Annotated in this window: 45 protein-coding genes and 1 riboswitch (1 of these 46 running past the window's edge); of the genes, 20 read left to right on the top strand and 25 right to left on the bottom strand. The window is 67.1% G+C overall.

All coding sequences use genetic code 11. The annotated features are described in order from the left end of the window. The 3 genes from AC1RVW_RS00225 to AC1RVW_RS00215 all read left to right on the top strand — a co-directional run. Positions 1–1,136, top strand: the 3' portion of a protein-coding gene (locus AC1RVW_RS00225; protein ID WP_493197269.1) for an MFS transporter. Its footprint begins 55 nt before the window's first position; 1,136 of the gene's 1,191 nt are visible here — the last part of the coding sequence; its start codon lies beyond the left edge, outside the window; it ends in the stop codon at positions 1,134–1,136. Positions 1,137–1,215: 79 nt separating this feature from the next. Then, complete coding sequence (locus AC1RVW_RS00220; protein WP_493197267.1) at positions 1,216–1,734, top strand: GNAT family N-acetyltransferase; 519 nt, start codon at positions 1,216–1,218, stop codon at positions 1,732–1,734. Positions 1,735–1,767: 33 nt separating this feature from the next. After that, the gene (locus AC1RVW_RS00215; protein ID WP_493197265.1) at positions 1,768–3,492 is read left to right on the top strand and encodes a sensor domain-containing diguanylate cyclase; all 1,725 of its coding nucleotides are present in this window, start codon (positions 1,768–1,770) and stop codon (positions 3,490–3,492) included. A gap of 33 nt (positions 3,493–3,525) precedes the next feature. Here the strand turns inward: AC1RVW_RS00215 and AC1RVW_RS00210 are convergent, their stop codons facing one another. Then, on the bottom strand, positions 3,526–6,261 hold the full coding sequence (locus AC1RVW_RS00210) for a sensor domain-containing diguanylate cyclase (RefSeq protein ID WP_493197264.1): 2,736 nt from the start codon (positions 6,259–6,261) through the stop codon (positions 3,526–3,528). A gap of 288 nt (positions 6,262–6,549) precedes the next feature. Here AC1RVW_RS00210 and AC1RVW_RS00205 point away from each other — a divergent pair, with 288 nt between their 5' ends. Then, a complete protein-coding gene (locus AC1RVW_RS00205; protein WP_493197262.1) occupies positions 6,550–8,142 on the top strand; it encodes a serine hydrolase domain-containing protein in 1,593 nt (530 codons plus the stop codon). Between the two features lie 16 nt (positions 8,143–8,158). Here AC1RVW_RS00205 and AC1RVW_RS00200 read toward each other — a convergent pair whose 3' ends face one another. From AC1RVW_RS00200 to AC1RVW_RS00190, 3 genes are all read right to left on the bottom strand, one after another. Further along, positions 8,159–8,362, bottom strand: coding sequence for a hypothetical protein (locus AC1RVW_RS00200; protein WP_081269463.1), 204 nt, complete (start codon positions 8,360–8,362; stop codon positions 8,159–8,161). Positions 8,363–8,536: 174 nt separating this feature from the next. Further along, positions 8,537–9,106, bottom strand: coding sequence for a manganese efflux pump MntP (gene mntP / locus AC1RVW_RS00195; protein ID WP_409195521.1), 570 nt, complete (start codon positions 9,104–9,106; stop codon positions 8,537–8,539). A gap of 14 nt (positions 9,107–9,120) precedes the next feature. Beyond that, a riboswitch (yybP-ykoY riboswitch) is annotated at positions 9,121–9,291 on the bottom strand. 284 nt (positions 9,292–9,575) lie between these two features. Then, positions 9,576–10,481 carry a LysR substrate-binding domain-containing protein gene (locus AC1RVW_RS00190; RefSeq protein ID WP_493197259.1) on the bottom strand — a complete coding sequence of 302 codons (906 nt, stop codon included), beginning with the start codon at positions 10,479–10,481 and terminating at the stop codon, positions 9,576–9,578. 133 nt (positions 10,482–10,614) lie between these two features. Between AC1RVW_RS00190 and AC1RVW_RS00185 the strand changes: the two genes are divergently transcribed. After that, positions 10,615–11,286, top strand: a complete 672-nt coding sequence (locus AC1RVW_RS00185; RefSeq protein WP_493197257.1) for an FMN-dependent NADH-azoreductase — start codon at positions 10,615–10,617, stop codon at positions 11,284–11,286. Positions 11,287–11,320: 34 nt separating this feature from the next. Here the strand turns inward: AC1RVW_RS00185 and AC1RVW_RS00180 are convergent, their stop codons facing one another. The 20 genes from AC1RVW_RS00180 to AC1RVW_RS00085 form a co-directional block, all read right to left on the bottom strand. Continuing rightward, a complete protein-coding gene (locus AC1RVW_RS00180; RefSeq protein ID WP_493197255.1) occupies positions 11,321–12,226 on the bottom strand; it encodes an SDR family oxidoreductase in 906 nt (301 codons plus the stop codon). 101 nt (positions 12,227–12,327) lie between these two features. Further along, entirely contained in the window at positions 12,328–13,266 is a 939-nt protein-coding gene (locus AC1RVW_RS00175; RefSeq protein ID WP_106934428.1) for a glutathione S-transferase family protein, read from the bottom strand. A gap of 50 nt (positions 13,267–13,316) precedes the next feature. Further along, positions 13,317–14,957 carry an isovaleryl-CoA dehydrogenase gene (locus AC1RVW_RS00170; protein WP_493197253.1) on the bottom strand — a complete coding sequence of 547 codons (1,641 nt, stop codon included), beginning with the start codon at positions 14,955–14,957 and terminating at the stop codon, positions 13,317–13,319. A 31-nt stretch (positions 14,958–14,988) separates the two neighbouring features. Then, positions 14,989–16,005 carry an NADP-dependent oxidoreductase gene (locus tag AC1RVW_RS00165; protein WP_081269456.1) on the bottom strand — a complete coding sequence of 339 codons (1,017 nt, stop codon included), beginning with the start codon at positions 16,003–16,005 and terminating at the stop codon, positions 14,989–14,991. 29 nt (positions 16,006–16,034) lie between these two features. Next, positions 16,035–16,499, bottom strand: coding sequence for a PaaI family thioesterase (locus AC1RVW_RS00160; protein ID WP_106934426.1), 465 nt, complete (start codon positions 16,497–16,499; stop codon positions 16,035–16,037). A 9-nt stretch (positions 16,500–16,508) separates the two neighbouring features. Continuing rightward, positions 16,509–17,306, bottom strand: coding sequence for an SDR family oxidoreductase (locus tag AC1RVW_RS00155; RefSeq protein WP_081269454.1), 798 nt, complete (start codon positions 17,304–17,306; stop codon positions 16,509–16,511). Positions 17,307–17,335: 29 nt separating this feature from the next. After that, on the bottom strand, positions 17,336–17,638 hold the full coding sequence (locus AC1RVW_RS00150; protein ID WP_081269453.1) for a Dabb family protein: 303 nt from the start codon (positions 17,636–17,638) through the stop codon (positions 17,336–17,338). Positions 17,639–17,653: 15 nt separating this feature from the next. Then, a complete protein-coding gene (locus AC1RVW_RS00145) occupies positions 17,654–17,905 on the bottom strand; it encodes a hypothetical protein (RefSeq protein ID WP_081269452.1) in 252 nt (83 codons plus the stop codon). Beyond that, complete coding sequence (locus AC1RVW_RS00140) at positions 17,905–19,758, bottom strand: acyl-CoA dehydrogenase (RefSeq protein ID WP_493197250.1); 1,854 nt, start codon at positions 19,756–19,758, stop codon at positions 17,905–17,907. The genes AC1RVW_RS00145 and AC1RVW_RS00140 overlap by 1 nt, the downstream gene beginning before the upstream one ends. A 170-nt stretch (positions 19,759–19,928) precedes the next feature. After that, positions 19,929–21,104, bottom strand: coding sequence for an acetyl-CoA C-acyltransferase (locus AC1RVW_RS00135; protein ID WP_081269450.1), 1,176 nt, complete (start codon positions 21,102–21,104; stop codon positions 19,929–19,931). 43 nt (positions 21,105–21,147) lie between these two features. Continuing rightward, positions 21,148–22,623 (bottom strand): M20 family peptidase, encoded by a 1,476-nt coding sequence (locus AC1RVW_RS00130; RefSeq protein WP_493197248.1) that lies wholly within the window; start codon positions 22,621–22,623, stop codon positions 21,148–21,150. A 28-nt stretch (positions 22,624–22,651) separates the two neighbouring features. Continuing rightward, the gene (locus tag AC1RVW_RS00125) at positions 22,652–24,757 is read right to left on the bottom strand and encodes a 3-hydroxyacyl-CoA dehydrogenase NAD-binding domain-containing protein (RefSeq protein ID WP_081269448.1); all 2,106 of its coding nucleotides are present in this window, start codon (positions 24,755–24,757) and stop codon (positions 22,652–22,654) included. Positions 24,758–24,904: 147 nt separating this feature from the next. Next, positions 24,905–25,600 carry an ABC transporter ATP-binding protein gene (locus AC1RVW_RS00120; RefSeq protein WP_093056893.1) on the bottom strand — a complete coding sequence of 232 codons (696 nt, stop codon included), beginning with the start codon at positions 25,598–25,600 and terminating at the stop codon, positions 24,905–24,907. Between the two features lies 1 nt (position 25,601). After that, entirely contained in the window at positions 25,602–26,372 is a 771-nt protein-coding gene (locus AC1RVW_RS00115; protein WP_081269446.1) for an ABC transporter ATP-binding protein, read from the bottom strand. Then, entirely contained in the window at positions 26,369–27,697 is a 1,329-nt protein-coding gene (locus tag AC1RVW_RS00110; RefSeq protein ID WP_493197246.1) for a branched-chain amino acid ABC transporter permease, read from the bottom strand. The genes AC1RVW_RS00115 and AC1RVW_RS00110 overlap by 4 nt, the downstream gene beginning before the upstream one ends. Before the next feature lie 4 nt (positions 27,698–27,701). Continuing rightward, positions 27,702–28,655, bottom strand: a complete 954-nt coding sequence (locus AC1RVW_RS00105; protein WP_081269444.1) for a branched-chain amino acid ABC transporter permease — start codon at positions 28,653–28,655, stop codon at positions 27,702–27,704. Between the two features lie 79 nt (positions 28,656–28,734). Further along, positions 28,735–29,967: a branched-chain amino acid ABC transporter substrate-binding protein gene (locus AC1RVW_RS00100; RefSeq protein WP_081269443.1), complete on the bottom strand. Its 1,233-nt coding sequence runs from the start codon at positions 29,965–29,967 to the stop codon at positions 28,735–28,737. Positions 29,968–30,186: 219 nt separating this feature from the next. Continuing rightward, positions 30,187–31,416, bottom strand: coding sequence for a branched-chain amino acid ABC transporter substrate-binding protein (locus tag AC1RVW_RS00095; RefSeq protein ID WP_081269442.1), 1,230 nt, complete (start codon positions 31,414–31,416; stop codon positions 30,187–30,189). Positions 31,417–31,558: 142 nt separating this feature from the next. Then, positions 31,559–33,208 (bottom strand): 3-(methylthio)propionyl-CoA ligase, encoded by a 1,650-nt coding sequence (locus AC1RVW_RS00090; RefSeq protein ID WP_493197243.1) that lies wholly within the window; start codon positions 33,206–33,208, stop codon positions 31,559–31,561. Positions 33,209–33,322: 114 nt separating this feature from the next. Then, positions 33,323–35,161, bottom strand: coding sequence for a carboxylesterase/lipase family protein (locus AC1RVW_RS00085; RefSeq protein WP_493197241.1), 1,839 nt, complete (start codon positions 35,159–35,161; stop codon positions 33,323–33,325). 193 nt (positions 35,162–35,354) lie between these two features. Between AC1RVW_RS00085 and AC1RVW_RS00080 the strand changes: the two genes are divergently transcribed. From AC1RVW_RS00080 to AC1RVW_RS00055, 6 genes are all read left to right on the top strand, one after another. After that, positions 35,355–36,392, top strand: a complete 1,038-nt coding sequence (locus tag AC1RVW_RS00080) for an AraC family transcriptional regulator (RefSeq protein WP_493197507.1) — start codon at positions 35,355–35,357, stop codon at positions 36,390–36,392. Positions 36,393–36,451: 59 nt separating this feature from the next. Continuing rightward, positions 36,452–37,933, top strand: a complete 1,482-nt coding sequence (locus tag AC1RVW_RS00075) for a protein adenylyltransferase SelO (RefSeq protein WP_493197239.1) — start codon at positions 36,452–36,454, stop codon at positions 37,931–37,933. Next, a complete protein-coding gene (gene msrB / locus AC1RVW_RS00070; RefSeq protein ID WP_081269438.1) occupies positions 37,930–38,346 on the top strand; it encodes a peptide-methionine (R)-S-oxide reductase MsrB in 417 nt (138 codons plus the stop codon). The genes AC1RVW_RS00075 and msrB overlap by 4 nt, the downstream gene beginning before the upstream one ends. Before the next feature lie 10 nt (positions 38,347–38,356). Next, the gene (locus AC1RVW_RS00065; RefSeq protein ID WP_493197237.1) at positions 38,357–38,899 is read left to right on the top strand and encodes a septation protein A; all 543 of its coding nucleotides are present in this window, start codon (positions 38,357–38,359) and stop codon (positions 38,897–38,899) included. After that, a complete protein-coding gene (locus AC1RVW_RS00060; RefSeq protein WP_493197235.1) occupies positions 38,896–39,180 on the top strand; it encodes a BolA family protein in 285 nt (94 codons plus the stop codon). Before AC1RVW_RS00065 ends, AC1RVW_RS00060 begins: the two co-directional genes overlap by 4 nt. A gap of 140 nt (positions 39,181–39,320) precedes the next feature. After that, complete coding sequence (locus AC1RVW_RS00055) at positions 39,321–40,106, top strand: peptidylprolyl isomerase (protein ID WP_081269435.1); 786 nt, start codon at positions 39,321–39,323, stop codon at positions 40,104–40,106. A 267-nt stretch (positions 40,107–40,373) separates the two neighbouring features. Here the strand turns inward: AC1RVW_RS00055 and purL are convergent, their stop codons facing one another. Continuing rightward, positions 40,374–44,351: a phosphoribosylformylglycinamidine synthase gene (gene purL / locus AC1RVW_RS00050; RefSeq protein WP_493197233.1), complete on the bottom strand. Its 3,978-nt coding sequence runs from the start codon at positions 44,349–44,351 to the stop codon at positions 40,374–40,376. A gap of 155 nt (positions 44,352–44,506) precedes the next feature. On the opposite strand from purL, the gene map reads away from it, so the two are divergent. The 9 genes from map (at position 44,507) to bcsB (ending at position 57,630) form a co-directional block, all read left to right on the top strand. Beyond that, entirely contained in the window at positions 44,507–45,331 is an 825-nt protein-coding gene (gene map / locus AC1RVW_RS00045) for a type I methionyl aminopeptidase (RefSeq protein ID WP_081269432.1), read from the top strand. A gap of 22 nt (positions 45,332–45,353) precedes the next feature. Beyond that, positions 45,354–47,960 (top strand): [protein-PII] uridylyltransferase, encoded by a 2,607-nt coding sequence (locus tag AC1RVW_RS00040; protein ID WP_285410615.1) that lies wholly within the window; start codon positions 45,354–45,356, stop codon positions 47,958–47,960. 93 nt (positions 47,961–48,053) lie between these two features. Next, positions 48,054–49,091: a GGDEF domain-containing protein gene (locus AC1RVW_RS00035; RefSeq protein WP_106934416.1), complete on the top strand. Its 1,038-nt coding sequence runs from the start codon at positions 48,054–48,056 to the stop codon at positions 49,089–49,091. Then, positions 49,092–51,164, top strand: a complete 2,073-nt coding sequence (locus AC1RVW_RS00030) for a sensor domain-containing diguanylate cyclase (protein ID WP_493197229.1) — start codon at positions 49,092–49,094, stop codon at positions 51,162–51,164. It begins immediately after the preceding gene. Positions 51,165–51,367: 203 nt separating this feature from the next. Then, positions 51,368–51,844, top strand: a complete 477-nt coding sequence (bcsD, locus tag AC1RVW_RS00025; RefSeq protein ID WP_081269428.1) for a cellulose biosynthesis protein BcsD — start codon at positions 51,368–51,370, stop codon at positions 51,842–51,844. After that, on the top strand, positions 51,841–52,344 hold the full coding sequence (gene bcsR / locus AC1RVW_RS00020; RefSeq protein ID WP_493197227.1) for a BcsR/BcsP family cellulose biosynthesis protein: 504 nt from the start codon (positions 51,841–51,843) through the stop codon (positions 52,342–52,344). Before bcsD ends, bcsR begins: the two co-directional genes overlap by 4 nt. 2 nt (positions 52,345–52,346) lie before the next feature. Continuing rightward, positions 52,347–53,144, top strand: a complete 798-nt coding sequence (bcsQ, locus tag AC1RVW_RS00015) for a cellulose biosynthesis protein BcsQ (RefSeq protein WP_106934413.1) — start codon at positions 52,347–52,349, stop codon at positions 53,142–53,144. After that, positions 53,141–55,300, top strand: coding sequence for a UDP-forming cellulose synthase catalytic subunit (gene bcsA, locus AC1RVW_RS00010; protein WP_106934412.1), 2,160 nt, complete (start codon positions 53,141–53,143; stop codon positions 55,298–55,300). Before bcsQ ends, bcsA begins: the two co-directional genes overlap by 4 nt. Continuing rightward, the gene (bcsB, locus tag AC1RVW_RS00005; protein WP_493197224.1) at positions 55,297–57,630 is read left to right on the top strand and encodes a cellulose biosynthesis cyclic di-GMP-binding regulatory protein BcsB; all 2,334 of its coding nucleotides are present in this window, start codon (positions 55,297–55,299) and stop codon (positions 57,628–57,630) included. Before bcsA ends, bcsB begins: the two co-directional genes overlap by 4 nt. Positions 57,631–57,671 lie beyond the last annotated feature (41 nt).

The following is a 57,671-nucleotide window of genomic DNA, read 5'->3' as shown; positions in this document are numbered from 1 at the left end:
AGTTCGTCATCATGGGCCTGCTGCTGCAGGTGTCGACGGACCTGCATGTTTCCATCACGGCCGCCGGCCTGCTGATCTCGGGCTACGCGCTCGGGGTCGCGGTCGGCGCTCCCGTGCTCACCATCGCCACGCGCAAGCTGCCCCGCAAGACGGTGCTGCTCGCGCTGATGGCCATCTTCACGCTCGGCAACCTGGCCTGCGCGCTCGCGCCCAACTACGAAATGCTGATGGCCGCACGTGTGGTCACTTCGCTGGCGCACGGCACCTTCTTCGGCGTCGGCTCGGTGGTGGCCACCGGACTGGTGGCGCCCGAGCGCCGGGCGTCGGCCATCGCGATCATGTTCACCGGCCTGACCGCCGCCACGCTGCTGGGCGTGCCGGCCGGTGCATGGCTGGGCCTGCACCTGGGCTGGCGCGCCGCGTTCTGGGCGGTCGCCGCGCTGGGCGTGCTGGCCTTCGCGGTACTCGCCGTGTTCGTGCCGCGCAGCCGAACCGACGCGCCGATCGCCCCGCTGCGCGAGGAACTGGCGGTGCTGGTGCGCCCGCAAGTGCTGCTGGGCCTTGCGATGACGGTGCTGGGCTTCGCCGGCGTGCTGGCCGTCTTCACCTATATCCAGCCGCTGCTGACGCAGGTCACGGGGCTGTCGGAATCGGCGGTGTCGCCGGTGCTGCTGGTGTTCGGCGGCGGGCTGGCCGTGGGCAACATCCTGGGCGGCAAGCTGGCCGACCGCGCCACGATGCCGGCCGTGCTGGGCACGCTGGCGGTGCTGGCGGTGGTGCTAGGCGTCATGCAGTGGGTCATCGGCACGCCATGGATGGCGGTGGCCTTCGTCGGCCTGCTGGGCGTGGCCTCGTTCGCCACGGTGGCGCCCATGCAGTTGCGGGTGCTCGAAAAGGCCTCGGGAGCCGGACAGAACCTGGCGTCGAGCCTGAACATCGCGGCCTTCAACCTGGGCAATGCGCTCGGCGCGTGGGTCGGCGGCGTGGTGATCGCACACGGCCCCGGGCTGCGCGCACTGGGCTGGGTGGCGGCGCTGCTCACGCTCGCGGGCCTGGCCATCGCGCTGTGGAGCCGCGCGCTGGACCGGCGCGAACCGCGCCACACACTGCACGATTGCGCTTCGCAAACCGCCTGATCCTTCTCCTGGCGGGAATCCACAGGAATCGCGGCAAAGGCAGAATCCAGGGACACCGAAGCCCCGTATCTACTGCGCAATGCTCTTTTCCCTCCAAGTCCGCCCCGCCGTTGCGACCGACGCGCACGCGCTGGCGGCCTTGGCCATCCAGGTCTGGCTCGACACCTACGCCACCGATGGCGTGAACGACCTGCTGGGGCGCCACGTGCTCGACGCGTTCACGCCGTCGGGCTTTGCCGCTTTGGCGCAGGACGCGGCAGCAGCTCTGCTGGTCGCGCAGAACGATGCGCACCTCGTCGGCTACGCGCTGTTGCGCTTCGATGCAGCGCAGCCGCTCGCCTTGGCCTGCAATACGGAACTCTGCACGCTCTACGTGCAGGAGCGGTTCACCCGGGCCGGCGTCGGCACGGCGTTGCTGGAGCAGGCACGCATCGCGGTAAGGGAGCGCACCGGCGCCGATGCGATGTGGCTGGCGGTCAATACCCGCAACCAGCGCGCCTGCCGCTTCTACGAAAAGCACGGCTTCAGCCTCAAGGGACGAACCTGGTTCGCCCTGGGCGAAGACCGCCACGAGAACCACGTACTCGCCGTGCCCTGAGCACGGGCAGCCACAACCGCGCACCATCCATCGATGTACACAGCCCATTCCGCGAACGACGACAACCACGACACGCCCTCCCCGGCACGCCGCAAAAGCTGGTTTCGCAGCTTTCGCACGCAGGTGGCGCTGGGCTTCGGCGGGCTCGCGGCGGTGCTGGCCGTCACGCTCTCGCTGGTGCTGGGATCGATGTTCGCGCGCAAGAGCGAGGCCGACGAATCGGCCGTGCTGCGCACCATCGCGCGGAACGCATCCAAGGCGCTCGCGGACGGCCTCACCTCGCGCACGCGCGAGATCGAGTTGCTTGCCGACTCGAGCACGCTCTGGAAGGACGGCCTGGGCGCCGAGCGCGTGATCCAGACCATCTCGCGCACCCAGGCGCTCACGCCCTACAGCGCGTGGATCGGCGTGGTGTCGCCCGACGGCGTGGTCCAGGCGTCCACCGGCAAGCTGCTGCTCGGCGCCAACGTGGCCGAGCGGCCGTGGTTCCAGGAAGGCCTGCTCGGCACGCACGTGGGCGACGTGCACGCCGCCAAGCTGCTCGCGGCGCTGCTGCCCAAGGGCAGCGACGGCGGTCCGCAGCGCTTCGTCGACTTCGCGGCGCCCATCCGGCGCGACGGGCAGCTGATCGGCGTGCTGGGCATGCACGGCAGCTGGGAATGGACCCGCAGCGTGGTGGAGTCGCTCTTCCCGGACGACGCCCTGGCGCGCCGCCTCGAGGTGTTCGTGCTGGACGCGAAAGACCATGTGATCTACGCGTCGGACGCTGGCTTCGACCGCTCGGCCGACCTCGGCGTGCAGCCGTCCACCACCGGCGGCTCCGGGGTGAAGTTCGCGCGCGAATCGACGGGCGGCGAGTTCCTGATGGCTACCGCCTCCGTCGGGGCGACCGACGGCAAGATCGACCTGGGCTGGACCGTGGTGGCGCGCGAGCCCGCCGACGTGGCGCGCGCCGCGGCGCGCGACGGCGTCAGGAAGGCGCTGATGCTGGGCCTGCTCTGTGCCGGCCTGGCCTTCGTGCTTGGCTGGTTGCTGGCGCAGCGGCTCACGCGGCCGTTGCGGCAGATCGCGTCGGTGGCACGCGACATCGGTGCCGGCCGGCTCGACACCGGCATCCCCACCAATGCGGGCAGCTCGGAGGTCAAGCAGCTGTCGCTGGCGCTCGCGGGCATGACGGCCAAGCTGGTCAGCGCCAACGCCGAACTGGAGCAGCGCGTGAAGGAGCGCACCGCCGCGCTGGAAACCGCCAACGCCGAGCTCGACCGGCAGGCGCGCTTCGACGCCCTGACCGGCCTGCTCAACCGCCACGGCATGGAAGAACGGCTGCAGCAGGTGCTGGCCGTGTCGAACCCCGACACCGCGCCGCTCGGCATCGTGATGATCGACATCGACCACTTCAAGTCGGTCAACGACCGCTTCGGCCACGCCACCGGCGATCTCGTGTTGAAGGCGGTGGCCGGGCTCATGAAGACCCGGCTGCGCAAGTCAGATATAGCAGCGCGGCTGGGCGGCGAAGAATTCGTGCTGATGCTGCCCGGCGCCAATGCGGCCGAGGCAATGCAGGCGGCCACGGAGCTGGTGCGGCTGGTGGGCGATGCGTTCATCGATCCGGTGGGCCACATCACCATCAGTTGCGGTGTCTCGCAGATGCTGCGCGACGAGGAAAGCGTGGCCAGCGCGCTGCGCCGAGCGGACAAGGCGCTCTACGCCGCGAAGTCGCTGGGCAGGAACCGCGCGGTGGCGCCGCCGCTGCCCTGATACCGGGGCCCGCGGCGCGGCGCTCTTCTCGCCTCAGTGGGCCTCGGCCGTCGTGTCCGGCAAGTTCCTGATGGACATGAAGAACTCGAAGCGGTTGCGCCCCGCCGCCTTCGCGTTGTAGAGCGCCGCATCGGCGCGCGCCAGCAGCTCTTCTGCCGTCACCAAGGAATCGGCGGCCCGGTGGAACGCGATGCCGATGCTGGTCGTGACGTCGATCTGCCGGCCGTCCACCTCGAAGGGCCGCTTGCCGATGCGATCCGTGATCTTGGCCGCGACGATGGCCACCGCCTCCTGGCCGCCGAGGTTTTCGAGCACCAGCACGAACTCGTCGCCCGCGAGCCGGGCCACCATGTCGGTGCCGCGCACGCTGCCCTGCAGGCGCCGCGCATATTCGACCAGCACGGCGTCGCCCACCGCGTGGCCGAGCGTGTCGTTGATGGCCTTGAAGTGGTCGATGTCGAGGAACATCAGCGCGAGCGAATTGCCGGTGAAGCGCCCGCGCAGCACCGCGTCCGGCAGGTATTCGTTGAAGGCCAGCCGGTTCGGCAGGCTGGTGAGCGTGTCGAGCCGCGCCAGCTCGATGAGCTTGTGCTCCACCACCTTCAGCGCGGTGATGTCCAGCGCCAGCGAGAAGATGCCGTGCGTCAGGCCGTCGGACCGCACGTCGGGCACATAGATCACCTGGGTGATGCGCTCGAAGCCCTTGCGCTGGGTGCGCGCCTCGAACTCCACCTTCTCGCCCGCCAGCGCGCGCTCGATCATCGGCTTGCGCGAGAGATACACCTCGCGCCCGGAGATGTCCTGCATGTGGCGCCCCAGCACCTGCGTCGGGTCGAGGCCGAGCCACTCGCGGCTGGTGGCGTTGGCGAAGGTGATTTTTTCCTCGCGGTCGATGTAGGTGATCAGCGCCGGCATGCTGTCGGTGATGGCACGCAGCCGCAGTTCGCTCTCGGCCTGGCGCAGTTCGGCTTCCTTCAGCGCCGTGATGTTGAAGCTCATGAGGTAGAAGCCCACCACCTCGCCGCGCAGGTTCTTGTCGGGAATGAGGTTGACCTGGAAGAAGCCCTCCTTGCCCCGCGTGGGCGCACGCACCGAAAAGCGCACCTTCTTGCCGGAGAACATCACCGGCAGGTAGGGCTTGTGCTGCGCGTACATGGCGTCGCCAAGCGCGGTGCGCAGCGTCGTGCCCACCAGCGAGCCGTCGCCCACGCCCGCCATCTGCCGCGCCCGGATGTTGCCGAACAGGCAGTTCTGGTTGCGGTCGAAGTAGCCGACCAGCGCGGGGATGCTGTCCGTCACGTCGCGCAGCCGCTTTTCCTGCTCGGTCAGCGCCTTGTGGATGGTCACTTCCTCCGTGATGTCGAAGGTCATGGAGAACACGCCGCGCACCACGCCGTCGGCATCGATGTCGGGAATGTAGTGCGCCTTGAAAGTGCGATTGCCGATGCCCAGCGCTGGATCGCCCGGCTTCTCGATGATCACGGCCTCGCCGGCCAGCGCGCGCGCGATGTGCGGCTCCACCAGTGCGAAGTCGCGCTGGCCGCGTACCTCGGGCATCGCGCGGCCGACCAGCGGCGCGTTGTTGTGCAGCGCGCGCACGTGCGCATTGACGAAGGTGTAGCGCAGCGACGCATCGATGTGCGAGACCATCGCGGGAATGTTGTCGGCAATGGTGCGAACCTGCGCCTCGCTGTGCGCCAGGCTCTGCTCGGTGGCGCGGCGCTGCTTCATCAGCTCGTCGAAGGTGCGGGCGAGATCACCGATTTCGTCGTGCGCGTACTGCATCGGCGCCTCGATCTCGTGGGGCGACTGCTGCGCCACCTGCATGTGATGGTGCAGCTCGGCCAAAGGCCGCAGTTGCCGGCGCACCACGCCCAGCGCCAGCGCGCCCGCGGTCAGCGCCAGCAGCACGGCACCGATCCACGCGGCACGCTCGATGGCGTCGACACGGGCGAAGGCCTCGGCGCTGGGGTACATCGAGCCGACGATCCAGTTCGTCTGCTCGGTGCGGTCGAAGGCGTAGAGGCCGGGCACGCCGCGCTCGTCGACGCCTTCGCTCGTGCCCTCGAAGCCCGCGATCGCCCGCAGCACCTGCGGCCCGGCTCCGCCTTCAGCCTGCACATGGTTGAGGATGCGCGACGTGCGCGGATGGTCGATCACGATGCCGTCGGTGGTCGTGATGAACAGGTAGCCCGTCTTGCCGATCTTGACCTCGGCGAGCGCGCCCAAAACGTTGCGGTCCTTGAGGTTGATGGCCCCGGAAATCACGTACCGCACCTGCCCTGCACCGTCGAGCACCGGCGCGGTGATCGCCACCTGCGCCAGGCCGTTCAGCCGGTTGCGGTAGGGCTGCGAAATAATGCCGGCCTTGGACGCCACCGTCTGCTGGAAATAGGCGCGGTCCCTGATGTTCACGCTGCCGATGGGCACCGCGCCGCTCTGGTTGGCGACCAGGTTGCCTTCCATGTCGATGAAGGCGACGTTGTCGAAGGCCTGCTTGAGCGCCGCGTGCTTCTCCAGAAAGGCTTGCAGCGGCTCGGCGTCCTTGAAGTCCTGGGCCACCACGCTGTCGCCGAAAGTCTGCAGCAGGATGCGGCGGCTGCTCAGTTTCTGGTCGATCGCGTCCGCGACGGCGGACACCCTGGCCAGTTGCTCGCCGGCGATGGACGCGCGCAGGCTGGATTTGACGAAATGCAGCGCGCAGGTCGCGATGGTGAACGTGGCGGTGAGAACCACCGCCGCCACCCCGAGGCTGAGGCGTGTGTGCAAACCGAAGCGCAGTTTCGAAGGGCCCGAGGGATTCATTATTGGTCTTGTTCAAGCTGCCGAGGCGTGTGCAGCGGGAGTCTCCGGCGACAGTATCGGGGCCTTCCATATCCCGATTTCTCCCCGACTTCTCGTGCGTCGAAGATTTTAGACTTCGGGCCGTGGTTTCTCCGGACGCGATTCAGGCATCGGGCCAGGCTCCTTGGCAAGCCGAGGTAATGCCGAACATGGATTTGCCATCCGCCCCACTCTAGGGCAGACTTTCCTGTAACAAAAATGTGAGGAGAGCCAATGAAGAGGACCGCCCGCATCTCCGGCGCCATGGCGACTGGCGCTTTTTTCCTGCTTGCGCTGACCTCGTGCGGGGGCGGCGGTGGTGGAGGTGGAGGCGGAGGCGGCGGAATCGGGCTCATCGGATCGGCACCCGCCGCAGGCACGAGCAACCCCACGGGCACGGCGCCCGAATTGCCGGCACCCGCAGCGCTCATCGCCCGGGCCCGGGCCTACGAACTGGACACTCCCTACGTGCCGCCGCCGGGCGATCCGCTGGAGCACAACACCTCCGGGTATGCCAAGGCGATGTGCTCCGCCGTGTTCATCACCGGCCTCGACCCTAACCTGGCGGCGGAGAGCGTGGGCTACTTCACCGGCCCCTATGACCAGCGGCGCAAGGTCGGCAGGCCGGTGGTCGACCGCGACAAGAAAGAGGTGCGCATCGCCATTCCCAACGGCCCGACGCTGGTGGCCCGCTACTACGGCTCGCAAGGTTGCATCACGCTGCCACCCGGCAAGGACGATGTCTACTTCACGCCGGTGACCGTCACCAGCACACTGCCCGATCCGGGCACCCAGCCCTGGCCCATGGGCAACGCCCTGAGTGACGCAGCGCCGGAGGCCGGGCTGGACAGGACGAAGATCAACCAGGCGCTCGACGCGGCCTTCGAGCTGCCGGAGGCCTACACGGCAGGCTTCGTGGTCACGCACAAGGGGCAGATCATCGGCGAACGCTACATGCCGGGCATCACGGCGACGACGCCACTCGAGTCGTGGTCGATGGGAAAGAGCGTCACGGCCACCCTGCTCGGCATGCTGATCAAGCAGGGCGAATACCGGCTCGACCAACCCGCCCCGATCCCGGAATGGCAGTCCGCGGGGGACAAGCGCCAGGAGATCCGGATCGCCGACATCCTTCACATGTCGAGCGGACTGCGCATCAAGGCTCCGGACGACCCGGACTTCGATCCCAACGGGACCTACACCGACCACAAATACTTCTACACGGGGCGCATCAACGCGTTCAACTACGCAGCCACCCGCCCCCAGCAATGGCCGCCAAACACCATCGGCCGCTATCGCAACACCGATCCGGTGCTGGCCAACTACCTGATCCGACTTGCAGTGGAGAAGCGCGGCGAGCAGTACCTCTCTTTTCCGCAAAGAGCCTTGTTCGACAAGATCGGCATTCGCACGATGACACTGGAGACCGACCCCTACGGAAACTTCCTGGCACAGGGCTACGACTACATGTCGGCGCGCGACTGGGCGCGCCTGGGCAATCTGTACCTGCAGGATGGGGTATGGAACGGCGAGCGCCTCCTGCCCGAGGGGTTCGTCAAGTTCGTGAGTACCGTCGCCTCGACGTGGGCGGCCGACAAGCGCCCCATCTATGGCGGCTTCTTCTGGATCAACGGCACGGGCGCCTGGCCGGTTCCGACCTCTGCCTATTACATGCTCGGTGCGGGCGGCCAGTTGGTGTTCATCATTCCTTCGCACGACCTCGTTGTCGTTCGGCTCGGCTTTGACAAGGGAGAGGCGGCATCGACAACCAGCCTGCGGAAAGCCCTGTCGCTGCTGATGCAGGGCGTATCGGCGTCGCAGCGATAGCGAGGCAGGCAGCCCTTCAACGCTCGGGCTTGCTCAGGAGCGTCGGAACCACATACCCGTCGCGGTACACGCCTTCGATGCTCCCCTCCACCCGATCGGTCGAATGCGCTGCCACGAACTTCCCTTCCGCTTGCCGGTAGACGACGATGGTGCAGGACGAGCGCTTGCTGAGAATGCGGGCAACGCCTGTGGCCTGGCGAAGGGTGGGGTACGTCTCCATGGAGATCCTTGTCTAATTCCCCGGATCGTAGTCTTAAGGTACTCAGGATTCGCTCGGGGCTTGTCCTGAGCAGCTCGGACGCGTGATCCGAAATGGCCGGAATTCGTGATTTATTCACATTTTCACGCAATACCTCCGTCGTGTGTTTACATCGGTATCAACCGATGCCCGGCGTCAGGCCAGCCCGTTCAGATGCTCATAGAGGATGAAGAACCCGATGCCGATCAGCAGCACGCCGCCGACGATCTCGGCGCGCTTGCCGACGACGGCGCCCAGCACGCGCCCCACCATTACGCCAAGCGTCACCATGGTCAGCGTGGCGAGGCCGATGGCGAGCGCGGTCCAGGCGATGTTGACGTTGATGAAGGCCAGCCCGACACCCACGGCCATCGCGTCGATGCTGGTCGCGAAACCGGTGATGGCCAGGGTCCAGAAGGAGTTGCGGCTGGGCTTGTCGTCCACCGCGTCGGGCGTGCCGCAGCCCTCCCAGATCATTCGCAGGCCCAGCACGCTGAGCAGCGTGACTGCGATCCAGTGGTCCCACCGTTCGACGTAACTGGCGGCGGCCAGGCCTGCAGCCCAGCCGATGACGGGGGTTATCGCCTCGATGACGCCGAAGATGACACCCGTGCGCAAGGCTTCGCGCCAGGAGGGTTTGCGCAGTGCTGCGCCCTTGCCTACGGCAGCGGCGAAAGCATCCGTCGACATGGCGAATGCAAGAAGGATCGTGGAGGCAATGTTCATTTTGGAAGTAGCAAGCAAGGCCGGTTCAAGACGCCGCGGCGCACGAACCCGCCGGCCAAAGCCGCGTCCATGCACCGCTGGTCTCGCCAACCTTTCGGCTGCTCACGCCACGGTCGCAAAGTGCGAACCGAGTATGTTGACGTGAACGCTTCCGAAGTCCGGAAGCCGGCTACTCCCCAAGGGAGCGGCGATTCTAATCGCCTGCCTCGAAAGGGCTCCGCGACAGCGCCTGCGCCGGGCGTAGGGCTTTGCGGCTTGCAACGCGGTGAGCTCTTGTTCGCTCGGGTATGCCGCTTTAAGCGCCGCATAAGTTTCGGCCGAAACAATCACCGCCGGTAGCCCACTCTTTCCTCCCTCCTCCAGGGCTACCCTTCAACCCGCTCAGGCGGGTTTTTCTTTGGCTGGCCCAGCCATGCTGTGTGCATTCTTCCGAGGTGCGCCCGCCATGTGTCGCGTTTTGTGCTTTTCCTCATGCCCCGCTTCCATCCAGCGGCTGCAGCCCCTTCACCCAGTCGAATACCGCCGCCACGGCGGGCTCCGATCGCCGCGCCTCGGGGCTCACCAGATGGAACGGCAGCCCCGGCAGTTCGGGGCCGAAGGGCTTCACCAGGTTGCCTGCGCGCAGTTCGTCCGCGATCAGCGCCAAGCTCATCAGCGCCACGCCCTGGCCCTGCAGCGCGGCCGACACGGTGTGCGTCTCGTCCGAGAACACCGGGCCCGCAGATACGTCGAGGCCGGCCACCTGCGCCTCCTGCTGCCATTCCGTCCACGTGCCCGGCTGGCTCCTGCTGCCGGGCAGCGCGAAGTGCAGCAGCGTGTGCCGCACCAGGTCGCTCCGCTTCTTCAGCTTGAGCGCAGGGCTGCACGCTGGCGCAAACACGTTGTCGAACAGCTTCTCGGCCACCATGCCTGGCCACTGGCCGCGTCCGTAGCGGATGGCGATGTCGGCGGTAACGCCGTCGAGCGCCACCGCCTCGTGCGATGCGTGGATGCGCAGGTCCAGCTTCGGATGCAGCGCACGCAAGGCGCCGACCCTCGGCAGCAGCCAGCGGGCCGCAACGGCCGGCGTGGCCGACAGCGTGATGGCCTGCCGCTGCGGCGGTGCCCGCAGCCGTGCCACTGCGTTGGCCATTGCAATGAACGATTCGCTCAGCACCGCCTGCAGTTCGCGCCCCTGCGGCGTGAGCACCAGTTGCCTCGGTTGACGGATGAAGAGCGCGACGCCGAGCAAGTCTTCCAGTTGGCGCACCTGATGGCTGATGGCGGTCGGCGTGACCGACAACTCGCTGGCTGCGAGCTTGGCGCTGGAATGCCGCGCTGCCGCCTCGAAGGCACGCAGCGACGCCAGCGGCGGGAGTTGGCGCAGGTTGCTCATGGATGAATTTATTTTTCAGCAGCGCAAAGAAATCATCGTTTGTTGGGCCTCGGATGCTTGGATAGATTGAGAACCCTGTCAAGCCGACAGCTGAACCAACTTCATCCCACCAGGCAACAACGAGGACCCGACCATGACCACCCTGCTCCACATCGACGCCAGCGCCCGCCCCGGCTTTTCTGGCACGCATGCGCACGGCTCGCACTCGCGCCGGCTCAGCCGGCATTTCGTATCGGCCTGGCGCGCGGCACGGCCACACGATGAGGTGATCTACCGCGACATCGGCGCCACGCCGCCGGGCCACGTCACCGGCGAATGGATCGCCGCGGGCTACACCCCGGCCGCCGAGCGCGAGCCGTGGATGCATGCAGTACTCGCGGAAAGCGACACGCTGATCGCCGAAGTGCGCCGCGCCGATCTGCTCGTGATCGGCGTGCCGATGTACAACTTTGGAATGCCGGCGCCGCTGAAGTCGTGGATCGACAACATCGTGCGCATCGGCGCCACCTTCGACTTCGACCGCAGCCGCGACAACCCCTACGTGCCGCTGCTGGCCGAACGCCGTCGCCGCACTGTGCTGCTCACATCATGCGGCAGCAGCGGCTACGGACCAGGCGGGTTCCAGGCGGGAATGGACTTCCTGACGCCCGGCATCACAGCCCCGCTGGCGCTGCTGGGGCTCACCGAAACGCACAGCGTGGGTATGGAGCACGCCGAAGACCACGGCGACCTGCTCGACCGGTCGATCGCCGCCGCGATCGCCCGCATCGAGACGCTGGCGGGCGAGCTGCAGGCGGCGGCCTGAAGAGGCCTGAAGAGGCCAGAAGAGACGTGAAGAATCAGGCCGAGCGCAGTTGCTCGCGCAGCTTCTGCCCGATTTCCGGGCGTTCGAGGAACGGGTCGGCCGGGTTCGTCACCGACACGATGTTCTCCATGCGGCTGCGCACGTTGCCCAGCGCCTTCGGATGGCTGAACACGTAGAACTGGTTGTCGCTGATGGCCTCGAAAACCTTGGCCGCCACTTCGGCCGCCGTGATCTTGCCGCTGCTCACCGCCTTGTTGCTCATGGCCTGGCCGATGAGCTGGCTCTTGGTGAGTTCGCTGTCCTTCGGCGCGTTGGGGCGGTTGCGTTCGCTGCTCGTGATGCCGGTGGGCACGAAGTACGGGCACAGCAGGCTCGCGCCGATCTGGTCGGTGACCAGGTTCAGGTCCTGGTACATCGTCTCCGTGAGGCTCACGACAGCCGCCTTGGCGGCGTTGTAGATGCCCATGTTGGGCGGCGTGAGCAGGCCGGCCATGCTCGCGGTGTTGGTGATGTGGCCGCGGTAGGACGGGTCCTTGGCGGCGGCCTCGAGCATCATCGGCGTGAACAGGCGCACGCCGTGGATCACGCCCCACAGGTCGACGCCCAGCACCCATTCCCAGTCGGCCACGGTGTTCTCCCACACCAGGCCGCCGGCGCCCACGCCCGCGTTGTTGAACACGAAGTGCGGCGCGCCGAAGCGTTCCTTCACGGCGGCGGCCAGCGCTTCCATCTGCGCCGCGTCGGACACGTCGACCTTGCGCGCCATCACCTGCACGCCGGCGGCTTCCATCTCGGCCTTGGCCTTGTCGAGGGCGTCCTGCTGCACGTCGACCAGCACGAGGTTCATGCCGCGCGCCGCGCCGATGCGCGCGCACTCCAGTCCGAAGCCCGAGCCCGCGCCGGTGATAACGGCGGTCTTGCCCTTGAAGTCCTGAATCATTTGCCGGTGTCCTTCTTTTGTTGAATGTCTCTGACGTCGAAGGCGCTATTGAAATACGGAATGCGCGCGGGCGCAGTCACGAAGGTGCCCGCCAGGCAGGCTCAGGCGTCCGCCTTCTTCAGCACGTAGCCGATGCGCGGAAAGTGCACGTGCACCGTTCCCACCCGCTCGCCGGTGCGCTCCAGCGTGTAGTGCGTGCGCGTGGCCGCGACCAGCGTGCCGGGCGTCTCTTCGAGGCCGAAGCTCTCGGCGCGGATGGTCACGGCGCTGCCCAGCGGAATGCCGTGGTCGTCCTGGAAGGTGCTGTCGGTCAGCAGCGTGTGCGGCGTGGCGGCCTTGGCCGTGGCAATGGCCTCGTCGCTCGTGAACTTCTCCGGCGCACCGTGGCCGATGGCGGCCATGCGGTCCATCCAGTCGACCACCGCGGGCGTGAGGTCGAGGATGGTTCGCACCGACTCGACGCGGCGCGTGTACCAGAGCGGGTGGTAGGCCGAGAAGTCGGCAATGCTGGGCACTTCGCCCAGCAGGAACGGCTTGTCGTCGAGCATGTCCGACAGCCGGCGCAGGTACGACTTGTAGGCGCTGGTGGCATCGGCCGGGCGCAGGCGGGTCATGTTGCCGGCGCTCATCTTGCCGCGGTCTTCGCCGAAGGCCTTGGCGGCCTCGGGCGGCGCCTTGGCGAACACTTCTGCCGCGCCCCTGGGCTGCAGGTTCCAGGCCATCGCGGCCCAGAACAGCGTGGTGTCGGCCCACTGCGCGAGGATGCGCGACAGGCCTTTCTCCGGCTCGGGGTAGAGCGTGGGCTCGGGCTGCAGATGTTCGAGCACGTCGGCGATGAGCGCGCTGTCGCAGTACATGTCGGCGCCGATCTGCAGGAACGGCGTCTTGCGGTAGCCGCCGGTGAGCGTTTCCACGTCGGGCTTGGGCATGATCGGCGGGATGAAGACCGACTTCCACGGCAGCTTCTTCGCGCCGAGTATCAGCCGCACCTTTTCCGAGAACGGCGAGGTGGTGTAGTGATGGAGGATCAGGTCGGCCATGGGTTGTTTCCTGTGGGTTGCTTGGTCGTTGCAGTGGGCCCGGCGCGCGCTCAGCGGGGCTGCGCGCGCTGGATGATCGAATCGAAATCGGTGCCGGCGCCGAGCGTGCCGAAGGCGTTGCCCCAGTCGCCGCCGAGGCGCGATGCGCAGAAGGCACCGGCCACCGCCGCCGGTGCGGTCTGCGCGAGCAGCGATGCCTGCACGGCCAACGCCACGTCCTGGGCCAGGCGGCGCGCCTCTGCTTCGGAAGCCATCGCCTCGATGCGTGCGGGCAGCGCATCGGCAAGACGGTCGAGCGCCGCGTGCTGGCCGCGCGCGGGCGCCAGTTCCTTCGTCAGCGCGGCAATCGCGTCGCCCTTGCGCAGGCCGCGCAGCAGGTCGAGCGCCATGATGTTGCCTGCGCCTTCCCAAATGGAGTTGAGCGGCATCTCGCGGTAGATGCGGGCCATGATGCCTTCGCCGCCCTCTTCCACATAGCCGTTGCCGCCGAGGCATTCCATGGCCTCCTGCGCGAAGTAGCTGCCGCGCTTGCAGATCCAGAACTTGGCGACGGGCGTGAGCAGGCGGGCCATCAGGCGCTCGTGCTCGTCGTCCTGGCGATCGAAGGCTCTCGCGAGGCGAATGGCCAGCGCCGTGGCGGCTTCGCTTTCGAGAGCGAGGTCGGCCAGCACGTTCTTCATGAGCGGCTGGTCGATCAGGGGCTTGCCGAAGGCGTTGCGCTGCGTCGCATGGTTGAGCGCGATGCCCAGCGACTGGCGCATCAGGCCGCTGGTGCCCAGCGCGCAGTCGAGCCGGGTCATCGTGCCCATCTCGAGGATCTGCGGAATGCCGCGCCCCTCCTCGCCCACCAGCCAGGCGCTGGCGCCCTGGAACTCGACCTCGGAACTGGCGTTGGCCTTGTTGCCCAGCTTGTCCTTCAGGCGCTGGATCTGGATGGCGTTGCGCGTGCCGTCGGGCAGCACGCGCGGCAGGAAGAAGCAGCTGAGCCCGGCCGGTGCCTGCGCCAGCACCAGGAAGGCATCGCACATCGGCGCCGAGAAGAACCACTTGTGGCCGGTGATGGCGTAGCGCTCGCCCCAGGCATCGCTGCCGTCGCGCACGGCCCGGGTGGTGTTGGCCCGCACGTCGGAGCCGCCCTGCTTCTCGGTCATGCCCATGCCCATGGTCACGCCGGGCTTGTCGCTGAAGCGCTTGAGCGCCGGGTCGTACCGGAGGCTGCCGAGCTTCGGTCCCCAGTCGGCGTACACGCCGGCATTGCCGCGCAGCGCGGGCGTGACGGCGTAGGTCATGGAGATGGGGCAGAGAATCGACGGCTCCAGCTCGGTGAAGAGCATGAAGCCGGCCGCGCGCAGCACATGCGGCGACGCCGAGGTGCCGCTCCACGGCGTGCCGTGCAGCCCCGCGCCCACGGCGGCGCTCATCAGCGCGTGATAGCTCGGATGGAACTCCACCTCGTCGATGCGCCGCCCGAAGCGGTCATGCGTGTGCAGCTCGGGCGTGTGGATGTTGGCCAGCCGCGCATGCGCCTGCATGCCGGCCGAGCCGAGGGTCGCGCCCAGTTCGTGCAGCTGCGTGGTCTGCAGCGCGGGCGCGTTGAGCTTCAGCGCATCGCGTAGCGGCCGGTTGGTGTCGAAGAGGTTGTAGTCCACCAGCGGCGTGGGCTGGTTGAAGACCTCGTGCGTGGTGTCCATGACCGGCCTCCTTGCCGTGCGTTCAGCTCATTCAGATCAGCTTGACGAGTTGCTTGCCGAAGTTCTTGCCCTTGAGCAGGCCCAGGAACGCTTCGGGCGCCGATTCGATGCCTTGCGCAATCGACTCGCGCGGCTTGAGCTTGCCCGTGCCCACCAGCGTGCCCAGTTCCGTGAGCGCCTCGGGCCACACTTCCATGTGTTCGCTGACGATGAAGCCTTCGATCTTCATGCGGTTGATGAGGATCAGCGCCGGGTTCGCGAGCGGCAGCGGCTGGCCGTCGTAGCCAGCGATCATTCCGCACAGCGCCACGCGGGCGAAGGCGTTGGCGCGCAGCAGTACCGCGTCGAAGATGTAGCCGCCGACGTTCTCGAAGTAGCCGTCGATGCCGTTCGGGCAGGCTTCCTTCAGTGCCGCGCTCATCGACTTGACGTCGGGGTGCTGGCGGTAGTCGATGCAAGCGTCGAAGCCCAGCTCGTCGGTCACGTACTTGCACTTGTCGGGGCCGCCGGCAATGCCGACCACGCGGCAGCCGCGCGCCTTGGCCAGCGCGCCGAAGGCACTGCCCACGGCGCCGCTGGCGGCGGTGATGACCACGGTTTCACCGGCCTTGGGCGCGATGATCTTCACCAGCCCGTACCAGGCCGTGACGCCCGGCATGCCGACCGCGCCCAGGTAGTGCGACAGCGGCACATGCGTGGTGTCGACCTTCTTCAGCGCGCCGGGCTGCGAGGCGTCGACCACGCTGTACTCCTGCCAGCCGCCGAAGCCGACCACCTTGTCGCCCACGGCGTACTTGGGGTGCTTGCTCTCGACCACTTCGCCGACGGTGCCGCCCTGCATCGTCTGCCCCAGCGGCTGCGGCTGCGCGTAGCTCTTGGAGTCGTTCATGCGCCCGCGCATGTACGGGTCCAGGCTCATGTAGTGGTGGCGCACCAGCACCTGGTTGTCCTTGAGCGCCGGGGTTTCCGCGGTCACGAGCTTGAAGTTGCTCGCCACGGCCTCGCCGTCGGGCCGGTTGTCGAGGTGGATCTGCTTGTTGGTGGGCATGTGTATCTCCGGTGTGGGGTGTGTGTCTGTCAGTCGGTCGATGGCGGGCGCATCGCGTTGGCGCTCGCGGGGCCGGTCGGCAGGCGGCGCTTCACGTACTTGAAGGTGCCGGTGGCGTGGGCGCACACGCGCTCCTGCTCGTCGTAGATCTTGGCTTCCGTGAAAGCCAGCGTCGCCGTGCGGTGAATGAGCGTGCCGCGCGCACGCAGCGGCCCCACGGAAGGCTGCATGAAGCTGGTCTTCATCTCGATGGTGACCACGCCGGTCTCGGGCGACACGCTGCGCGCGGCCGCGGCCATGGCGATGTCCAGCAGCGTCATGCAGGCGCCGCCGTGGGTCACGTCGAAGGTGTTCAGGTGCTCCGGCTTGGCGGTGTAGGCGATCTCGGACTCGCCGCCCTCGAACTTCGTGAGCTCGAAGCCGAGGTGGCGCGCAAAGGGAATCTGGCTCGTGTACGAGCGGATGTTGATGTCGTCGGATTCTGGAATTGTCATTTCGGTTTTTCAGGCGGCACCGAGCACCACGCTCACGCCGCCGTCCACCGCCAGCCACTGGCCGGTGATGTGCTTGCCGGCATCGCTCGCGTACAGCAGCGTCAGGCCCTTGAGGTCTTCGTCGTCGCCCAGGCGGCCCAGCGGGGCCTGCGCGGCCATCTTTTCCTCGCCCAGCGACTTGATCAGGCCGGCGGCCATCTTCGTCATGAAGAAGCCCGGGCAGATCGCGTTCACGTTGATGTTGTACTTGCCCCATTCGGCGGCCAGCGTGCGCGTGAAGCCGATGACCGCGGTCTTCGAGGTGTTGTAGGCCAGCGTCTGCATCTCGGGCGGGTTGCCGTTCAGGCCGGCGATCGAGGCGATGTTGATGATGCGCCCGGTCTTCTTCGGGATCATGTAGCCGTTGGCGATCTGCTGCGACAGGATGAAGTAGCCGCGCACGTTGAGGTTCATCACCTTGTCCCAGGCCTCGACCGGGTGGTTTTCGGCCGGCGCGCCCCAGCTGGCGCCGGCGTTGTTGATGAGGATGTCGACCGCGCCCATGCGCTGCAGCGTCTCGTCGGCCAGGCGGCGGGTGTCTTCCTCCTTCGAGCAGTCGGCGGCGATCCAGCGTGCGTCGATGCCGGCGGCCTGAAGCTCGGCCGCGGCCTGCTCCAGGTCGTCGGCCTTGCGCGAACTCAGCATGATCTTCGCGCCCGCCTCGCCCAGCGCGTGGGCCATCTGCAGGCCCAGGCCGCGCGAGCCGCCGGTGATGAGTGCGGTCTTGCCGGTGAGGTCGAAGAGTTTCTGGACGGTGCGGGCGGTCATGGGGTTGTCTCCGGGGTTCGGTTTCTGGGTCAGATCTCGTAGTCCATGCACTGGCGGGCTTCGCGCACGGCGCCGATGAATGGCTTCAGGGCCACGTGCTGCGGATGGTCCGCATAGGCCGCGAGCGCGGCGGCGTCGGTGAATTCCGAGTTCAGGATCAGGTCGTAGGTGGCTTCCAGGCCGGGCTGGGCGATGGCCACTTCGAAGCGGTGCGTGCCCGGCGACAGCCTGGCGCAGGCGTCGAGCAGCGCCTTGGCCTTGCGCAGGTTGGTCGCCTTGTCGGCGCCCTCGGCGTGCTCCTTGAACTTCCACATCACGATGTGCTTGAGCATGGCGTCGTCCTCGGGTTACTTGTTGCCCAGCCGCGAGCGCACGTAGATGAGCACGAAGCCCACCAGCGAAACCAGCCCGCCGGGAACGGCGATCGACCAGCCCAGGGCGGCGTCGGTGCGGCCGGTGGAAATGCCCAGGATCACGAGGAACAGGCCGCCGTAGATCAGGATCCAGATCCACTTCTCCAGGCGGGCATGCGGCTTGGGCGGCTTCGGTGCGTTTGCGGGGGTGTTGGGGGTGGAATTCGGCGGATTGTTGATGGCCATCAGAAGGCGTCCTCGGGCAAAGCGGTACAGGTCGGGTCGCGGGTTTCGACCACGTTGAGCCAGGCACCGATTTTCGGCAGCTCGTAGTGGAAGAAATAGTCCGTGGCGCCGATCTTGCCAGCTGTTACCGCCCTGGCCTTTTCACCGTCGTTCTCCAGGGCCCTGCCGGCCACGTCCAGCCAGATCCAGGCCAGCACCGTGTGGCCGAAGGCCTGCATGTAGGGCACCGCGTTGGCCAGCGCGTCCGCCGGGTCGCCGGTGAACCAGGCGGCCTCGGTCGCGCTGCCGATGCGCTGCAGCGCGGCGCCCAGCGCCTTGGCGTGGGCCGCCAGCGCCGGCACCTCGGCGGTGCGGACGATGGTGGCTGTCATGCGGCCGGCCAGCAGCTGCAGGCCGCGGCCCTTTTCCATCAGCACCTTGCGCCCCAGCAGGTCGGCCGCCTGGATGCCATGGGTGCCTTCGTGGATCATGTTCAGGCGGTTGTCGCGCCAGTACTGCTCCACCGGAAAGTCGCGCGTGTAGCCGTAGCCGCCGTGCACCTGGATGGCCAGCGAATTGGCCTCCAGGCACCACTCGCTGGGCCAGCTCTTGGCGATGGGCGTGAGCACTTCCAGCAGCAGGCGCGCGTCGTCCGCGGCCTGGGCGTCGCCGGTCTTCTGCTCGTCGACCAGCCGGGCGCAGTACAGCTCCAGCGCCAGCGCGCCTTCGCAGTACGCCTTCTGCGCCAGCAGCATGCGGCGCACGTCGGCGTGCTCGATGATGCGCACCTGCGGCGCGGCCGAGTCCTTGGCGACCGCGGCGCCTGCGGCCTCTGGCTTCTTGACCAGGCGGCCCTGCGGCCGGGTCTTGGCGTATTCGAGCGAGGCGTGGTAGCCGGCCATGCCGAGCATGGTGGCGGCGGTGCCGACGCCGATGCGCGCCTCGTTCATCATGTGGAACATGCAATGCAGGCCCTTGCCCGGTTCGCCGACCAGGTAGCCCACCGCGCCGGCCTTGCCGTCGACCGGGTACTTGCCCTCGCCGAAGTTCAGCAGCGTGTTGGTGGTGCCGCGCCAGCCCAGCTTGTGGTTCAGGCCCGCCAGCGCCACGTCGTTGCGCTGGCCCGTGAGATTGCCCTGGGTGTCGACCATGCGCTTGGGCACGATGAACAAAGAAATGCCGCGCGTGCCCGGCACCAGCTTGCCGTTCTCGTCGGGAATCTTGGCCAGCACGATGTGCACGATGTTCTCGGTCAGCTCGTGGTCGCCGGCCGAGATCCACATCTTGTTGCCCGTGAGGCGGTAGCGCGGGCCCAGCGGGTCGTCCCGGAAGTCGGCGCCGTCGGGCACGGCGCGCGTGGCCACGTCGCTCAGCGACGAGCCGGCCTGCGGCTCCGACAGGCACATGGTGCCGGCCCAGCGGCCGGAGAACTCGTTCTTGGCGAACACCTCTTTCTGCATCTCGGTGCCGTGCACCATCAGCAGGTTGGCGTTGCCGCTGGTGAGCATGTTCGAGCCGATGCTCACCGAGGCCATCGCGAAGAAGCTGTTGGCGGCGGCCTGCATCGTGTAGGGCAGCTGCATGCCGCCGATGTCGTAGTCCTGCGCGGCGCTCATCATTCCGGAGTCGACGAAGGCCTTGTGCGCGTCGTGCGTGGCCTGCGGCAGGATGACCTTCTCGCCGTCGAAATGCGGCTCCTGCGTATCGACCGTGCGGTTGAACGGCGCGTACTTCTCGCGCGCGATGCGCTCGCAGGTATCCAGCGCCGCGTCGAAGGTCTCGCGCGAGTGGTCGGCAAAGCGTTCGCGCTGGTTGAGCGACTCGGCGTCGAGCCAGTCGTAGAGCAGGAAGTCGAGGGTGGAACGCAGGCTCATGGTCGGATCTTGATGTTGAGACTGCCGACTTCCACCGGCAGCGCTCGTCGGCCGGCGAAGCCCGGCCCATTCGTGGAACACCGCGGAACCGGCTTCGCCGGGCCGCTGGTGTTGCCCCCGCAAGGGGGTTGGCCAAGGCGACACGCAGTGCGCCGCAGCCTGGGGGAGCGTCAGATGATTTCGAACACGCCCGCGGCACCCATGCCGCCGCCGATGCACATCGTGACCACGACCTTCTTGGCGCCGCGGCGCTTGCCTTCGATGAGCGCGTGGCCGGTCAGGCGCTGGCCGCTCACGCCGTAGGGGTGGCCCACGGCGATGGCGCCGCCGTCCACGTTCAGGCGGTCGGCCGGAATGCCGAGCTTGTCGCGGCAGTAGATCACCTGAACCGCGAAGGCTTCGTTCAGCTCCCACAGGTCGATGTCGTTGACCGTCAGGCCCAGGCGCTTGAGCACCTTCGGAATCGCGAAGACGGGGCCGATGCCCATTTCGTCAGGCTCGCAGCCGGCCACGGCGAAGCCGAGGAAACGGCCCATGGGCTTCAGGCCCTTCTGCTCGGCGTATTTCTCGTCGACCACCACGCAGGCGCCGCCGCCGTCGGAGAACTGGCTGGCGTTGCCGGCCGAGATCAGGCCGCCGGGAATGGCCGGGCGGATGCCGCTGATGCCTTCCTTGGTGGTGCCGGGGCGGATGCCTTCGTCGTTCTCGACGGTGACTTCCTTGGTGCGCAGGCCCATCACGGGGTCGGCCACGCCGGCCAGCACGGTGATGGGGGCGATCTCTTCCTTGAAGCGGCCGGCTTCCAGCGCGGCGGTGGCCTTCTGCTGGCTGGCGGCGCCGTATTCGTCCATGGCGTCGCGGCTGATGTTGTAGCGCTTGGCGACCTGCTCGGCCGTCTGCAGCATGTTCCAGTAGATCTCGGGCTTGTGCTTCACGAGCCAGGGGTCGGCCAGCATGTGCTTGTTGGCTTCGTTCTGCACGCACGAGATGCTCTCGACGCCGCCGGCCACATACACCTCGCCTTCGCCCGCGATGATGCGCTGGGCGGCGGTGGCGATGGTCTGCAGGCCCGACGAGCAGAAGCGGTTGATGGTCATGCCCGACGTGGTGATCGGCAGGCCGGCGCGCAGCGCGATCTGGCGCGCGATGTTGGAGCCGGTCGCGCCTTCGGGCGTGGCGCAGCCCATGATGACGTCGTCCACCGAGGCGGGGTCGATGCCGGCGCGCTGCACCGCGTGCTGGACCGCATGGCCGCCCAGGGTGGCGCCGTGCGTCATGTTGAAGGCACCCTTCCAGCTCTTCGCGAGCGGCGTGCGGGCGGTGGAAACAATGACGGCGCTGGTCATGGTGAGGTCCTTTGAAGCAGATGGAAGGGAAAAGAGGTTGTCGTCATTGCGCCGGAGCAGCGTTGGTGTTGCTCAGGAGCTGGTGATAGAAGCCGATCATCTCGCCGTAGTTCGAGATGGCCAGGCGTTCGTTGTTGCCGTGGATGCGTGCCAGGTCCTCGCCCTTCAGCCGGAACGGCGAGAAGCGGAAGACGGCATCGCTCACGAGGCTGAAGTGGCGCGAGTCGGTCGCGGCGGTCATGAGGCCGGGGGCCACCACCGCGTCGGGGAAGCTCTGGCGCACGGCCTGCTGGATCGCGCGGTAGCCCGTGCTGTCGGTCGGCGACACGGGCGAAGGCTCCGCGTTGCCCGGGTACTGCTTGATCTTGATGTCGTCGTTGGCCAGCTGCTTGCGCAGGTGCGCCTCGACGCTGGCGAGCGTGTCGCCCGGCAGGATGCGGAAGTTGACGGCGGCCTCGGCGCGCCCGGGCAGCACGTTGTCCTTGTTGCCGGCGCGAACGATGGTCAGCGCGGTGGTCGTGCGCAGCATCGCGTTGCTGCTGGGGCTCTTCTCGAGAATGCCCCGCACCACGGGTTCGGTGAGCCACAGGTTCGAGAGCATCACGCGGTTCACGCCGCCCATCTCGGGTGCGAGCGTGCCGAACATCTGTCCGGCAATGCCCTTGATGCCGCCGGGCATCGGGTTGGCTTCGAGCCGTGCGAGCGCCGCGCTCATGCTGCCGATGGCGCTGTGCTGCGGCGGCATCGACGAATGGCCGGGCGCCGTGTTGAGCGACAGGAAGAAGGTGCCGTAGCCCTTCTCCGCCAGGCCGATGAGCGCCGCCGGCCTGCTCAGGCCCGGCAGCACGCCGTCGAGCACCAGCAGGCCCTCGTCGAGCACCCAGTCCAGCCGCACGTTGCGCGACTTGAGCAGCTCGGCGATGGGCAGCGCGCCGCGCAGGCCGCTCACCTCTTCGTCGTCGCCCATCACGAGGTAGACGGTCTGCCTCGGCTTGAAGCCGGCGCCGATGAGCAGCTCGATGGCTTCCATCTGCGCGAAGAGATTGCTCTTGTTGTCGAGCGTGCCGCGGCCCCAGACGTAGCCGTCCTTGATCTCGCCGGCGAAGGGGTCGACCGTCCAGGCCTTCTCGGTGCCCGGCGCGATGGGCACCATGTCCTGGTGCGCCATCAGCGCGATGGGCCTGGCCTGCGGATCGGTGCCGGCCCAGGTGTAGAGCAGCGCCTTGTTGCCCACCACCTCTTTCTTGAGCGTGGCGTGCACCTTGGGAAACTGCTGCTCCAGATAGGCATGCAGCTTGTCGAACTCGGCCGCGTTGGCGGCCGGGTCGTCCATGCCCGACACCGTGCGGAACGTGATCGCCGTGGACAGCCGCTTGGCCGCCGCCTGCAGATCGATGTCCAGCTTGGGCGCGGGCGCCACCGCCAGCTGCTGCGACGGCGTGGTCCAGGTCTTGACCGCCACGGCGGCCACCAGCAAGACGATTGCCAGCAGCAGCCCAAGGAAGATGCGTTTCAACATTGGCGGTCGGTCCCTTTGCCTTCGCGGATCAGCTGAACTGCTTGCCTTCGGCCACCAGCTTCTGGATCAGCGGCGCGGGCTGCCAGAACTCGGCGTCGTCGCGCGGGTTCTTGGCAAAGCGCTTCATCGTCTCGGCCACGTTGTACAGGCCGACCTGCGATGCGTAGTGCATCGGGCCGCCGCGCCAGATCGGGAAGCCGTAGCCGGTCAGGTACACCATGTCGATGTCGCCCGACTTCGAAGCAATGCCGTCTTCCAGGATGTGCGCGCCTTCGTTCACCAGCGCGTACACCAGGCGTTGCACGATTTCTTCATCGGAAATCTTGCGCGGCGTGATGCCCAGTTCCTTGCGGTGGTCCTCGATCATCTTGTTGACCAGTTCCGACGGAATGGCGTCGCGCTTGCCGGCCTGGTAGTCGTACCACCCTGCCCCGGTCTTCTGGCCGAAGCGGCCCAGTTCGCAGAGCTTGTCGGCCGTGCGGCTGTACTTCATGTCGGCACGCTCGACGGCGCGGCGCTTGCGAATCGCCCAGCCGATGTCGTTGCCGGCCAGGTCGCCCATGCGGAACGGACCCATGGCAAAGCCGAACTTCTCAATGGCCTTGTCGACCTGCTGCGGCGTGGCGCCTTCGTCCAGCAGGAAGCCGGCCTGGCGCGAGTACTGCTCGATCATGCGGTTGCCGATGAAGCCGTCGCACACGCCCGAGACCACGGCCGTCTTCTTGATCTTCTTTCCGATGGCCATGACCGTGGCCAGCACGTCCTTGGCGGTGGCCTTGCCGCGCACCACTTCGAGCAGCTTCATCACGTTGGCGGGGCTGAAGAAGTGCATGCCGACCACGTCCTGCGGACGTTCGGTGAACGATGCGATCTTGTCGACGTCGAGCGTAGAGGTGTTCGAGGCCAGGATCGCGCCCTTCTTGGCGACGCGGTCGAGTTCCTTGAAGACCTTCTCCTTCACGCCGAGTTCTTCGAACACGGCCTCGATGATCAGGTCGGCGTCCTTCAGGTCGTCGTAGCTCAGCGTGGTGCTCAGCAGCGCCATGCGCTGCTCGTACTTGTCCTGCTTGAGCTTGCCCTTCTTGACCTGGGCTTCGTAGTTCTTCTTGATGGTGGCAACGCCGCGGTCGAGCGCTTCCTGCTTCATCTCGAGGATCTTGACGGGGATGCCCGCATTCAGGAAGTTCATCGAGATGCCGCCGCCCATGGTGCCGGCGCCGATCACGCCGACCGACTTGATCTCGCGCTTGGGCGTGTCTTCGGGCACATCGGGAATCTTGCTCGCGGCGCGCTCGGCCATGAACAGGTGGCGCAGGGCCAGCGATTCGGGCGTGAACATCAGCGCGGTGAAGATGCGGCGCTCTTCGGCCATGCCGGCGTCGAACTTCATCTTGGTGGCGGCCTGCACGGCGTCCACGCACTGCAGCGGCGCGGGATAGTTCTTCGACATGCCGCCGACCATGTTCTTGGCGAACTGGAAGTAGGCGTCGCCTTGCGGGTGCTTGCAAGGCAGGTTGCGCACCAGCGGCAGCGCTTCACCGGTCTTGCCGGCCACGCTCTTGGCGAAGGCCACGGCTTCTTCGAACACCGATTCGGGCGAAGCGGCCAGCCTGTCGAACAGCTTCTGGCCGGGCAGGCTCGCGAGCAGTTCGCTCTTCACGGCCTCGCCGCTGACGATCATGTTCAGCGCGGTCTCGACACCCACCACGCGCGGCAGGCGCTGCGTGCCGCCGGCACCGGGGATCAGGCCCAGCTTGACTTCGGGCAGCGCGACGCTGGTGCCCGGGGCAGCCACGCGGTAGTGGCAGCCCAGCGCCAGCTCGAGGCCGCCGCCCATGCACACCGAATGGATGGCCGCGACGATGGGCTTGGCCGAAGCTTCCAGCGCGAGGATCACGCTGAGAAGGTTGGGCTCCTGCAGCGCCTTGGGCGTGCCGAATTCCTTGATGTCCGCGCCGCCCGAGAACGCCTTGCCGGCACCGGTGATGACGATGGCCTTGACGGCGTCGTCGGCATTGGCCTTGGCCAGGCCATCGGTGATGCCGATGCGGGTCGAGAAACCGAGACCGTTGACCGGAGGGTTGGTCATGGTGATCACGGCGACATCGCCGAGCACTTTGTATTCAGCCGTCATGCTGCGTTCCTTGGTGTGTGAAGAAAAGAAGAAAAAGCACGAGTGTTCTTTTTCAGGGATTCTAGGCGTTTCGCGAGGCCAGACAATGGCACGCAGTCGCTGTAGAGACAAGGGGATCCGGGGCTGGGCCCGGATCCCCTGGGGGGATCAAACCTCTAGCCACTCTTTGCGAGTGGTGGCATCCGCGCGCAGGCTGTCGGGGGTGCCGTCGAACACGATGCTGCCGTGGCCCATGACGAGCGCGCGGTCCGAGATCTGCATGGCGATGGTGAGCTTCTGCTCGATCAGCAGCACCGAGATGCCCTTGTCCTTCAGCGTGCGCAGGTACTGCCCCACCAGCTCGACGATCTTGGGCGCGAGGCCTTCGGTGGGTTCGTCGATGATGATCAAGTCGGGGTCGCCCATCAGCGTGCGGCACAGCGTGAGCATCTGCTGCTCGCCGCCCGAGAGCACGCCGGCCTCGGTGTGCTGGCGTTCCTTCAGGCGCGGGAACATGCCGTACATGTCGTCGAACGACCAGCGGCTGCCCTTGCCCGAGCCCTTCTGCCCCAGCAGCAGGTTCTGGTGCACCGTGAGCTTGGGAAAGATGTCGCGGTTCTCGGGCACGTAGCCGATGCCGAAGTGCGCGATCTCATAGGCCTTGCGGCGCAGGATGTCCTGCCCCTTCCAGTGCAGGCCGCCCTCGGCATGCACCAGGCCCATGATGGCCTTGGCGGTGGTCGAGCGGCCCGAGCCGTTGCGGCCCAGCAGCGCGACGATCTCGCCAGGGTTGACGTCGAACGAAACGCCATGCAGCACATGGCTCTTGCCGTAGTAGGCGTGGATGTCTTTGAGCTTCAGCATGTCAGTGTCCCGCCCCTTGTGCATCCGCAACAGAGGAGCCGAGGTAGGCCTCCTGCACGCGCGCATTCGCGCGCACCGCAGCCGGTGTGTCGAAGGCGATCACTTCGCCGTACACCACCACCGCGATCTTGTCGGCCAGCCCGAAGACAACGCCCATGTCGTGTTCCACCGTCAGCAGCGTCTTGCCCACGGTGACGTGCTTGATGAGCGAGATGAAGTGCGAAGTCTCGGTCTTGCTCATGCCGGCCGTGGGCTCGTCCAGCAGGATCACGCTGGCGCCGCCAGCGATGGTCACGCCGATCTCCAGCGCGCGCTGCTCGGCGTACGTGAGGTTCACCGCATGCACGTCGCGCTTCTTCTCCAGGCCGATCTGCCTGATGAGCTCCTCGGTGCGCTCGTTGGCGTCGTCCAGGTTCGAGAGAAATCGCAGGAAGGTGTACTTGTAGCCCAGGCTCCACAGCACCCCGCAGCGCAGGTTCTCGAACACGCTGAGCTTCGGGAAGATGTTGGTGATCTGGAAGCTGCGCGACAGGCCCATGCGGTTGATCTCGTACGGCTTCATGCCGTCGATGCGCTGGCCGTTGAGCAGCACCTCGCCGCTGGTGGGCGTGAGCCGCCCGCTGATCAGGTTGAACAGCGTGGACTTGCCCGCGCCGTTCGGCCCGATGATGGCGATGCGCTCGCCGGCCGTCACGGCCAGGTCCACGCCACGGATGATGTCGGTCTTGCCGAAGCTCTTGCGCAGGCCCTTGAGTTCGAGTGAATAGGTCATGCCGTCTCCCGCCGCTTGATCTCGGCTTCGATTTCTTCCTGCGCCTGGCCCCAGGCCTTCGCGAAGCGCCTGCGGAACACCTCGAAGATGCCCAGGCCCACCGCCAGCAGCGCCACGGCGACGATCCAGCTCGTGGCCGACGAGGTGTCCAGCTGCAGGCCCGCGAACGGCACCAGGGGGCCGAGCGCCGCGTTCAGCTGCATGTGATAGATCATCTCGACGATGGCCGCCGCACCCGCGAGCATCACGCCCGCACCGACGAACAGGCCCACGTACAGCAGGTAGAAGCGCTTGATCTTGCCGAACAGCGCCACGCGCACGTTCATCATGATCAGGCTGGCCACGCCGCCGGGCGCGAACATCACCATCAGCAGGAACACCAGGCCCACGTACAGCAGCCAGGCCTTGCTGAGTTCGGACAGCAACACCAGCGCGAACACCAGCAGCGCCGCGCCGATGATCGGCCCGAAGAAGAAGGTGGCGCCGCCCAGGAAGGTGAACAGCAGGTAGCTGCCCGAGCGCAGCCCGTTCAGGCTGTCGGCCGCGTTCACGATCTCGAAGTTGATGGCCGCCAGGCCGCCGCCGATGCCCGCGAAGAAGCCCGCGATGATGAAGGCGTAGTAGCGCACGCGCTGCGTGTTGTAGCCAATGAACTCCACGCGCTCCGGGTTGTCGCGCACCGCGTTCAGCATGCGTCCGAGCGGCGTGCCGGTGAAGGCGAACATCAGCCCGGTGCAGATGAAGCAGTACACCGCGATCAGGTAGTACACCTGGTTCTGCGGCCCGAAGTTGATGCCGAAGAACGAGGCGCCATACACGCGGTTGGTGGTGATGCCGCCCTCGCCGCCGAAGAAGCTGGGGAACATCAGCGCCATCGCGGCCACCAGCTCGCCCAGGCCGAGCGTGATCATCGCGAAGGTGGTGCCCGACTTCTTGGTCGACACATAGCCGAACACCACCGCGAAGAACATGCCGCCGAGCCCGCCCACGAGCGGAATCAGCACCAGCGGGATCGGCAGCTTGCCGGCGCCGGCCAGGTTCATGGCGTGGATGGCGATGAACGAGCCCAGGCCCACGTACACCGCGTGCCCGAAGCTGAGCATGCCGCCCTGCCCCAGCAGGATGTTGTAGCTCAGGCAGATGATGATCAGGTAGCCGATCTGCGACAGCATGGTGAGCGCCAGGCTGCTGGTGAAGATCATCGGCGCCACGATCAGCAGCAGCGCGAAGAAAGACCAGATGAAGATGCGGCCGATGTTCAGCGGCTTGAACCGGTAGTAGCGCACCGGCGTGGAGGTCGAAGCGGTTGTGGTTGCAGTATTCATGGCGTCAGTCCTCCCGGGTTCCGAGAAGACCCTTGGGCCTGAAGATGAGGATCAGCACCAGGAACAGGTACGGAAGAATGGGCGCCACCTGCGAGATGGTGAGCTTGAGCAGCTCGTAGCCGAAGGTCTGGTCGGTCACGGCCACGCCGAGCGCCTGCAGGCCGGTCGCGAGCGACTGGTCCATGGCCACCGCGAAGGTCTGCACGATGCCGATGATCAGCGAGGCCAGGAATGCGCCCGCCAGCGAGCCCATGCCGCCGACCACCACCACCACGAAGATGATGGAGCCGACCGAACCCGCCATGGCCGGCTCGGTGACATAGGTGTTGCCGCCGACCACGCCCGCCAGCCCCGCCAGCGCGGCGCCGCCGCCGAACACCAGCATGAACACGCGCGGCACGTTGTGGCCCAGCGCCTCGACCATGTCGGGGTGCTTCAGCGCCGCCTGGATGACCAAGCCGATGCGGGTGCGCGTGAGCAGCAGCCACACGGACACCAGCATCAGCACCGCCACCAGCATGATGAACGAGCGCGACTTGGGGAACTGCGTGCCGTAGAGCGTGAAGAGCGGGCCCTGCAGCGCCGTCGGCAGGCCATAGGGCACCGTGGAACGGCCCCACACCAGCTGCACGATTTCGAGAATGAGGTACGAAAGACCGAACGTCACCAGCAGCTCGGGCACATGGCCGAACTTGTGGACGCGGCGCAGGCAGTAGCGCTCGAAGGCCGCGCCCAGCACGAACACCAGCAGCGGCGCGATGAAGAGTGCCGGCCAGAAGCCGACGATGCCCGACAGCGTGTAGGCGAAGTAGGCGCCCAGCATGTAGAAGCTGGCGTGCGCGAAATTGAGCACGCCCATCATGCTGAAGATCAGCGTGAGGCCAGAGCTCAGCATGAACAACAGCAAGCCGTAGCTCACGCCGTTGAGCAGCGAGATGACGAAGAATTCGACGTTCATCGGTCTTTCGTGTCAGGTAAAAAAGAAAAAGGCCCGAGTGTTGAAGTCGGGCCTCGACCGCGTTGGCGCGCTCCCGAAATCAGGAGGGGCGCTTCATCTGGCAGGACGTGGGCGTGCTGGCAACGTAGGCGTCGTAGTACTTCACGGGTGCCAGCGTGTAGCCGGTGTTCTCCGGGCTGTACGGGTACTTGGCGCTGGCCTTTTCCCAGCGGGCGATGTACAGGCCCTGCTGCAGCTGGTGGTCGGCCTTGCGCAGTTCGACGTCGCCGTTGAAGCTCTTGAACTTCATGCCTTCCATGGCGGCCGCGACCTTGACGGGGTCGGTCGACTTGGTCTTCACGAAGGCTTCGGTCAGGGCCTGGAACACGGTGTAGATGTCGGTGGTGTAGAGGTCGTCGTTGAACTTCTTCTTGAAGTCTTCGGCGTACTTCTGCATGTCGCCGCCCATGTTGTAGTGGGCATAGCCGACCTGGTAGACCTTGCCGTCGGACGCCGCGCCCATGGCGGTCGGCGTGCCGGTGGTCACGGCGTAGTAGGTATAGAACTTGACGTTCAGGCCCGAGTCGTTGGCGGACTTGATGAGCAGCGCGAGGTCGGAGCCCCAGTTGCCGGTGATGACGGTATCGGCGCCGGAAGCCTTGATTTTCGCGATGTACGGCGCGAAGTCGCGCACCTGCGCGAGCGGATGCAGGTCGTCGCCGACGATCTGGATGTCTGGGCGCTTGTGCTTCAGGTCTTCCTTGGCGAACTTGGAAACCTGCTGGCCGTGCGCATAGTTCTGGCCGATGATGTAGACCTTCTTGATGTCCGGCTGGTCCTTCATGTAGGTGGTCAGCGCTTCCATCTTCATCGACGTGTCGGCGTCGAAGCGGTACTGCCAGTAGCTGCACTTGCTGTTGGTCAGGTCGGGGTCGACGGCCGCATAGTTCAGGTACAGCGCTTCCTTGCCGGGGTTGCGCGCATTGTTCTTCTCGAGCGCATCGATGATGGCCAGCGCAGGGCCGGAGCCGTTGCCCTGCACGATGTAGCGGGCGCCCTGGTCGAGGGCCGAGCGCAGCGCGCTGGTGGTCTCCTGCGGGCTGAGCTTGTTGTCGATGCCGATGATCTCGAACTTCACGCCGGCGGCGTTCTTCTTGTTGAACTCTTCGGCGAAGAACTGGAAGGTCTTGAGCTGATTCGTCCCGACCGCGGCCATGAGGCCCGACAGCGGGTCGAGCCATGCGATCTTGACGGTTTCACCCTTCTGGGCGAGGGCACCGGTGGCGGTGGCCGCAATGACGGCTGCGGCAGCGATTTTCAGAGCGAAATTCAATCTATATCTCCTGGTCAAACCGAATCAGAACCGAATCAAAACGCTGTACGAGCGTACAAGCGATTGCAGCCCCTCCCCTCAGGGAATGCCCGTAAGAGCGAGGCCGCAAGGGGCCGTTTCTATCGCGCATGCGACAGCGCGGCGCCCGAATTGCTACCCGCGGGTAGACCGCTGCTACCAGCGGGTAGAAATGCTGGAGCGGACTCGCGCCAAGACCACTCAGGGACGCTTCATCTGGCAGGTGGTGGGCGTGCTTGCCACGTACGACTCGTAGTACTTCACGGGCACGTTGGTGTAGCCGGTGTTCTCCGCGTCGTAGGGGTACTTGGCGCTGGCCTTTTCCCAGCGCGAGATGTACAGGCCCTGCTGCAGCTGGTGGTCGGACTTGCGCATCTCGACCTCGCCGTTGAAGCTCTTGATCTTCATGCCTTCCAGCGCCGCCGCCACCTTGACCGGATCGGTCGACTTCGTCTTGGCGAAGGCCGCGTCGAGCAGCGCGAACACGTGATAGATCGACGACTGCGTCAGGTCGTCATTCATGCGCTTCTTGTAGCCGTTGAGCAGCTGCTGGATCTCGCCGCCCATGTTGTAGTGGGCGTAGGCCACGGTGTAGACCTTGCCGTCCGAAGTGGCCCCCATGGCCGTGGGGGTACCGGCGCCCGGCGCGTAGTAGGTGAGGAACTTGACGTTCAGGCCCGAGTCGTTGGCCGCCTTGATGAGCAGCGACAGGTCGGAGCCCCAGTTGCCGGTGATGACGGTGTCGGCGCCCGAGGCCTTGATCTTGGCGATGTAGGGCGAGAAGTCGCGCACCTGCGCCAGCGGGTGCAGGTCTTCGCCCACGATCTGGATGTCGGGGCGCTTGACCTTCAGGTCTTCCTTGGCGAACTTGGCCACCTGCACGCCGTGGGCGTAGTTCTGGCCGAGCAGGTAGACCTTCTTGATGTCGGGCTGGTCCTTCATCCAGGTGGTCAGCGCCTCCATCTTCATGGAGGTGTCGGCGTCGACCCGGAAGTGCCAGTAGCTGCACTTGCTGTTGGTCAGGTCGGGGTCGACCGCCGCGTAGTTCATGTACAGCAACTCCTTGCCGGGGTTGCGCGAGTTGTTCTTCTCGATGGCGTCGATGATGGCCAGCGCCGGGCCGGAGCCGTTGCCCTGCATGATGTAGCGGGCGCCCTGGTCCTGCGCCGAGCGCAGCGCGGCGGTGGTCTCCTGCGGGCTGAGCTTGTTGTCGAGCGCGATGATCTCGAACTTCACGCCCGACTGGTTCTTCTTGTTGAACTCCTCGGCAAGGAATTGCGTGGTCTTGAGCTGGTTGGTGCCGACCGCGGCCATGAGGCCGGACAGAGGGTCGAGCCAGGCGATCTTGACGGTCTCGCCCTTTTGCGCGAATGCGGCGGTAACGCTCACCAACATGGCGCAGGCAGCTACTGACTTGATAGCAAATTGCATGAGGAGTCTCCAGTTTCGTTATGCGGGATCGCAGCGTACAAGCGCCCTTTTTTTCACCGCACAGGGATTGCCCGCAAGGAAAGCCGCCGGGGCGGCTTTCCTATCGCGTGCGCGACAGTGCGGCAGGGCTTTGCCTGTGTTTTCAGAGTGTGGGCAGCTTGTAGTCCTTGAGCAGCTCGCGCAGCTTGGTCTTCAGGATCTTGCCGGTGGCGCCCAGCGGAATGGCCTCGACGAACACCACGTCGTCGGGGATCTGCCACTTGGCGGTCTTGCCCTCGTAGAACTTCAGCAGCTCCTCGCGCGTGACTTCGGCGCCCGGCTTCTTCGCCACGGCGATGACGGGCCGCTCGTCCCACTTGGGATGGAACACGCCGATGCACGCGGCCATGGCCACGGCCGGGTGCGCGACGGCGATGTTCTCGATGTCGATGGAGCTGATCCACTCGCCGCCGGACTTGATCACGTCCTTGCTGCGGTCGGTGATCTGCAGGTAGCCCTCGGCGTCGATGGTGGCGACGTCGCCGGTGGGGAACCAGCCGCGGTTGCGCGCATCCGGAATGAGCGGATCGCCGCCCTCGCCCTTGAAGTATTCCTTGACGATCCAAGGGCCCTTCACCAGCAGGTCGCCGAAGGCCTTGCCGTCCCAGGGCAGCTCGTTGCCGTCGCCGTCGCCGTCGACGATCTTCATGTCGACGCCGAAGATCGCGCGGCCCTGCTTCATGCGGATCTTCAGCTGGGCGTCCGGCGGCAGCGACAGGTGCTTGTTCTTCAGCGTGCACAGCGTGCCCAGCGGGCTCATCTCGGTCATGCCCCAGGCGTGCAGCACCTCGACGTCGTACTTCTCCTGGAACGCCGTGATCATGGCCGGCGGGCAGGCAGAGCCGCCGATGACGGTGCGGTCCAGCTTGCTGAACTTCAGGCCGTTGGTCTGCATGTGGCCCAGCAGCATCTGCCACACGGTGGGCACGCCCGCCGCGAAGGTCACGCCTTCGGCCTCGATCAGGTCGTACACCGACTTGCCGTCGAGCGCCGGGCCGGGGAACACCAGCTTGCAGCCCACCAGCGCGGCCGAGTACGGAATGCCCCAGGCGTTGACGTGGAACATGGGCACCACCGGCAGCACGGAGTCGCGCGCCGACAGGCGCATGACGTCGGGCAGCGCCGCGGCATACGCATGCAGCAGCGTGGAGCGGTGGCTGTAGAGCGCGGCCTTCGGATTGCCCGTGGTGCCGCTCGTGTAGCACATGCTCGACGCGGAGTTCTCGTCGAAGCTGGGCCATTCGTAGTCGGTGGGCTGCGCGCCCATCCAGCTCTCGTAGCTCACCAGGCCGGGCACGCCGCTGTCGGCCGGCAGCTTGTCGGCATCACACAGTGCAACCCATTTCCGGATCGTGGGACATTTGGCGTGCACCGCCTGCACCAGCGGCAGGAAGCTCAGGTCGAAGCACAGGATCTGGTCTTCGGCGTGGTTGGCGATCCAGGCGATCTGGTCGGGGTGCAGGCGCGGGTTGATGGTGTGCAGCACGCGGCCGCTGCCGCTCACGCCGTAGTACAGCTCCAGGTGGCGATAGCCGTTCCAGGCCAGGGTCGCGACGCGGTCGCTGAACAGCAGCTGCTCGCCGTCCAGCGCATTGGCCACCTGCCTGGCGCGCGATGCGATGTCGCTCCAGGTGCAGCGGTGGATATCGCCCTCGACACGGCGCGAGACGATCTCGCCGTCGCCATGGTGGCGCTCGGCGAACTCGATCAGCGACGAGATCAAAAGCGGTTGGTCTTGCATCAAACCCAGCATCTACGGACTCCTATGTGAAATGACTTCATGAAAACTTGCGGACAACGGATTCACGCAAGCTTCGGCCACTTCCACAATGACACAAACCCGCACTGCAAGATTGAACGGAGCGGCTCATTGCACCGGGGTGATCCTGATGTCCGTGGGCGTGGCGTCCAGCAGCAGTTGCGAAGGCCACGGCGCCCAGGTCGCACCAAGTTCGGGCGTGTTCGGATCGCCTTTGCGCATGAAGGCCCCGATGCTGGCCATGACGGCCTTCGAAAGCGCGAGCCGCCCTTTCTCGTTGGCCTTGCCGCCGATGGAGCTCGACAGCACCGACGGGCCGAAGTTGCCGAACACGAACGGCAGGTCGAAGGCGTGCGAGGCGCCGTACACGTCGTTCCACGGCGAAGCCTCCTGCGACCAGTCGAGGCGGTAGTGCCAGATGTTCGACTGGCGCGTCTTCATCGTGTCGAGCAGGTTGTCGCGGTTGGCCTCGAACAGGCCCTTCGTGATGAGCGCGGTGGCCGCGTTGTAGCCGGTGCCGGCCTTGTCTACCGGAAGGTAGAACGGATCGATGATGTCGTTCACCGTGAGCGTGGGCGCGGCATCGGGGTCGAAGTTGAACATCAGCGAGAAGCGCTGGGCGTCGTTGACGATCCAGCCCGAGGTCGGAAAGCCGATGGTCCCCAGCAGCGAGGCGAAGAGCTTGCCCTCGTCGCGCGTGTTGCCCGCGAGCATGGGCACCTTCACGTACCGGTCGGCCGCGATGGCGCCGATGGGGTCGGTCGGGATCACGGTGCCATCGGGAATCGGCGCGACCGAGCCGAGCCCGGCCGCCGCCACCTTGCCCAGCAGCGCACCGCCGTCCTGCGCCCGCAGGTACTCTGCGATCTGGGCCGGCGTGCGGGTGGCGATGTAGGCCTTGGCTGCGGTTTCGTCGGCAGCTGTGCCGTCGGCCACGAGCAGCTTCTCCAGTATGGCCGCGCCCTGCGCGAGCGAAGCCGAGGCCGGCGAGAGCGAAGGCAGCGTGCCGGGCGGCAGGTTGGTCGCGAGCGAAATGCCGCCGCTCATCTCGAAGGCCTTGTGGAACAGGCCCTTGGCCATCGGGGAAGTCATGACCGACAGCAGGTTGGTGGCGCCCGCCGACTCGCCCGACAGCGTGACGTTGCCCGGATCGCCGCCGAAGTTGGAAACGTTGTCCGCAATGAAGCGCAGCGCCGCCATGTTGTCGAGCAGCGCGAAGTTGCCCGAGTCATCGCCCTGCGTGCCGCCGGGTTTCAGCTGCGGAATGTTCAGGAAGCCCAGGATGCCGAGGCGGTAGCTGGCGGTGATGACCACCGCGTTGGCGGTCTTCGCCAGCTTGGCGCCGTCGTACAGCGGGTCGGCTGTATAGCCGGAGATGTTGCTGCCGCCATGGATGAACAGCAGCACCGGCAGGTTCTTCTCGGCCGTCGCCGGGCGCCAGATGTTGACGAACAGGCAGTCTTCGCTGCCGACCGGCTTTCCGAGGTTGGTGCCGATGGTGGCGTCGTAAGTGTTGTTGAGGCCGGGGCTGAAGATGCGGCCGATCTGCAGGCAGGCACTGCCGAATCTGGCGGCCGGGCGAATGCCGCTCCAGGCTTCGGGCGCAACCGGCGCACGCCAGCGCAGCGCGCCCACCGGTGCCTTGGCGAACGGAACCCCCTTCCAGTAGTAGGTGCCCGAGCCGGCGCTGTCGTCCACGCCTTCGATCTTGCCGGCCGTGGTCTGGCGCACCATCGGGCCGTCGGCCGGAGGCGGGGCCGCGGGCGCGGGGGCTGGCGCCGGCGCAGGCGCACCCGGCAGGAAGGCGAAGCCGGGCGAACCGGACGATCCGCCGCCGCAGGCCGAGAGCGCTGCCAAGGCCGCGACAGCGACCACTGCGGCGGCGGCCCTGGCTATCGCAGTCCTTGCCGCCGCGCCCTGGCCTTGCGCCGTTGTCTCTGTATTCATGTTTTTGTCTCCACACCGGGTTAATCGGAATTCCTTGCCTGGCGCACGGCACCCATACTCCGGGCCGCCGAGCACGCAAAAAAATTCTAGAAACCGGCGTCGTTTTCATCGCTATCGCAAGGAAGCCAAACGAATGACTTCAGGAGCCTCCCAGTCGCACCGCCAGCGCGGGCCGCAACGCCGGTCCGGCGGCATGCCGCAGCCGGAACTGCGCACCAGCTCCGCCGCGTGGCTCGAAGGCGTGCTGTCGATGTTCGAGGCCGAAGGACTGGACGTGCCTTCGCTGCTGCTGGAGGCCGGCTTCGACCCCGATTCCCTGCACCGGCAGAACGCACGCATCCCCGTCGACGAGATCACGGTGCTATGGCAGCTCGCCGTGGCACGCGCCGCCCGGCCCACGCTGGGCCTGCATCGCGACCTGGCCGCCACGCACAGCAAGCTGGGCACGGTGGGCCATGCCATGTCTTGCAGCCCCACGCTCGGAGCCGCGCTCGCGCGGCTGGCGCGCTACATGGCGGTGATCTCCGATGCGACTGCTTTCTCGCTGCACCCCGAGCCGCGCGGCTGCTGGCTGGCGATGGAGCACACCGGCGGCAGCCTGCCGATTCCGCGCCAGCGCGTCGAATACGCCCTGCTGACAACGCTGATGCAATGCCAGTGGCTCACGCGGCGCGAGCTGCAGCCGCTGGCCATGGAGTTCGTCTACCCCTCGCCGGCCGACGACCGGCCGCACCGCGAGGCCTTCGGCTGCGAGGTGCGTTTCAACGCGCCGGCCAACAGGCTGCTGCTGTCGGCCGCCGACCTGGCCCTGCCGCTGCCCACCCATCACGAGACGCTGGGCGAGCTGCAGGAGCACCTGCTCGACGATCAGCTCGACCTGCTGGGCCAGACCACCACCAGCAGCCTCGTGTGCGCCGAGATCGCGCGCCGGCTGCAGCATGGCGAGCCGCGCCGGCAGGACGTGGCGTCCGGCCTGGGCCTGGCCGAGCGCACCCTGCAGCGCAGGCTCCAGGAGGAGTCGGTGTCGTTCCAGGGCTTGCTGGACCGCACCCGCCGCGAACTTGCGCAGCAGTACCTGGCGGAAGACCGCCATACGCTGACCGACGTGGCGGACATGCTGGGATTCGTCGACACGAGCAACTTCTTCCGCGCCTGCAAGCGCTGGTTCGGCGTGCCGCCGGCGCAGTACCGGGCACGCATCTGGGACAGCCCCGCCCCGCTGGCTGCCTGAACGGCCACCCCGATGGCCCCCGCGGCAAGGGGTTTCGCGCTCTGCCGGACAATCCGCGCATGAGCTTGCTTGCTGAAGACACCCCGGTCGCCGACCTGGGACTGCGCTGGAAACCCGGCTTCTCCAACCTGGGCCCCGCGTTTTTCACCGAACTGCGGCCGACGCCCCTGCCCGATCCTTACTGGGTGGGGCGCAGCGAGGCCGTTGCGCACGAACTCGGCCTGCCGCCCGGCTGGCATGAGTCGGGCGACACGCTGGCCGCGCTGACGGGCAGCATGCCCATTGCGGGAACCCGCCCCTTTGCAACCGTGTACAGCGGCCACCAGTTCGGCGTGTGGGCCGGCCAGCTGGGAGACGGGCGCGCCATCATGATCGGCGAGACCGACGGCGGGCTCGAAGTGCAGCTGAAAGGCGCGGGGCGCACGCCCTACTCCCGCGGCGGCGACGGCCGCGCGGTGCTGCGCTCCAGCATCCGCGAATTCCTCTGCAGCGAGGCGATGCACGGGCTGGGCATTCCGACCACGCGCGCCCTCAGCGTGACCGGCTCCGACGCCCGGGTGCGCCGTGAGGAGCTCGAAAGCGCAGCGGTCGTGGCGCGCGTGGCGCCCAGCTTCGTGCGCTTCGGCCACTTCGAGCACTTTGCCGCCAACCAGCGTGAAGACGAATTGCGCGCGCTGGCCGACTACGTCATCGACCGCTACTACCCGGACTGCCGCAATACCGGGCGCTTCAACGGCAATGCGTATGCCGCATTCCTGGAGGCCGTGAGCGAGCGCACCGCCGCCCTGCTCGCGCAATGGCAGGCCGTGGGCTTCTGCCACGGGGTGATGAACACCGACAACATGAGCATCCTGGGGCTCACCATCGACTACGGGCCGTTCCAGTTCCTGGACGGCTTCGATCCGCGCCATATCTGCAACCACAGCGACACCAGCGGCCGCTACGCCTTCAACCAGCAGCCCAATGTCGCTTACTGGAACCTGTTCTGCCTGGCGCAGGCGCTGCTGCCGCTGATCGGCGACCAGGAAATCGCCGTGGCCGCGCTGGAGTCTTACAAGAGCGTGTTCCCCAGCGAGTTCGAGGGCCGCATGCGCGCCAAGCTGGGCCTGGCCGACGCGGCCGAGGGCGACCGCCCGCTCGTCGAAGGCGTGCTCAAGCTGCTGGCCGCGGGCAAGGTCGACTACACGATCTTCTGGCGCCGGCTGTCGAACCACATGGCCGACGGCAAGCTCGAGCCGGTGCGCGACCTGTTCCTGGACCGCGAGGGCTTCGATGCCTGGCTGCTATTGTTTTCGGAGCGCCATGCGGCGTCCGACCGGGCGAAGGCGGCGGGCCTGATGCTTCGGTCGAACCCCAAGTTCGTGCTGCGGAACCACCTCGGGCAGCAAGCCATCGAAGCAAGTCAGCAAAAAGACAACTCAGGTGTGGCAACCTTGCTGGCTCTGCTCGAGTCCCCATTTGAAGAACATCCCGGCGCCGATGCTTATGCCGGCTTCCCGCCCGACTGGGCCTCCACGATCGAAATCAGCTGCTCATCATGACCACTCCCGTACAGAAAACCGACGCCGAATGGAAAGCCCTGCTCGCTGAAAAAGGCGCCGAACCCGCCGCCTTCGAAGTGACGCGCCACGCCGCCACCGAACGCCCCTTCACCGGCAAGTACGAAGCCCACTGGGACGACGGCACCTACCACTGCGTGTGCTGCGGCGCCAAGCTGTTCGAGTCTTCGACCAAGTTCGACGCCGGCTGCGGCTGGCCCAGCTTCTCCGAAGAAGCGGTGCCCGGCGCCATCAGGAACATCATCGACCGCTCGCACGGCATGGTGCGCACCGAGAACGTCTGCGCAAATTGCGGCGCCCACCTGGGCCACGTGTTCCCCGACGGCCCCACCGAGACCGGCCTGCGCTACTGCATGAACTCGGCTTCGCTCGACTTCCAGAAAAAGGCCGACTGAGCCGCTCCGAATGAAACTGATCCTCGACTTCTTCCCGATCCTGCTGTTCTTCGGCGCCTACAAGCTGGGCGACATCTACACGGCCACCGGCGTGCTGATGGCCGCCACCGTGGTGCAGATGGCCATCATCTACGCCATGGAGCGCAAGCTGCAGGCCATGCAGAAGGCCACGCTGGTGCTGATACTGCTGTTCGGCACGCTCACGCTGGCGCTGCACGACGACCGCTTCATCAAGTGGAAGCCGACCGTGCTGTACGGCGCAATGGCGCTCGCGCTGGCCGTGGCGCTCTGGGCGCTGAAGAAGAACTTCCTGAAGATGCTGCTGGGCCAGCAGCTCGAGCTGCCCGAGCGCATCTGGGGCCGGCTGAACGTGGCGTGGATCGGCTATTGCCTGTTCATGGCCGCCATCAACGGCTACGTGGCGGCGTACTTCACGACCGAGGCCTGGGTCAACTTCAAGCTCTGGGGCTACGTGTTCCCCATCGTCTTCCTCGTGGCGCAAGGCCTGTACATCGCGCCGCACCTGAAGAACGACGACAAGCCCACCGCATGACGAGCAACACCACCACCGCACTGCTGCCCATGGCGGCCGACCTCGAGGCCGCGCTGCGCGAGGCGCTGGCCCCCACGCAGCTCGAAGTGATAGACGAAAGCGCCGCCCACGCCGGCCATTCGGGCGCCAACGCGCAAGGCCGCGGCACCCATTTCCGGGTCCGCATCGCCTCGCCCCGGTTCGAGGGAAAGCCCCGCGTGGCGCGGCATCGGCTTGTGTATGATGCCCTCCAAGTTTTTATCGCACAGGGTCTGCACGCCATCGCCATCGAGGTGCTCTGAGTCGTCCAAGGGGCCGCGCGCCACGCCCGATGTGGTTGCAGCGGCTGCCGTGCCACCCCGCCTTTTTCTTCCCTATCCCTGCTTTCTTTCCCGCGCCTTTTCCTACACGCGCATTTCCTTTCCAGCTCGATATTCATTCCATGAAAAAACAAATCTTGCAGGCCGTCGCGGCCGCAGTGCTGCTCGGTGCCATTCCCATGGCCGCGCTCGCACAGAACGCAGCCATCGTGAACGGCAAGCCGGTGCCCAAGGCCCGCATGGACGTTCTGGCCCAACAGCTGGCCGCCGCCGGCCGCCCGGTGACGCCTGAAATGCAAGGCCAGCTGCGCGAGGAAATCGTGGCGCGCGAAGTGTTCATGCAGGAAGCCCAGAAGCAGGGCCTGGACGCCAGCGAGGACTACAAGAACCAGCTCGAACTCGCCCGCCAGGCCATCCTGATCCGCGCGCTGTTCGACAACTACCGCAAGAACAACCCGGTCTCGGACGCCGACGTGAAGGCCGAGTACGACAAGTTCGTCGCGGCCAACGGTGGCAAGGAATACAAGGCGCGCCACATCCTGGTCGAAACCGAAGACCAGGCCAAGAAGATCATGGCCGACCTGAAGAAGGGCGCCAAGTTCGAAGACATCGCCAAGAAGCAGAGCAAGGACCCGGGATCGGGCGCCAACGGCGGCGACCTCGACTGGGCCAACCCCGCGAGCTTCGTGCCCGAGTTTTCGGAAGCCATGATCAAGCTCAAGAAGGGCGAGACCACCCCCGCCCCGATCAAGACCCAGTTCGGCTGGCACATCATCCGCGTCGACGACATTCGCCAGGCTCAACTGCCGAAGCTGGAAGAAGTGAAGCCGCAGATCACGCAGCAGCTGCAGCAGCAGCGCCTCCAAAAGTACCAGGAAGACCTGCGCGCGAAGGCGAAAGTGGAATAACCCCCAGGCTTCGCGCACTTCGTGTCGCTACGCCCACCCCCTTGCAGGGGGCAACACCTGCGGCCCGGCGAAGCCGGTTCCGCGGTGTTCTGGAAATGAAAAAAGCGGCCCGCGGGCCGCTTTTTCGTGGGCGTCCTTATTTCAGATCGCCCAGGTGCCGAAGTTGTCGCCCGGGCGGTCAAGCACGACGAAAGCCTGCCAGATCCTCGATCCGCGCCGCTTCCAGCACGTGCCGGCTTCCCGGGTGATCGAGGTCGAGCATCTGCTTCAGCCCACCCAGCGACGCGCGTTGCGCCAGATCTGCATCCAGGGGCTCAGGTCGCTCTTGTCGCCCGAGGTCCAGCTCATCTGGATGTTGCGGAACACGCGCTCCGGGTGCGGCATCACCGCGGTGAAGCGGCCGTCCGGCGTCGTGACCGAGGTCAGGCCGCCCGCGCTGCCGTTCGGGTTGAACGGGTACTGCTCGGTCGGCTGGCCGTGGTTGTCGACGAAGCGCATCGCGCCGATGGCCTTGGCGGCGTCGCCGCGGTGCTTGAAGTTGGCGTAACCCTCGCCGTGCGCCACCGCGATCGGCAGGCGGCTGCCGGCCATGCCCGCGAAGAAGATGCTGGGCGACTCGAGCACTTCGACCATCGACAGGCGCGCCTCGAAGCGCTCGCTCTGGTTGGTGGTGAAACGCGGCCAGGCCTCCGCGCCCGGAATGATGTCGGCCAGCTCGGCGAACATCTGGCAGCCGTTGCACACGCCCAGGCCGAAGGTGTCGGCGCGGCCGAAGAAGGTCTTGAACTGCTCGGCCAGCTTCGGGTTGAAGGTGATGCTGCGCGCCCAGCCGATGCCGGCGCCCAGCGTGTCGCCGTAGCTGAAGCCGCCGCAGGCGACCACGCCCTTGAAGTCGGCGAGGTCCGCCCTGCCCGTCTGCAGGTCGGTCATGTGGACGTCGAAGGCTTCGAAGCCGGCTTCGGTGAAGGCGTAGGCCATCTCGACGTGCGAGTTGACGCCCTGCTCGCGCAGGATCGCGACCTTGGGGCGCGACTGCAGGATGGCGGGCGCAACGGCGGAGCCGGTCTGCGCATTCGGCAGGAACACGTGCATGCCCGGATCGTTCGGCACACCGGCGGCGGCGTGCTCGGCATCGGCGCAGGCGGGGTTGTCGCGCTCGCGGGCGATCCTCCAGCTGACCGAGTCCCAGACCTGCTGCAGGTCATGCAGGCTGGCGCTGAACACCGACTTGGCATCGCGCCAGACTTCGACCTTGCCCTTGCCCGCATCCATGGGCGAGCTGGCGGGGCGGGTCTTGCCGACGAAGTGGCTGTGCGTGCTGAGGCCGTGGGCGCGCAGCACCTGCATGACATCGTTGCGCTCGGCGGTGCGCACCTGCAGCACCATGCCCAGCTCTTCGTTGAACAGCGCCTTGAGCGTGAGCTCCTCGCGCCGCGCGCTGACCTGCTGCGCCCAGTTCTTGGCGTCGCCGGTTTCCATGCGGCTGTCGGAAATGCCGTCGCCTTCGGTGACCAGCATGTCGACGTTCAGCGCCACGCCCACATGGCCGGCAAAGGCCATTTCGCAGGCGGTGGCGAACAGGCCGCCGTCGCTGCGGTCGTGCATCGCGAGGATCTTTCCGTCGGCGCGCAGCGCGTTCACGGCATTGACCAGCGCCACCAGCTGCGCCGGGTCGTCGAGGTCGGGCACCGTGTCGCCGCTCTGGTTGAGCGTCTGCGCCAGGATGCTGCCGGCCATGCGGTGCTTGCCCTGGCCCAGGTCGATCAGCACCAGCGTGGTGTCGGCCTCCTCGGCGTCGAGCTGCGGCGTGAGCGTGCCGCGCACGTCGGCCAGCGTGGCGAAGGCGCTGACGATCAGGCTCACGGGCGACGTGACCTTCTTGGCCTCGGCGCCGTCCTTCCACTGCGTGCGCATCGACAGCGAATCCTTGCCGACCGGAATCGACACGCCCAGCGCCGGGCACAGCTCCAGGCCCACGGCCTTGACGGTTTCATACAGCGCGGCGTCTTCGCCGGGCTCGCCGCAGGCGGCCATCCAGTTGGCCGACAGCTTCACGCGCGAAAGTTCGATGGGGGCGGCCAGCAGGTTGGTGATGGCCTCGGCCACGGCCATGCGGCCAGAGGCCGGTGCGTCGAGCGCGGCCAGCGGCGTGCGCTCGCCCATGCTCATGGCTTCGCCGGCAAAGCCCTTGTAGTCGGCCAGCGTCACGGCGCAGTCGGCCACGGGCACCTGCCACGGGCCGACCATCTGGTCACGATGGCTCAGGCCTCCCACGGTGCGGTCGCCGATGGTGATGAGGAAGCGCTTCGACGCCACGGTCGGATGCGCGAGCACGTCGATGGCGGCCTTCTGCAGGTCGATGCCCGTCAGGTCGAGCGGCTTGAAGGTGCGCGCCACGGTCTTCACGTCGCGGTGCATCTTGGGCGGCTTGCCGAGCAGCACGTCCATCGGCATGTCGACGGGCTGCACCTCGGCGCCTTCGTCGGCCACCAGCAGCTGGCGCTCTTCGGTCGCCACGCCGACCACCGAGAACGGGCAGCGCTCGCGCTCGCAGAAGGCCTTGAACTGCTCGAGCGACTCCGGCGCGATGGCCAGCACGTAGCGCTCCTGGCTTTCGTTGCACCAGATTTCCTTCGGCGCCATGCCCGATTCTTCGAGCGGCACGGCGCGCAGGTCGAAGCGCGCGCCACGGCCGGCGTCGTTGGTGAGTTCGGGGAAGGCGTTGCTCAGGCCGCCGGCGCCCACGTCGTGGATCGCCAGGATCGGGTTGGCCGCGCCCTGCTGCCAGCAATGGTTGATGACCTCTTGCGCGCGGCGCTCGATTTCGGGATTGCCGCGCTGCACCGAGTCGAAGTCGAGCTCGGCCGCGTTGGCGCCGGTGGCCATCGAGCTGGCGGCGCTGCCGCCCATGCCGATGCGCATGCCGGGGCCGCCAAGCTGGATCAGCAGCGAGCCGGCCGGGAACTGGATCTTCCTGGTCTGGGTGGCGTCGATGCTGCCGAGGCCGCCCGCGATCATGATGGGCTTGTGGTAGCCGCGCTGCATGGTGTCGAGGTCGCTCGCCACCGTCTGCTCGTATTCGCGGAAGTAGCCCAGCAGGTTGGGACGGCCGAATTCGTTGTTGAACGCGGCGCCGCCCAGCGGACCCTCGGTCATGATCTGCAGCGGGCTGGCGATGTGCTCGGGCTTGCCGTAGTGGCCGTCTTCAGGCCACAGCTTCGACACGGTGAAACCGGTCAGGCCGGCCTTGGGCTTGGAGCCGCGGCCGGTGGCGCCTTCGTCGCGGATCTCGCCGCCGGCGCCGGTCGAAGCACCGGGGAAAGGTGAAATGGCAGTCGGATGGTTGTGCGTCTCGACCTTCATCAGCACATGGCTCAGGGCGCTATCTTTTTGATAGCTCTGCGACCCGTTGGCGGGGATGAAGCGCTCGATGGTCGCGCCTTCCATCACCGAGGCGTTGTCGGCATAGGCGATGACCGTGTGCTGCGGGTTCTGCTTCTCGGTGTGGCGGATCATCGAGAACAGGCTCTGCGGCTGGGCCTTGCCGTCGATGGTGAAGTCGGCGTTGAAGATCTTGTGGCGGCAGTGTTCGCTGTTGGCCTGCGCGAACATCATCAGCTCGACGTCGCTGGGGTTGCGGCCCAGGCGGGTAAAGGCGTCCACCAGGTAGTCGATTTCGTCCTCGGCCAGCGCCAGGCCGAAGCCGGTGTTGGCGGCCACCAGCGCAGTGCGGCCGCCGGCCAGCACGTCGACCTGCGCCATCGGCTGGGCCGGAAGCTCGCTGAACAGGCTGGCCGCCTGCTCGACCGTGGCCAGCACCGATTCGGTCATGCGGTCGTGCAGCGGGCCGGCCGCGGCGGCCAGCTGGTCGCCTTCGAGCACGGGGGCCTTGCCGATCAGCGGAGCCTTGAGTTTCAGGTGGTACTGGGTGACGCGCTCTACCCGGCGAAGCGCCAGGCCGCAGTTGTGGGCGATGTCGGTGGCCTTGGAGGCCCACGGCGACACGGTGCCCAATCGCGGCGTGACCACTACCGAAGTGCCCGCCTTGGCCGGCGCCTCGAAGGGCTCGCCGTAGGTCAGCAGCGCGGCAAAGCGCTCGCGGTCGTCCGTGCGGAGCGCCGCATCGGTCACGACCAGGTGCACGAAACGGGCCGAAATGCCCTCGATGCGCGGTTCGATGGCCTGCAGCTTCGGCAGCAGCTGGCGTGCGCGGAAATCGCTGAGTGCGCTGCCGCCCTCGAACATGGTTACGACAGGAAGGGCTTGAGGTGCGGGCTGCGTCACGGTCGATGGGGCCTCGGGGGCCGCGTTGGGAATCAAGGAACAAAGGCGAATGACCGCTGACTGGGGTCATCCGCGTTAACCCGGGATTTTAGCCGGGCCGATGGGATAATTCGGGGATGAGCATTAACTACAAAGACGCTGCGGGCATCGAAGCCATGCGGGTCGCCTGCCGCCTGGCCTCCGAGGTGCTGGACTACCTCACCCCCTTCATCAAGCCCGGCATCACGACCAACGATGTCGACCGGCTGGCCGCCGAATACATGGTCAAGCAGGGCACCACCTCGGCCACGGTGGGCTACATGGGCGCCAGCAGCGTCCCGTTCCCGAAGTCGCTGTGCACCTCGGTGAACCACGTGGTGTGCCACGGCATTCCCAACGACAAGCCCCTGAAGAAGGGCGACATCATGAACGTCGACGTGACCGTCATCAAGGACGGCTGGTTCGGCGACAACAGCCGCATGTACGTGATCGGCGACGCCTCCATCGCCGCCAAGCGCCTGTGCAGCATCACCTTCGAGGCCATGTGGCACGGCATCCTGCAGGTACGCCCCGGCGCGCACCTGGGCGACGTGGGCCATGCGATCCAGAAGTTCGCCGAAGGCCAGGGCTTCTCGGTGGTGCGCGAGTTCTGCGGCCACGGCGTGGGCCAGCGCTTCCACGAAGAACCCCAGGTGCTGCACTACGGCCGCCCGGGCACCATGGAAGAACTCAAGCCCGGCATGATCTTCACCATCGAGCCCATGATCAACGCCGGCAAGCGCGACGTGAAGGAAGACTTCAAGGGCGGCCAGTACGACGGCTGGACCATCGTCACGCGCGACCATTCGCTGTCGGCCCAGTGGGAGCACACGGTGCTGGTCACCGAAACCGGCTACGAGGTGCTGACGCTCTCCGCCGGCAGCCCTCCGCTGCCCTCCTTCGTCACCTCGACCAAAACCTGACGCGCGCACGCGTTCCCCGGCCGTGATCGAAGCAGCCAAGATCGACGTGGCGACGCTGCGCGAAGCCTATCGCGCGAAGAAGCTCGCGCTTTTCGACACCCTGCGCTTTGCGCGCGCGCCCACGCGCAGCGTGCACACGGTGCTGCGCCAGCTCTCGGCGCTGGCGGACGAAACACTGTGCGCCCTGTGGCGCGAGGCCGATTTCGGCGACGCGCTCTCGCTGGCCGCCGTGGGCGGCTTCGGGCGCGGCGAGCTGTTTCCGTATTCCGACGTCGACGTGTTGCTGCTGTTGCCGCCCGAAGGCCACGAGAACGCGGTCGACCCGGCCCGCATCGAGGCGTTCATCGGCCATTGCTGGGACGCCGGCCTCGAAATCGGCTCCAGCGTGCGCACCGTGGACGAATGCCTGGCCGAGGCCGAGAAAGACGTCACCGTGCAGACCTCGCTGCTCGAGGCACGGCTGATCGCCGGCGACAAGAAGCTCTTCACCGCCTTTCGCCGCCGCTTCGCCCGCGCCATCGATCCGCAGGCTTTCTTCGTGGCCAAGTCGCAGGAAATGCGGCACCGGCACCAGAAGTTCGACAACACGCCCTACGCGCTGGAGCCGAACTGCAAGGAATCGCCCGGCGGCCTGCGCGACCTGCAGACCATTTTGTGGATGACCAAGGCCGCCGGCTACGGCAGCCGCTGGGACGACCTGGCCAAGAACGGCCTGGCCACTTCCTTCGAAGCCCAGCAGATCAAGCGCAACGAGGCCCTGCTCTCGCTCATCCGCGCCCGGCTCCACGTGATCGCCAACCGCCGTGAAGACCGGCTGGTGTTCGACCTGCAGACCGCCGTGGCGGCCAGCTTCGGCTATGAGAGCGAATCGCAGCGCAAGTCGAGCGAGGCGCTCATGCGCCGCTACTACTGGGCCGCCAAGGCGGTGTCGCAGCTCAACCAGATCCTGCTGCTCAACATTTCCGAGCGCCTGCAGCCCAGCGACGAGCGGCACACGCCGATCAACGAGCGCTTCTACGAGCGCGCCGGCCTCATCGAGATCGCCAGCGACGACCTGTACGAGCGCGAGCCGCACGCGGTGCTCGAGACATTCCTGCTCTACCAGAAGACCATCGGCGTGCAGGGCCTGTCGGCGCGCACGCTGCGCGCGCTCTACAACGCGCGCCATGTGATGGACAGCAAGTTCCGCAACGACCCGGTCAACCACGAGACCTTCATGCGGATCCTGCAGCAGCCCTACGGCATCACGCATGCCTTCAGGCTGATGAACCAGACCTCGGTGCTGGGGCGCTACCTGCGGGTGTTCCGCAGCATCGTGGGGCAGATGCAGCACGACCTGTTCCACGTGTACACGGTCGACCAGCACATCCTGATGGTGCTGCGCAACGTGCGGCGCTTCTTCATTGCCGAGCATGCGCACGAGTACCCGTTCTGCTCGCAGCTCGCGGCCGGCTGGGACAAGCCCTGGATCCTGTACGTGGCGGCCCTGTTCCACGACATCGCCAAGGGCCGCGGCGGCGACCACTCCACGCTGGGCGCGCGCGACGTGCAGCGCTTCTGCAAGCAGCACGGCATTGCCCGCGAAGACGCCAGGCTCATCGAATTCCTCGTGGCCGAGCACCTGGTGATGAGCCAAGTCGCCCAGAAGCAGGACCTGAGCGACCCCGAGGTCATCAGCGCCTTCGCCAGGCGCGTGGGCAACGAGCGCTACCTCACGGCGCTCTACCTGCTGACCATCGCGGACATCCGCGGCACCTCGCCGCGCGTGTGGAATGCCTGGAAGGGCAAGCTGCTCGAGGACCTGTACCGCTACACGCTGCGCGCGCTCGGCGGCCGCATGCCCGACCCGGATGCCGAGGTCGAGTCGCGCAAGCGCGAGGCGCTGGTGCAACTGGCCCTGCACGCCCAGCGCTTCGAAGCGCACAAGGCCCTGTGGGACACGCTCGACGTGGGCTACTTCATGCGCCATGACGCCACCGAGATCGCCTGGCACGCCAAGCAGCTTTCGCGCTTTGTGCCGCCCAAGGGCGTGCCGATCGACCCGAAGGCGCCGCCCATCGTGCGCGCGCACCTGTCGCCGGTGGGCGAAGGCCTGCAGGTGGTCGTCTACACGCCCGACCAACCCGACCTTTTTGCGCGCATCTGCGGCTATTTCGATCAGTCGTCCTTCAGCATCCTGGACGCCAAGGTGCACACCACGAGCGACGGCTACGCGCTGGACACCTTCCAGGTGGTGACCACCTTCCTGCCCGACCACTACCGCGACCTGATCAGCATGGTCGAGTCGGGCCTGGCGCAGACGCTCACCGAGGCCGGCGCCCTGCCCCCGCCCAGCATGGGCCGGGTGTCGCGCCGGGTGCGCAGCTTCCCCATCAAGCCGCGCATCAGCCTGCTGCCCGACGACAAGGCCCAGCGGTGGCTGCTCAACATATCGGCCAGCGACCGGGCCGGGCTGCTGTACTCGGTGGCCCGGGTGCTGGCGCGCCACCACCTGAACCTGCAGCTCGCCAAGGTGACGACGCTCGGCGAACGGGTGGAAGACACCTTCCTCATCAGCGGCCCCGAGCTGCAGGGGCAGAAAACCCAGCTGGCCATCGAGACCGAGCTGATGGAAGCGCTGGCATCCTGAGCCGCAGGTTTTTCGGGCGCTGCGGCCGGTCTGGCGCTACTTTCGTACAACGAAAGCCTGAAGCCTTGGCGCATCGCCGTCAAAATGTGGGCTATGGACTCACTGATTGAACAGCTTTCAGACTCGGTCTCCTCGGCCAAGACGCTCGAGGACCTGGCTCGCCCCATGCTCGAAATGCTCGAAGTGGTCACGGGGCTGGAATCGACCTACCTCACGACCATCGATCTCGAAAAGGGCCTGCAGAGCATTCTTTTCGCCCGGAACGCGAAGGAAATGACCATCCCCGAGGGCCTTTCCGTCCCCTGGTCCGACACCCTCTGCCGCCGCGCCCTCGAAGAAGACCGCCCCTTCGCCGACGACGTCGCCACCCGCTGGGGCGACTCCGACGCCGCCCGCCAGCTCGGCGTCCAGACCTATGTGAGCACACCGATCAAGACGGACAGCGGCGGCCTCTTCGGCACCCTGTGCGGCGCCAGCGCGGACAAGCTGCCTCTGTCGCCCCATGCGGCACCGGTGCTGCGGCTCTTCGCGAAACTGCTGGCCCAGCAGGTCGAGCGCGAGATGCTCCTCGTCAAGCTCAAGCGGGCCAACGCCGAGCTGGCCGCCTACGCCTCGACCGACAGCCTCACCGGCCTGCCCAACCGCAGAACGCTGATCGACGCCCTGCGCCGGCTGCTCGCCCAGTGCGAGCGCGAAGGCCGCAGCACGCTGGTCGGGTTCATCGACATGGACGGCTTCAAGAAGATCAACGACAAGTACGGCCACGACGTGGGCGACGATTTCCTGTCGACCATGGCCGGCAGGCTGTCGGCTTCGCTGCGGGCCAGCGACGTGCTGGCGCGCTTCGGCGGCGACGAGTTCGTGGTGATCGGCGCGGGCCCGGGCTTCGACGAATCTCCGCGCACCGCGGCGCGCGCGCTGGCCGACCGCCTGGGCGAAAGTACCATCGGCGACCTGCGGCTCAACGGCAAGACCACCATCGAGTACGGCGGCGCGAGCGTCGGCGTGGTGGCCGTCGACCCGCGCGCCACCACTGCGGAAGAAGCGCTGAAGCAGGCGGACACAGCCATGTACAACGTCAAACGCGAGCGCCGGGCCACGGCGCCCGCCAGGGAAACGCAGCTCGACTGAATGAACACCGACCGGCTGGTACGCCTAGAAAAGGCCCTGGGTTCGCTCAAGGCCCGGATCACGATGGGGGGGATTTTCGCGCTGGTGCTCGGCATCGGCCTGATCACGACCATCATCGTGGGGCGGACTGAGCACGACCTGCTGGAATCGCAGCGCCAGCGCGAGCTGAACGAGTCCGTGCGCACCGCCGCCCTGCTGGGCCACAACGTGATACAGCTGCAGCGCGTGCTGGAATCGGTGGGCAACGCGCTCAACGAGCCGCTGCTCAACGACCCGGCGGCACTGAAGGCGTTCCTGCAGAGCAAGCCGGTGATGCGCACCTTCTTCGCCAACACCTACATCGCCACGCCCGACGGCAATGTCCGGGTGATGAGCGACGACAAGGGCGTGTCGCAGCCGGAATTGAACATCGGCGACCGCCCCTACTTCCGCCGGCTGCTGGCCGAGGGCCGGCCGATGGTGTCCGAGCCATTGCTGGGCACGCTGACCGGCGAACCGATCATCGCCGTCAACCAGCCGGTACGCGGCGCCAACGGCATCTATGCCGTGCTGGGCGGCACGCTGCGCCTGTCGAGCCGCGACCTGCTCGAGGGCCTGGTCGACCCGCAGGAAGGCGATGCCGGCGCGCTGGTTGTCCTGACCGACGCGCAGGGCCGGGTGCTGGCGCACCCCGACGGCAAGCGGCTGCTGCAATCGATTGCCGACGAACCCCGGCTGGCCCGGGCCTTCAAGGCCTGGCAGGCCGCGGGCAGTCCGGTCGAGCCGCTGGGCCTGCTGCTGCCCCAGGCGCAGGAGATCGCCAGCGTCGCCGGCGTGCCCGGCCCCGACTGGGTGGTGTGGCGCGTGCGGCCGGAAGCCGAGGTGCTGGCGCCGGTGAAGGCCGCGCGCCGGCTGGCGCTGGTCTGGGCCTTCACGCTGGTGGCGGTGCTGTCGGCCGGCATCTTCTTGAGCCTGTGGCTGCTGCTGCGCCCGCTGAGCAAGCTGGAGCGGCGCGCGCAGCACATGTTCGACGACGCCATGCGCCCCGAGGACGGCTGGCCCACGGGCGACGGCGAGATCGGCCAGCTCGGCCAGGTGCTGCGCCGCGTCGGCGTGCAGCGCGCCGAGCTGGAACGGCTGAACGGCGAGATGTTCAGCAAGCTGCGCTCGGTGATGCGCGCGGCGCCCATCGGCATCGCCTTCATCCGAGACCGGCGCTTCGAGCTGGTGAGCGACGAACTGTGCCGCCTGCTTTCCTACCGCGAGGACGAGCTGCTGGGCAAGCCGGTGGACCTGATCGTCGTGCCCGAGGAAGACCAGCCCGCCCTCGCCGCGCTTGAGAAAGAGGCTTTCGCCAGCAGCAATTCGTACGTGGGCGAATCCCGCATGCAGCGCGGCGACGGCTCGCGCTTCTGGGCACGGCTGCGCAGCCGGCCGGTGGACCCGGAACACACCGATTTCGGCTCGATCTGGACGGTGCTCAACATCGAGGAACAGCGCAATGCCCGCAAGGCGCTCGAATGGTCTGCCGCCCATGACGGCCTGACCGGACTGGCCAACCGCCAGCGCTTCGACCAGCAGGCGCAGCGGCTGATCGAAGGCCGGCCGGGCTCGCTGCCGGCGGCGCTGGTGTTCATCGACCTGGACCACTTCAAGCAGGTGAACGACACCGGCGGCCACCTGTCGGGCGACGCCATGCTGCGCGCGGCGGCCGCGGCCATCATGTCGCGGGTGCGCTCCGGCGACCTGGCGGCACGCATCGGCGGCGACGAGTTCGCGCTGCTGCTGGAGCAGTGCACGCATGAGGCTGCCGTGCGCGTGGCGGAAGACATCGTGGCGTCGATCTCGGCGATCGCGCTGCCGTGGCTGTCGGGCAGCCTGCATGTCGGCGCCAGCATCGGCGTGGCCAGCCTGTCGCAGGAAATCGGCTCGGTCGACGCCTGGGTCGATGCGGCCGATGCCGCCTGCTATGCCGCCAAGGCGGCGGGACGCGGCGTGGTGCGCGCCGGGCGTCCGCCGCGCCTGCCGCAGGCGCCCAACGGCAACGGCTCCATGCGCGCCGCTGGGTCGACACCGGACAGCATCGAAGACTGACCTGGCGGCGCCCCGCTTGGGTGCGCGGGTTGAATCCGGAAAGCTCCCTGCGCCGTATCGAAGGTGGCGATGCACGGGTTTCGTGCAGCCGTTCCGGTTCGTTCGACCGACCGTCCCCGAATTCAGACAGTTCACGTTCGATCGTGTGTCGAAAAGTTCACATTTGTTGTCAAGCGTTAATTGATCCCAGAGAATGCTCGGACATGGAAACAGCGACGCCGTTCATTCAGTACTACGAGAGAAACTCATGCAGTTCGCAGTGGCTGGAATTCAATCGTGGCATGGCCGCGGAGTTGAGTGCCGGCCTGCCGCCGGAGGAGCTGCGGCAGCTTTTCTTCCGCATCGGCCAACGTCTTGCGCATGCCATGCCCATTCCCCCGTGTAACACGCTCGGCGACCTCGAAGCCCAGTTCAACGCGCGCTGGGACAGCATCGACTGGGGTTTCAGCGCCCTGAGCGAAGACACCGACTGCGTCTTCATCACCCACGCCTGCAGCCCGATCGCCACGGCCTTCGGCCCCGAGGCCACGGACTGGAGCGTCGGCTTCTTCGAGGGCATCTACCAGGCCTGGTTCGACTCGCAGCGCATGCCGTCCTCCCTTCGCGTGCAGGCGTTCCCGCCCGACGCCGCACAGGCCGGCCACCGCATCGACCTGCGTCTGTCGAAGGCGCAAGCATGAGCAAGGACGATCCGACCCCGGAAGACATCGCTGGCCTGTTCCGCAAGTTCGGCGGGGATGCCCACGACTACAAGGAATTCGCTCCGCCCGAAACGGAGGAGGAAGCACCCCGCGTCTGGCCGCTGCTGACGGGCGAGAAGATCGAGCGCCCGTCCGCGCCCGCCGCACGCACGCCTGCCGCTCCCTTGATGGCGCCGGTGCAGCCGCTGCCGGTCGCCGCCGCGCCGCAGCCCAGGGTCGAACCGGTACTGCGCCCGCTGCCGGTGCCCGCGCCCATTGCTGCACCTGCACCCGTTCCTGCGCCCGCTCCGGCTCCGGCGCCTCTCTTCCCGCGCCCGCCGCTGGCGGCGCACCAGCCCCAGCCCCCGGCGGCACATCAGCCCGCCACCGCCAGCGAACCCGCGCCGACTCCGCTTTCCCAGTTGTTCGAACGACTGGCGGCGCCGCAGCCGCGCGCCGCCCAGCCGGGCCTCATGTCGCGCTGGCGAAGGCCGACGTGACGATGGTCGTCATCCCCGTCATCTCATCCAAGGGTGGAGTCGGCAAGACCACCATCGCAGCCAATCTGTGCACCGCGCTCGCCGCCCGCGGGCAGCAGGTGCTCGCCATCGATCTCGATCCGCAGAACGCCCTGCGCTTTCACATCGCCAGCGACCCGCATGCCTGCGACTCCGGGCTGGTGGATGCCGCCACCGGCCAGATGCCGTGGGCGAATGCGATCCGCCCAGCGCACGGTGGCGCCATGCTGCTGCCTTTCGGCGACGTCGATGACGAGCGGCAGATCGTCTTCGAACAACAGCTGGCCCGCCATCCGATGTGGCTGGCCGAGACGCTGGCGCGCTTCGCGCTGCCCGACGGCATGTTGGTGCTGCTCGACACCCCGCCGGGCCCCACGGTCTACCTGCAGCAGGTGCTGCGCGCCGCCAACCTCTGCGTGATCCCGGTGCTGGCCGATGCCGGCTCGTTCGCGACGCTGCCGATCATCGAGCGCATGGTCGACAAGTACTGCCGCCCGCGCCCCGACTACGCCGGCAGCGCCTACGTGGTCAACCAGGTCGACCCCGGCAAGCGGCTGAACCACGACGTCTTCGAAATGCTGCGCCAGCGGCTGCGGCCCGAACTGCTCGGCGTGCTGCACCTCGACCAGTCGGTGCCCGAGGCGCTGGCGTCCGCGGTGCCGGTGCACCGCTATGCGCCCATGAGCCAGGCGACACAAGACATTGCTTCCTGCGCCGAGCGTCTGCTCGAGCGCATCGCCGCTGCACGGCAGGCGCCCAGGTCCATGGAATCCACACGATGAACAGCGCCCCCACGTCCGCGCCGCCGCCCCGGCCGGCCCCCGCCTTCCTGCGCCTGCTGCCGGTGCGCATCGCCGGCTGGCTGATCGCGCTGGCGATCCTGCCCGCGCTGATCATCACGCCGATGACCTTCGAGCAGCAGATCGTGCTGTCGGTGGGCATCTTCGTGGCCGCGCTGATCACCAACCGCATCAAGGGCCGCTTCGCGAGCCTGGTGCTGATCTTCATGTCGGTCGTCGTGTCCTCGCGCTACACCTACTGGCGCGTGACCGAGACCATGTTCATGGACAACCTGGTCGACCTGGTGCTGGGCACCGGGCTGCTGATGGCCGAGCTGTACGCCTTCGTGGTGCTGCTCCTGGGCTACGTGCAGACCGCCTGGCCGCTGGAGCGCAAGCCGGTGCCGCTGCCGGACGACCCGGCCGAGTGGCCCACCATCGACCTTTTCATTCCCACTTACAACGAGGCGCTTTCGGTGGTGCGCTCCACCGTGCTGGCCGCGCAGTCGATCGACTGGCCACGCGACAAGATCAAGATCTTCGTGCTCGACGACGGCCGGCGCGAGGAATTCCGCGTGTTCTGCGAAGACGTGGGCGTGACCCACGTCACGCGCGACAACAACCGCCACGCCAAGGCCGGCAACATCAATGCCGCGCTGAAGAACACCACCGGCGAGTTCGTCGCCATCTTCGACTGCGACCACATCCCCACGCGCTCGTTCATGCAGATCGCCATGGGCTGGTTCGGGCGCGACCCGAAGCTGGGCATGGTGCAGCTGCCTCACTATTTCTTCTCGGCCGACCCCTTCGAGCGCAACCTCGACACCTTCGGCACGGTGCCGAACGAAGGCGAACTGTTCTACGGCCTGATCCAGGACGGCAACGACCTGTGGAATGCCACCTTCTTCTGCGGCTCGTGCGCGGTCCTGCGGCGCACCATCGTCGAGGAAGTGGGCGGCATCGCGGTCGAGACCGTGACCGAGGACGCCCACACCGCGCTGAAGATGCACCGCCGCGGCTACAGCACGGCCTACCTGGCGCTGCCGCAGGCCGCCGGCCTGGCGACCGAAAGCCTGTCGGGCCACGTGGGCCAGCGGATTCGCTGGGCGCGCGGCATGGCGCAGATCTTCCGCATCGACAATCCGCTGTTCGGCCGCGGCCTGCACTGGGCCCAGCGCCTGTGCTACGTGAACGCGATGCTGCACTTCCTGTACGGCCTGCCGCGCCTCATCTACCTGACGGCGCCGCTGGCGTATCTGTACTTCGGCGCGAGCGTGATCCATGCGTCGGCGTCGATGATCTTCGCCTTCGCGCTGCCGCACATCCTGCACGCCAACCTGACCAACAGCCGCATCCAGGGACGCTTCCGCTACCTGCTCTGGAACGAGGTGTACGAGGCGGTGCTGGCCTGGTACATCTTCCGCCCGACGCTGGTGGCGCTCATCAACCCCAAGCTCGGCAGCTTCAACGTGACGGCCAAGGGCGGCCTGATCCAGAAGGAGTACTTCGACAGCACCATCGCCAAGGCGAGCCTGGTGCTGCTGGCGTTCAACTTCGTGGGCGTGTGCCTGGGCGTGTGGCGCCTGACGTGGGTCGATCCGCAGAACATCGCCACCGTGTGGCTGAACCTGGCGTGGACCATCTACAACCTGATGATCCTTGGCGCCTGCGTGGCCGCGGCCAACGAGTCGCGCCAGCTGCGCGGCGCGCACCGCGTGGAGCTCAACCTGCCGGCTACGCTGTACTTTGCCGACGGCCGCTCGCTGCGCTGCAACACCTTCGACTTCTCCAGCGGCGGCCTGGGCGTGGAGCTGCCCAGCGACCTCAAGCTCGACATGGAGACCCCGGTCGAGGTGGCGCTGTACCGCAACGACCAGGAATCGCGCTTCGCGTCCACGGTGCGCTTCAGCAGCGGCAGGCGCCTGGGCCTGCGCTTCGCGCCCATGAGCTTCGCGCAGGAGCGCGCGCTGGTGCAGTGCACCACGGCGCGCGCCGACATCTGGGCTGCCCGCTGGGGCAACCACCCGCGCGTGCCCATCCACCGCGTACTGGGCCACATCATCAGCATCAGCGGCACCGGCTTCAGAGACATGTTCAGCCATTACTACCGTTCGGCCATTTCAAGGCTGCGCCCCGTCAAAACGAAGGAATCCACGTGACGCCCCCCCGTTTCGCGCATCGTCGCGTCGTGCCCTGCGCCATGCTGGCGATCGCGCTTGCCGCCGTGTCCCTCGCCGACGGGACGTCGGCGCAAACCCGGCCCGCCGTGGTCCCGCCGCCCTTGCTGCCGGCAGCGCCCGCGACGGCAGCAGCAGCCGCGACGGCCGCCTCCGCCAACACCACGCCCGTTGCAGGCGCCGTGCGCGAGCTCAACCTCACGCAGCTCGGCATCGACTACGCCATCCAGCTGCGCGGCATCAGCGGCACCGTCGGCATCCCGTTCAACGTGCGCGCCGACGAGCTGGTGACGGCCGCGTCGTTCAGGCTGAACTACGCCTATTCGCCCTCGCTCATTCCCGAGCTCTCGCACCTGAAGGTTACGGTCAACGACGTGCTGGTGGCCACGCTGCCGGTGAGCCATGCCGAAGCGGGCAAGCCGCAGACGGCCGACATCCCGATCGACCGGCGCCTGATCACCGAGTTCAACCGCATCAACGTCGAGCTGATCGGCCACTACACGCGCGAGTGCGAAGACCCGGCGCACACCAGCCTCTGGGCGCGCGTGGACGCATCCAGCACGCTGAAGCTCACGGTCTCGCCGCTCAAGCTCACGAACGACCTGGCGGCCCTGCCGCAGCCCTTCTTCGATCGCCGCGACGTGCGGCGCGCCCGCATTCCCTTCGTCTTCGGCGGCGCCGACACGGCGCCGATGCTCGAGGCCGCGGGCGTGCTGTCTTCGTGGTTCGGTGCGCTGGCGGACTACCGCGGTGCCACCTTCCCGGTGTCCCACGGCGAGCTGCCGGCAGGCCATGCGGTGGTGTTCGTCACGCCGGAGTCGGCCATTGCGGGGCTCACGCTGCCGTCCATACAGGGCCCGGGGCTGGCGGTGGTCGACAACCCGCAGGACGCCTCCGGCAAGCTGCTGCTGGTGATGGGCCGCAACCCGGCCGACCTGCGCACCGCCGCGGCCGCGCTGGCGCTGAACAGCAAGGCCTTCGCGGGCGCGCAGGCGGCCGTCACCGCCTTCCAGGAACCGCCGGTGCGCAAGCCCTATGACGCGCCGCGCTGGGTGCCGAGCGACCGGGCACTGCAACTGGGCGAGCTGGCCACGGCCGCCGACCTGTCGGTGACCGGCTACAACCCCGACGTGGTCCGCGTCAACCTGCAACTGCCGCCCGACCTGTTCACCTGGCGCAGCCGCGGCATTCCGCTCGACCTGCAGTACCGCTACACGCCGCGCGTGCGGCCCGACCAGTCGACGCTGAACATCAACGTCAACGACAACTTCGTGGGCGGCCTGCCGCTGCGCTCGGCCAATCCGGCCGGCGACCGCTGGTGGAACCCGCTGGCCGTGAAGCTGATGCCCGACGGCACGCTGGCCGAGCACAAGGAAGTCATCCTGCCGCCGCTGGCCATGGGCCCGCGCAGCCAGCTGCGCCTGCACTATTACTTCGAGCCCGTGGGCGGGCGCTGCGTGCCGCAGCTGGACAACGTGCGCGGCTCGATCGACCCGACCTCGAAGATCGACGTGTCGGGCTTCCCGCATTTCATCGCGATGCCGGAACTCGCGGCCTACGCCAACGGCGGCTTTCCGTTCTCGCGCATGGCCGACCTGTCGGACACCGCCGTGATCCTGCCGGACCAGCCCAACGACGCCGACACCGAGACCTATCTCGGTCTCTTGGGTCAGATCGGCCGCTCCACCGGCTACCCCGCGCTGCGCGTGAAGGTGGGCCGTTCGGCCGAGGCCGGGCAGTGGGCCGACAAGGACCTGCTGGTGATCGGCAACCTGCAGAGCCAGTCGCTGTTCACGCAGTGGGCCGACAAGATGCCGCTCAAGCGCAACGGCAACGCGCCCGAGCTCAAGCTGCGCAGCTGGATCGACAACGCCATCGACCTGGTGATCGGCGCGCGCACCCGCGAAGACTTGCCGGGCAGCATGCAGATCGCGGTGAGCGACGACGGCCGCGACGCGGTGCTGGCGGGCTTCGAGTCGCCGCTGCGCAGCGGCCGCAGCGTGATCGCCGCCATCACCAACGCCGACTCGAAGGAAGCGCTGCTCAACGCGCTGATGACGCCCGACCTGCTCAAGCGCGTGCAGGGCAGCATGACCATCGTGCGCGACACGCAGGTCAACAGCGTTCTGGGCGGCGACACGTATTACGTCGGCCGCCTGCCGCCTCTGACTTGGCTGCAGTGGCATCTGTCGCGCAGTCCGCTGGGACTCGCGGCGCTGGTCATCGTGCTGGCCCTGCTGGGCGCGGCGGTGTCGTATGCGGGCCTGCAGATCCGGGCGCGCCGCCGCCTGTCGGTCAACAAGGCCAAATAATCCACCCATGCGACGCCTGCCGACCTTCCGCCCTCCCGCCC

The sequence above is a fragment of the Variovorax sp. MPBD4-3 genome (genome assembly GCF_058809745.1).
The sequence above is the reverse complement of the archived record's forward strand: the minus strand, read 5'-3'. Positions and strand labels throughout refer to the sequence as shown.

Excerpts from the sequence above, each read along its gene's own strand:
- AC1RVW_RS00220 (WP_493197267.1), top strand. The coding sequence starts at position 1,216 with ATGCTCTTTTCCCTCCAAGTCCGCCCCGCCGTTGCGACCGACGCGCAC.
- AC1RVW_RS00215 (WP_493197265.1), top strand. The coding sequence starts at position 1,768 with ATGTACACAGCCCATTCCGCGAACGACGACAACCACGACACGCCCTCC.
- AC1RVW_RS00205 (WP_493197262.1), top strand. The coding sequence starts at position 6,550 with ATGAAGAGGACCGCCCGCATCTCCGGCGCCATGGCGACTGGCGCTTTT.
- AC1RVW_RS00200 (WP_081269463.1), bottom strand. The coding sequence starts at position 8,362 with ATGGAGACGTACCCCACCCTTCGCCAGGCCACAGGCGTTGCCCGCATT.
- mntP (WP_409195521.1), bottom strand. The coding sequence starts at position 9,106 with ATGAACATTGCCTCCACGATCCTTCTTGCATTCGCCATGTCGACGGAT.
- AC1RVW_RS00190 (WP_493197259.1), bottom strand. The coding sequence starts at position 10,481 with ATGAGCAACCTGCGCCAACTCCCGCCGCTGGCGTCGCTGCGTGCCTTC.
- AC1RVW_RS00185 (WP_493197257.1), top strand. The coding sequence starts at position 10,615 with ATGACCACCCTGCTCCACATCGACGCCAGCGCCCGCCCCGGCTTTTCT.
- AC1RVW_RS00180 (WP_493197255.1), bottom strand. The coding sequence starts at position 12,226 with ATGATTCAGGACTTCAAGGGCAAGACCGCCGTTATCACCGGCGCGGGC.
- AC1RVW_RS00175 (WP_106934428.1), bottom strand. The coding sequence starts at position 13,266 with ATGGCCGACCTGATCCTCCATCACTACACCACCTCGCCGTTCTCGGAA.
- AC1RVW_RS00170 (WP_493197253.1), bottom strand. The coding sequence starts at position 14,957 with ATGGACACCACGCACGAGGTCTTCAACCAGCCCACGCCGCTGGTGGAC.
- AC1RVW_RS00165 (WP_081269456.1), bottom strand. The coding sequence starts at position 16,005 with ATGCCCACCAACAAGCAGATCCACCTCGACAACCGGCCCGACGGCGAG.
- AC1RVW_RS00160 (WP_106934426.1), bottom strand. The coding sequence starts at position 16,499 with ATGACAATTCCAGAATCCGACGACATCAACATCCGCTCGTACACGAGC.
- AC1RVW_RS00155 (WP_081269454.1), bottom strand. The coding sequence starts at position 17,306 with ATGACCGCCCGCACCGTCCAGAAACTCTTCGACCTCACCGGCAAGACC.
- AC1RVW_RS00150 (WP_081269453.1), bottom strand. The coding sequence starts at position 17,638 with ATGCTCAAGCACATCGTGATGTGGAAGTTCAAGGAGCACGCCGAGGGC.
- AC1RVW_RS00145 (WP_081269452.1), bottom strand. The coding sequence starts at position 17,905 with ATGGCCATCAACAATCCGCCGAATTCCACCCCCAACACCCCCGCAAAC.
- AC1RVW_RS00140 (WP_493197250.1), bottom strand. The coding sequence starts at position 19,758 with ATGAGCCTGCGTTCCACCCTCGACTTCCTGCTCTACGACTGGCTCGAC.
- AC1RVW_RS00135 (WP_081269450.1), bottom strand. The coding sequence starts at position 21,104 with ATGACCAGCGCCGTCATTGTTTCCACCGCCCGCACGCCGCTCGCGAAG.
- AC1RVW_RS00130 (WP_493197248.1), bottom strand. The coding sequence starts at position 22,623 with ATGTTGAAACGCATCTTCCTTGGGCTGCTGCTGGCAATCGTCTTGCTG.
- AC1RVW_RS00125 (WP_081269448.1), bottom strand. The coding sequence starts at position 24,757 with ATGACGGCTGAATACAAAGTGCTCGGCGATGTCGCCGTGATCACCATG.
- AC1RVW_RS00120 (WP_093056893.1), bottom strand. The coding sequence starts at position 25,600 with ATGCTGAAGCTCAAAGACATCCACGCCTACTACGGCAAGAGCCATGTG.
- AC1RVW_RS00115 (WP_081269446.1), bottom strand. The coding sequence starts at position 26,372 with ATGACCTATTCACTCGAACTCAAGGGCCTGCGCAAGAGCTTCGGCAAG.
- AC1RVW_RS00110 (WP_493197246.1), bottom strand. The coding sequence starts at position 27,697 with ATGAATACTGCAACCACAACCGCTTCGACCTCCACGCCGGTGCGCTAC.
- AC1RVW_RS00105 (WP_081269444.1), bottom strand. The coding sequence starts at position 28,655 with ATGAACGTCGAATTCTTCGTCATCTCGCTGCTCAACGGCGTGAGCTAC.
- AC1RVW_RS00095 (WP_081269442.1), bottom strand. The coding sequence starts at position 31,416 with ATGCAATTTGCTATCAAGTCAGTAGCTGCCTGCGCCATGTTGGTGAGC.
- AC1RVW_RS00090 (WP_493197243.1), bottom strand. The coding sequence starts at position 33,208 with ATGCTGGGTTTGATGCAAGACCAACCGCTTTTGATCTCGTCGCTGATC.
- AC1RVW_RS00085 (WP_493197241.1), bottom strand. The coding sequence starts at position 35,161 with ATGAATACAGAGACAACGGCGCAAGGCCAGGGCGCGGCGGCAAGGACT.
- AC1RVW_RS00080 (WP_493197507.1), top strand. The coding sequence starts at position 35,355 with ATGCCGCAGCCGGAACTGCGCACCAGCTCCGCCGCGTGGCTCGAAGGC.
- AC1RVW_RS00075 (WP_493197239.1), top strand. The coding sequence starts at position 36,452 with ATGAGCTTGCTTGCTGAAGACACCCCGGTCGCCGACCTGGGACTGCGC.
- msrB (WP_081269438.1), top strand. The coding sequence starts at position 37,930 with ATGACCACTCCCGTACAGAAAACCGACGCCGAATGGAAAGCCCTGCTC.
- AC1RVW_RS00065 (WP_493197237.1), top strand. The coding sequence starts at position 38,357 with ATGAAACTGATCCTCGACTTCTTCCCGATCCTGCTGTTCTTCGGCGCC.
- AC1RVW_RS00060 (WP_493197235.1), top strand. The coding sequence starts at position 38,896 with ATGACGAGCAACACCACCACCGCACTGCTGCCCATGGCGGCCGACCTC.
- AC1RVW_RS00055 (WP_081269435.1), top strand. The coding sequence starts at position 39,321 with ATGAAAAAACAAATCTTGCAGGCCGTCGCGGCCGCAGTGCTGCTCGGT.
- purL (WP_493197233.1), bottom strand. The coding sequence starts at position 44,351 with ATGTTCGAGGGCGGCAGCGCACTCAGCGATTTCCGCGCACGCCAGCTG.
- map (WP_081269432.1), top strand. The coding sequence starts at position 44,507 with ATGAGCATTAACTACAAAGACGCTGCGGGCATCGAAGCCATGCGGGTC.
- AC1RVW_RS00035 (WP_106934416.1), top strand. The coding sequence starts at position 48,054 with ATGGACTCACTGATTGAACAGCTTTCAGACTCGGTCTCCTCGGCCAAG.
- AC1RVW_RS00030 (WP_493197229.1), top strand. The coding sequence starts at position 49,092 with ATGAACACCGACCGGCTGGTACGCCTAGAAAAGGCCCTGGGTTCGCTC.
- bcsD (WP_081269428.1), top strand. The coding sequence starts at position 51,368 with ATGGAAACAGCGACGCCGTTCATTCAGTACTACGAGAGAAACTCATGC.
- bcsR (WP_493197227.1), top strand. The coding sequence starts at position 51,841 with ATGAGCAAGGACGATCCGACCCCGGAAGACATCGCTGGCCTGTTCCGC.
- bcsQ (WP_106934413.1), top strand. The coding sequence starts at position 52,347 with ATGGTCGTCATCCCCGTCATCTCATCCAAGGGTGGAGTCGGCAAGACC.
- bcsA (WP_106934412.1), top strand. The coding sequence starts at position 53,141 with ATGAACAGCGCCCCCACGTCCGCGCCGCCGCCCCGGCCGGCCCCCGCC.